The organism is Nocardiopsis moroccensis (assembly GCF_055763695.1).
The window spans coordinates 3,879,354-3,937,024 of record NZ_CP199747.1 but is presented as its reverse complement, the minus strand read 5'-3'; the positions used below and the strand labels follow the sequence as shown (position 1 = coordinate 3,937,024).

At 71.2% G+C, this 57,671-nt stretch carries 49 protein-coding genes and 1 pseudogene (1 of these 50 only partly in view); 32 read left to right on the top strand and 18 right to left on the bottom strand.

All coding sequences use genetic code 11. The annotated features are described in order from the left end of the window. Position 1 precedes the first annotated feature (1 nt). Both ACUKCB_RS17465 and ACUKCB_RS17460 read left to right on the top strand, forming a co-directional pair. Positions 2 to 697 (top strand): response regulator transcription factor, encoded by a 696-nt coding sequence (locus ACUKCB_RS17465; RefSeq protein ID WP_473036669.1) that lies wholly within the window; start codon positions 2 to 4, stop codon positions 695 to 697. A gap of 21 nt (positions 698 to 718) precedes the next feature. Continuing rightward, positions 719 to 2,197: a sensor histidine kinase gene (locus ACUKCB_RS17460; protein WP_473036668.1), complete on the top strand. Its 1,479-nt coding sequence runs from the start codon at positions 719 to 721 to the stop codon at positions 2,195 to 2,197. 58 nt (positions 2,198 to 2,255) lie between these two features. On the opposite strand, the pseudogene ACUKCB_RS17455 reads toward ACUKCB_RS17460, so the two are convergent. Next, positions 2,256 to 3,224: pseudogene (locus ACUKCB_RS17455) on the bottom strand (TAXI family TRAP transporter solute-binding subunit); the annotation flags it as partial. Between the two features lie 196 nt (positions 3,225 to 3,420). Here ACUKCB_RS17455 and ACUKCB_RS17450 point away from each other — a divergent pair. From ACUKCB_RS17450 to guaA, 10 genes are all read left to right on the top strand, one after another. Continuing rightward, positions 3,421 to 4,470, top strand: coding sequence for a TAXI family TRAP transporter solute-binding subunit (locus ACUKCB_RS17450; RefSeq protein ID WP_473036667.1), 1,050 nt, complete (start codon positions 3,421 to 3,423; stop codon positions 4,468 to 4,470). Between the two features lie 5 nt (positions 4,471 to 4,475). Continuing rightward, positions 4,476 to 5,006, top strand: a complete 531-nt coding sequence (locus tag ACUKCB_RS17445; RefSeq protein WP_473036665.1) for a DUF1850 domain-containing protein — start codon at positions 4,476 to 4,478, stop codon at positions 5,004 to 5,006. A 72-nt stretch (positions 5,007 to 5,078) separates the two neighbouring features. Next, positions 5,079 to 7,241: a TRAP transporter permease gene (locus ACUKCB_RS17440; RefSeq protein ID WP_473036664.1), complete on the top strand. Its 2,163-nt coding sequence runs from the start codon at positions 5,079 to 5,081 to the stop codon at positions 7,239 to 7,241. 34 nt (positions 7,242 to 7,275) lie between these two features. Next, complete coding sequence (locus tag ACUKCB_RS17435) at positions 7,276 to 8,319, top strand: hypothetical protein (RefSeq protein ID WP_473041052.1); 1,044 nt, start codon at positions 7,276 to 7,278, stop codon at positions 8,317 to 8,319. 33 nt (positions 8,320 to 8,352) lie between these two features. Continuing rightward, positions 8,353 to 8,817, top strand: a complete 465-nt coding sequence (locus ACUKCB_RS17430) for a hypothetical protein (protein ID WP_473036663.1) — start codon at positions 8,353 to 8,355, stop codon at positions 8,815 to 8,817. Positions 8,818 to 8,881: 64 nt separating this feature from the next. After that, entirely contained in the window at positions 8,882 to 10,411 is a 1,530-nt protein-coding gene (locus ACUKCB_RS17425) for a 3' terminal RNA ribose 2'-O-methyltransferase Hen1 (protein ID WP_473036662.1), read from the top strand. A 53-nt stretch (positions 10,412 to 10,464) separates the two neighbouring features. Then, positions 10,465 to 13,002: a polynucleotide kinase-phosphatase gene (locus ACUKCB_RS17420; protein WP_473041051.1), complete on the top strand. Its 2,538-nt coding sequence runs from the start codon at positions 10,465 to 10,467 to the stop codon at positions 13,000 to 13,002. Between the two features lie 277 nt (positions 13,003 to 13,279). Beyond that, entirely contained in the window at positions 13,280 to 15,718 is a 2,439-nt protein-coding gene (locus ACUKCB_RS17415) for an endonuclease/exonuclease/phosphatase family protein (RefSeq protein ID WP_473036661.1), read from the top strand. 163 nt (positions 15,719 to 15,881) lie between these two features. Continuing rightward, positions 15,882 to 16,895, top strand: coding sequence for a UDP-glucose 4-epimerase GalE (galE, locus tag ACUKCB_RS17410; protein ID WP_473036660.1), 1,014 nt, complete (start codon positions 15,882 to 15,884; stop codon positions 16,893 to 16,895). 120 nt (positions 16,896 to 17,015) lie between these two features. After that, on the top strand, positions 17,016 to 18,596 hold the full coding sequence (gene guaA / locus ACUKCB_RS17405; RefSeq protein WP_473036659.1) for a glutamine-hydrolyzing GMP synthase: 1,581 nt from the start codon (positions 17,016 to 17,018) through the stop codon (positions 18,594 to 18,596). Between the two features lie 81 nt (positions 18,597 to 18,677). On the opposite strand, the gene ACUKCB_RS17400 is transcribed toward guaA, so the two are convergent. Continuing rightward, positions 18,678 to 20,534 carry a serine/threonine-protein kinase gene (locus ACUKCB_RS17400; protein ID WP_473036658.1) on the bottom strand — a complete coding sequence of 619 codons (1,857 nt, stop codon included), beginning with the start codon at positions 20,532 to 20,534 and terminating at the stop codon, positions 18,678 to 18,680. Positions 20,535 to 20,793: 259 nt separating this feature from the next. On the opposite strand from ACUKCB_RS17400, the gene ACUKCB_RS17395 reads away from it, so the two are divergent. The 5 genes from ACUKCB_RS17395 (at position 20,794) to ACUKCB_RS17375 (ending at position 26,009) form a co-directional block, all read left to right on the top strand. Beyond that, positions 20,794 to 21,744 carry a 4-(cytidine 5'-diphospho)-2-C-methyl-D-erythritol kinase gene (locus ACUKCB_RS17395; RefSeq protein ID WP_473036657.1) on the top strand — a complete coding sequence of 317 codons (951 nt, stop codon included), beginning with the start codon at positions 20,794 to 20,796 and terminating at the stop codon, positions 21,742 to 21,744. Positions 21,745 to 21,840: 96 nt separating this feature from the next. Beyond that, positions 21,841 to 22,551, top strand: coding sequence for a thiamine pyrophosphate-dependent enzyme (locus ACUKCB_RS17390; protein ID WP_473036656.1), 711 nt, complete (start codon positions 21,841 to 21,843; stop codon positions 22,549 to 22,551). 12 nt (positions 22,552 to 22,563) lie between these two features. Next, entirely contained in the window at positions 22,564 to 23,463 is a 900-nt protein-coding gene (locus ACUKCB_RS17385; protein WP_473036655.1) for a transketolase family protein, read from the top strand. Positions 23,464 to 23,599: 136 nt separating this feature from the next. Beyond that, a complete protein-coding gene (locus ACUKCB_RS17380; RefSeq protein WP_473036654.1) occupies positions 23,600 to 25,381 on the top strand; it encodes an ABC-F family ATP-binding cassette domain-containing protein in 1,782 nt (593 codons plus the stop codon). A 133-nt stretch (positions 25,382 to 25,514) separates the two neighbouring features. Next, positions 25,515 to 26,009, top strand: a complete 495-nt coding sequence (locus ACUKCB_RS17375; RefSeq protein ID WP_473036652.1) for a glutathione peroxidase — start codon at positions 25,515 to 25,517, stop codon at positions 26,007 to 26,009. Between the two features lie 97 nt (positions 26,010 to 26,106). On the opposite strand, the gene ACUKCB_RS17370 is transcribed toward ACUKCB_RS17375, so the two are convergent. After that, positions 26,107 to 26,361 carry a DUF397 domain-containing protein gene (locus tag ACUKCB_RS17370; RefSeq protein ID WP_473036651.1) on the bottom strand — a complete coding sequence of 85 codons (255 nt, stop codon included), beginning with the start codon at positions 26,359 to 26,361 and terminating at the stop codon, positions 26,107 to 26,109. Beyond that, positions 26,358 to 27,131, bottom strand: coding sequence for a helix-turn-helix domain-containing protein (locus ACUKCB_RS17365; protein ID WP_473036650.1), 774 nt, complete (start codon positions 27,129 to 27,131; stop codon positions 26,358 to 26,360). The genes ACUKCB_RS17370 and ACUKCB_RS17365 overlap by 4 nt, the downstream gene beginning before the upstream one ends. A gap of 97 nt (positions 27,132 to 27,228) precedes the next feature. On the opposite strand from ACUKCB_RS17365, the gene ACUKCB_RS17360 reads away from it, so the two are divergent. Both ACUKCB_RS17360 and ACUKCB_RS17355 read left to right on the top strand, forming a co-directional pair. After that, positions 27,229 to 27,579, top strand: a complete 351-nt coding sequence (locus tag ACUKCB_RS17360; protein WP_473036649.1) for a hypothetical protein — start codon at positions 27,229 to 27,231, stop codon at positions 27,577 to 27,579. A 64-nt stretch (positions 27,580 to 27,643) separates the two neighbouring features. Further along, a complete protein-coding gene (locus tag ACUKCB_RS17355) occupies positions 27,644 to 28,129 on the top strand; it encodes a hypothetical protein (RefSeq protein WP_473036648.1) in 486 nt (161 codons plus the stop codon). Positions 28,130 to 28,311: 182 nt separating this feature from the next. On the opposite strand, the gene ACUKCB_RS17350 is transcribed toward ACUKCB_RS17355, so the two are convergent. After that, on the bottom strand, positions 28,312 to 29,625 hold the full coding sequence (locus ACUKCB_RS17350) for an HNH endonuclease signature motif containing protein (RefSeq protein ID WP_473036647.1): 1,314 nt from the start codon (positions 29,623 to 29,625) through the stop codon (positions 28,312 to 28,314). A gap of 423 nt (positions 29,626 to 30,048) precedes the next feature. Between ACUKCB_RS17350 and ACUKCB_RS17345 the strand changes: the two genes are divergently transcribed. Beyond that, positions 30,049 to 30,594 (top strand): lysostaphin resistance A-like protein, encoded by a 546-nt coding sequence (locus ACUKCB_RS17345; protein WP_473036646.1) that lies wholly within the window; start codon positions 30,049 to 30,051, stop codon positions 30,592 to 30,594. Positions 30,595 to 30,684: 90 nt separating this feature from the next. On the opposite strand, the gene ACUKCB_RS17340 is transcribed toward ACUKCB_RS17345, so the two are convergent. From ACUKCB_RS17340 to ACUKCB_RS17325, 4 genes are all read right to left on the bottom strand, one after another. After that, on the bottom strand, positions 30,685 to 31,677 hold the full coding sequence (locus ACUKCB_RS17340; protein WP_473036645.1) for a GDSL-type esterase/lipase family protein: 993 nt from the start codon (positions 31,675 to 31,677) through the stop codon (positions 30,685 to 30,687). 99 nt (positions 31,678 to 31,776) lie between these two features. Next, positions 31,777 to 32,286, bottom strand: coding sequence for a MarR family winged helix-turn-helix transcriptional regulator (locus ACUKCB_RS17335; RefSeq protein ID WP_473036643.1), 510 nt, complete (start codon positions 32,284 to 32,286; stop codon positions 31,777 to 31,779). A 111-nt stretch (positions 32,287 to 32,397) separates the two neighbouring features. Then, positions 32,398 to 33,054, bottom strand: a complete 657-nt coding sequence (locus tag ACUKCB_RS17330; RefSeq protein WP_473036642.1) for a TetR family transcriptional regulator — start codon at positions 33,052 to 33,054, stop codon at positions 32,398 to 32,400. A 13-nt stretch (positions 33,055 to 33,067) separates the two neighbouring features. Further along, positions 33,068 to 34,045: an acyl-CoA desaturase gene (locus tag ACUKCB_RS17325; protein ID WP_473036641.1), complete on the bottom strand. Its 978-nt coding sequence runs from the start codon at positions 34,043 to 34,045 to the stop codon at positions 33,068 to 33,070. A 467-nt stretch (positions 34,046 to 34,512) separates the two neighbouring features. Here ACUKCB_RS17325 and glmU point away from each other — a divergent pair, with 467 nt between their 5' ends. From glmU to ACUKCB_RS17275, 10 genes are all read left to right on the top strand, one after another. Then, entirely contained in the window at positions 34,513 to 35,979 is a 1,467-nt protein-coding gene (glmU, locus tag ACUKCB_RS17320; protein ID WP_473036640.1) for a bifunctional UDP-N-acetylglucosamine diphosphorylase/glucosamine-1-phosphate N-acetyltransferase GlmU, read from the top strand. Between the two features lie 17 nt (positions 35,980 to 35,996). Then, positions 35,997 to 36,965 carry a ribose-phosphate diphosphokinase gene (locus ACUKCB_RS17315; protein ID WP_473036639.1) on the top strand — a complete coding sequence of 323 codons (969 nt, stop codon included), beginning with the start codon at positions 35,997 to 35,999 and terminating at the stop codon, positions 36,963 to 36,965. A 389-nt stretch (positions 36,966 to 37,354) separates the two neighbouring features. Beyond that, complete coding sequence (locus ACUKCB_RS17310) at positions 37,355 to 37,951, top strand: 50S ribosomal protein L25/general stress protein Ctc (RefSeq protein WP_473036638.1); 597 nt, start codon at positions 37,355 to 37,357, stop codon at positions 37,949 to 37,951. Between the two features lie 135 nt (positions 37,952 to 38,086). Then, a complete protein-coding gene (pth, locus tag ACUKCB_RS17305; protein WP_191268606.1) occupies positions 38,087 to 38,722 on the top strand; it encodes an aminoacyl-tRNA hydrolase in 636 nt (211 codons plus the stop codon). 504 nt (positions 38,723 to 39,226) lie between these two features. Further along, the gene (locus tag ACUKCB_RS17300) at positions 39,227 to 40,600 is read left to right on the top strand and encodes a sugar transferase (RefSeq protein ID WP_473041050.1); all 1,374 of its coding nucleotides are present in this window, start codon (positions 39,227 to 39,229) and stop codon (positions 40,598 to 40,600) included. A 3-nt stretch (positions 40,601 to 40,603) separates the two neighbouring features. Next, on the top strand, positions 40,604 to 41,395 hold the full coding sequence (locus tag ACUKCB_RS17295) for a 3'(2'),5'-bisphosphate nucleotidase CysQ (RefSeq protein WP_473036637.1): 792 nt from the start codon (positions 40,604 to 40,606) through the stop codon (positions 41,393 to 41,395). Between the two features lie 59 nt (positions 41,396 to 41,454). Then, the gene (gene cysD / locus ACUKCB_RS17290; RefSeq protein WP_473036636.1) at positions 41,455 to 42,387 is read left to right on the top strand and encodes a sulfate adenylyltransferase subunit CysD; all 933 of its coding nucleotides are present in this window, start codon (positions 41,455 to 41,457) and stop codon (positions 42,385 to 42,387) included. Between the two features lie 175 nt (positions 42,388 to 42,562). Next, complete coding sequence (gene cysN, locus ACUKCB_RS17285; protein WP_473036635.1) at positions 42,563 to 43,831, top strand: sulfate adenylyltransferase subunit CysN; 1,269 nt, start codon at positions 42,563 to 42,565, stop codon at positions 43,829 to 43,831. Positions 43,832 to 43,978: 147 nt separating this feature from the next. Then, positions 43,979 to 44,887 carry a sulfotransferase gene (locus ACUKCB_RS17280; protein ID WP_473041049.1) on the top strand — a complete coding sequence of 303 codons (909 nt, stop codon included), beginning with the start codon at positions 43,979 to 43,981 and terminating at the stop codon, positions 44,885 to 44,887. Between the two features lie 134 nt (positions 44,888 to 45,021). Next, the gene (locus tag ACUKCB_RS17275; protein ID WP_473036634.1) at positions 45,022 to 46,131 is read left to right on the top strand and encodes a glycoside hydrolase family 26 protein; all 1,110 of its coding nucleotides are present in this window, start codon (positions 45,022 to 45,024) and stop codon (positions 46,129 to 46,131) included. A 24-nt stretch (positions 46,132 to 46,155) separates the two neighbouring features. On the opposite strand, the gene ACUKCB_RS17270 is transcribed toward ACUKCB_RS17275, so the two are convergent. The 9 genes from ACUKCB_RS17270 to ACUKCB_RS17230 all read right to left on the bottom strand — a co-directional run bounded on the left by ACUKCB_RS17270 (position 46,156) and on the right by ACUKCB_RS17230 (position 56,373). After that, positions 46,156 to 46,740, bottom strand: coding sequence for a GNAT family N-acetyltransferase (locus tag ACUKCB_RS17270; RefSeq protein ID WP_473036633.1), 585 nt, complete (start codon positions 46,738 to 46,740; stop codon positions 46,156 to 46,158). Between the two features lie 142 nt (positions 46,741 to 46,882). Next, positions 46,883 to 48,388 carry a glycosyltransferase gene (locus tag ACUKCB_RS17265; RefSeq protein WP_473036632.1) on the bottom strand — a complete coding sequence of 502 codons (1,506 nt, stop codon included), beginning with the start codon at positions 48,386 to 48,388 and terminating at the stop codon, positions 46,883 to 46,885. After that, positions 48,385 to 48,843, bottom strand: a complete 459-nt coding sequence (locus ACUKCB_RS17260; RefSeq protein WP_473036631.1) for a UDP-N-acetylglucosamine--LPS N-acetylglucosamine transferase — start codon at positions 48,841 to 48,843, stop codon at positions 48,385 to 48,387. Before ACUKCB_RS17260 ends, ACUKCB_RS17265 begins: the two co-directional genes overlap by 4 nt. A gap of 70 nt (positions 48,844 to 48,913) precedes the next feature. Continuing rightward, positions 48,914 to 50,506: a lipopolysaccharide biosynthesis protein gene (locus ACUKCB_RS17255; protein ID WP_473036630.1), complete on the bottom strand. Its 1,593-nt coding sequence runs from the start codon at positions 50,504 to 50,506 to the stop codon at positions 48,914 to 48,916. Then, the gene (locus ACUKCB_RS17250) at positions 50,476 to 51,351 is read right to left on the bottom strand and encodes a sulfotransferase family protein (RefSeq protein ID WP_473036629.1); all 876 of its coding nucleotides are present in this window, start codon (positions 51,349 to 51,351) and stop codon (positions 50,476 to 50,478) included. The genes ACUKCB_RS17255 and ACUKCB_RS17250 overlap by 31 nt, the downstream gene beginning before the upstream one ends. 147 nt (positions 51,352 to 51,498) lie before the next feature. Then, positions 51,499 to 52,722, bottom strand: coding sequence for a phosphotransferase (locus tag ACUKCB_RS17245; protein ID WP_473036628.1), 1,224 nt, complete (start codon positions 52,720 to 52,722; stop codon positions 51,499 to 51,501). Next, positions 52,719 to 54,131 (bottom strand): ligase, encoded by a 1,413-nt coding sequence (locus ACUKCB_RS17240; RefSeq protein ID WP_473036627.1) that lies wholly within the window; start codon positions 54,129 to 54,131, stop codon positions 52,719 to 52,721. Before ACUKCB_RS17240 ends, ACUKCB_RS17245 begins: the two co-directional genes overlap by 4 nt. Continuing rightward, positions 54,128 to 55,750, bottom strand: a complete 1,623-nt coding sequence (locus ACUKCB_RS17235; RefSeq protein ID WP_473036626.1) for a chain length determinant family protein — start codon at positions 55,748 to 55,750, stop codon at positions 54,128 to 54,130. The genes ACUKCB_RS17240 and ACUKCB_RS17235 overlap by 4 nt, the downstream gene beginning before the upstream one ends. Before the next feature lie 230 nt (positions 55,751 to 55,980). Continuing rightward, positions 55,981 to 56,373: a DUF4190 domain-containing protein gene (locus ACUKCB_RS17230; RefSeq protein ID WP_473036625.1), complete on the bottom strand. Its 393-nt coding sequence runs from the start codon at positions 56,371 to 56,373 to the stop codon at positions 55,981 to 55,983. Positions 56,374 to 56,695: 322 nt separating this feature from the next. Between ACUKCB_RS17230 and purN the strand changes: the two genes are divergently transcribed. Both purN and purH read left to right on the top strand, forming a co-directional pair. Continuing rightward, positions 56,696 to 57,307: a phosphoribosylglycinamide formyltransferase gene (purN, locus tag ACUKCB_RS17225; RefSeq protein ID WP_473041048.1), complete on the top strand. Its 612-nt coding sequence runs from the start codon at positions 56,696 to 56,698 to the stop codon at positions 57,305 to 57,307. Beyond that, positions 57,304 to 57,671, top strand: the beginning of a protein-coding gene (gene purH / locus ACUKCB_RS17220; RefSeq protein ID WP_473036624.1) for a bifunctional phosphoribosylaminoimidazolecarboxamide formyltransferase/IMP cyclohydrolase. 1,201 nt of this gene lie beyond the right edge of the window; the window shows 368 of its 1,569 coding nt (coding positions 1–368); the start codon lies at positions 57,304 to 57,306; the stop codon falls past the right edge of the window. Before purN ends, purH begins: the two co-directional genes overlap by 4 nt.

The following is a 57,671-nucleotide window of genomic DNA, read 5'->3' as shown; positions in this document are numbered from 1 at the left end:
CATGATCAAGGTGCTGCTCGTCGAGGACGATGTCCGGTTGGCCGACGCTCTCGCCGATGCGCTGGAGTCGCACGGCTACGAGGTCGACCAGGTGCGGACCGCGGAGGGCGCCCTGGCCGCGCCCCCCGCGGACGTCGTCCTGCTCGACCTCGGGCTGCCGGACATGGACGGCATCGAACTGTGTCGCCGGATCCGGGAGCGCCAGGACTTCGGGGGCACCGCGATCATCATGGTCACCGCTCGGGGCCGACAGCGCGAGAGGGTCCTCGGGCTGCGCTCCGGCGCCGACGACTACGTGGTCAAACCCCTGGCCGTCGAGGAACTCTGCGCCCGCATGGAGGCGGTCCTGCGCCGCACCAGCAGACAGGACGCCCCCGTCCTGGCGGCCGGTCCGATCCGGGCGGACCTGACCGACCGCTCCGTGCTGTGCTCGGGCAGACCCGTCGAACTGACCCGCAAGGAGTTCGACCTGCTCGTCGTCCTGCTCAGGCAGGCGGGGACGGTGGTCTCCCGAGAACACCTCCTGCTGTGTGTCTGGCAGACCGTGTGGCCCGGAACCCTGCGAACGCTCGAAGTGCACATCGGCACCCTGCGCTCCAAGCTGGACGCGCCCCGGGCCATCGAGACCGTGCGCGGTGTCGGCTACCGGCTGGTGGCGGCCGATCGCGCGGCCGGCGCGCCCGCCGCCCGGGGCTGAGCGGCCGACCGGGGACCGCACATGCGCAGACGTCTGGTGACCGTGTACGTCACGCTGCTGGTGGCGGCCTGCCTCGCCCTGGCGGTGCCGCTGTGCGGCAGCATCGCCGCACGCGGCACCTCGGACATGACGCTCGACCGGATCAACGACACCGCCCGCTTCGCCGGGCTGGCCGAGCCCGCTGTTCTCACCCGCAGCGAGGGCACGCTCTCCGGTGAACTGGCCGCCTACGACGAGGTGTACGGGATCGCCGCCGTGGTGGTGGACCGCGACGGGGAGGTCGTGGCCTCCTCCCGGCCCGGCCTGACCCTCGCCGATCTGGTCCCGGCCGGGCCCGCGGAGAGCACCGGCCAGATGCCCGGCCCGGTCCGCACCGCCCTGGCCGGGAACCGGACGGGTGCCGACAGCGTGGTCTGGCCCTGGCAGGAGGAACCGCTCGTCGTCGCCGAACCCATCGGGCGCTCCGGGGAGGTGGTCGGCGCGGCCGTCACCGTCTCACCCACCGAGTCCCTGCGTCGCGCCACCCTCGTCCAGTGGGGTGTGGCGTGGCTGGTGGTCACGGCTCTGATGGTGGCCGGCATCGCCGCGGCCGGCCCGCTCACCCGCTGGATCCTGGGGCCCATCGACGACCTCGACGAGGCCACCCGGGCGGTGAGCGGCGGCAGCCTGGACACCCGGGTGCGCACCGCCGCCGGCCCGGAGGAACTGCGGCGGCTGGGGGAGTCCTTCAACCGGATGGCCGACACCATCACCGACATGATGGAGAGCCAGCGCACCTTCGTCGCCTACGCGGGGCACCAGGTGCGCAACCCCCTGGCCGCGCTGCGCCTGCGGGTGGACGGCCTCGCACGGCACCTGGGGCCCGAGGCGCGGGGGGCGCACCGCCTCGCCCTGGACGAGGTGGACCGGCTCACCCGCATCTGCGACAGCCTGCTCACCCTGGCCCGAACCGAGGACGCAGAGCACTCGACGGTGTGGGAGGACGTCCGGGAGGTCGCCGAGGAGCGGGTGGCGGCGTGGAGCCCCATCGCCGAACGGGCCCGCGCGGAACTGGTCTGTGAGGGCGCCTCGCAGGTGATGGTGCGCTGCGTGGAGGGCACTCTCGACCAGGCCCTGGACGCGCTCATCGACAACGCGCTGAAGTTCGGCGGACCCGGGGTGAGGATCCGCGTCCGGGTGTGTGAACCGGTAGGGGACAGCGACGGGGACGGCTGTCCTCACCTGGACGTGCACGTTCTGGACGACGGTCCCGGGCTCCCCGACGGGCGGCTCGGCCGGGCCACCGAACCCTTCTGGCGCGACGGCGGGGACGGCGGCTCCGGGCTGGGGCTGTCCATCGTGGTCACCCTGCTGGAACTTCAGGGGGCGCGCCTGTCCCTGCGGCCCGCCGACCCGCACGGCATCGACGCGAGGATCCGCCTGCGGATGCCCGCCCTCGCGGATACGGAACGGGACGCACCGGTCCCGGGCCGACCGCCGACTCGTCGTGGGCGTACTTGACCGAGCGGTAGTACACGCCGGCGCCCGGGTGCAGCGGCACCGGCAGGGTGGAGATCGCCGACCTCGGGTGCAGGTGCAGTGCCACGGGGTGGATCTCCACCATGGCGCCCTGGGAGTCGAACAGCAGCCGGGTGAGCCTCGTCGCGGTCCGGTCCGGCATCCGTTCGTCGGCCACCAGCAGGCTCGGCACCCCGATGGTGCGGACCGCGGGCACGCCCGGGTACGTCCCGGCCGGTACCGGGAGCTCGGAGAAGAACTGTCCGTGCTCCTCCACCAGCTGCGGGACGTGTTCGGACAGGTCGAGCAGCCGGACCGGGACCTGTTCGGCCAGGTCGGAGACGGCTTCGGTGGGCAGGCCGCCGGACCAGAAGAAGGCGTCGATCCGGCCCTCCGCCAGGGCTGCCGTCGAGTTGCCGATGGACAGCCGCAGCCGCTCCACCCCCGGCGAGAAGGGATCGTCGGCGCCAGGGGTCCCCCCGGCCGGTGCCGGGCCCGGGGCCGAGCGCTCGGGGTCCTCCGCCAGACCGGCGGCGGCCAGCAGCCGTTCGGCCATCATCTCGGTACCGGAGCCCCGTTCCCCCACGGAGATGGTGCCTCCGGCCAGGTCGGCGACCCGTTCGTAGGGGGAGTCCGCCCGTACCACCAGGTGGGTGTGGTTGTCGTACAGCCGGGCGATCGCGGTGATCGGCAGCGGCTCGTCGAAGGGCTCCTCGCCCGCGACGGCCAGCGCGGCGACGTCGGCGAGCGTGAAGGCCGCGTCCAGGGAGCCGGAGGCGATCAGGCGGTTGTTCTGCACACTCGCGGCGGTGGTCAGGGCGGTGATCTCGATGTCCGGGCTGTGCTCGGTGATCTGGGCCAGGCCCGTTCCGTACACGTGGTAGACACCGCCGGCGCCGCCCGTCCCGACGGACAGGCGGAGGGGGGCCGTGCCGGGGGGATGCGACCAGGACAGCAGGGAGGCGACCACCAGGCCGACGGAGAGGGCCCGGGTGGTCGGCCACAGCCTGGGGGAGGTGAGCCGCGCCATGAGCGAACACTAGCAACCCGTCCCGAACCTCAGGAGAGGCTCAAATCCACCCCCTGGCGCTATCCGTTTCCCGGCGGTGAAGGCTACGTTTCCCACGACGGAAAGTGGCGCGGGCCACACCCGCCCCCCCCGGGAGCGCGCCCCGGGCCGTCCCCGACATCCCCTGATCCGATCACCCGAGAGGACCCGATCGACCATGCGACGCACACTGCTGTACTTGGCCGCAGCCCCCGCCGGCGTCATCATGTTCGCGGCCTGCGGCGCGCAACCCGCCGAACAGGCGGCGCAGGACGCCGGACTCGGCGGCGGCCCCGTCCAGCCCGACCTCAGCATCGTCACCGGCGGCACCAGCGGCGTCTACTACCCGATCGGCGGTGCCCTGCGTACGATCATCGGTGACAACCTCGAGGGCCAGAGCGCCTCGGTCGAGTCCACCGGCGCCTCCGTGGAGAACATCCGACTGCTCGGCGGCGGCGCAGCCCACCTCGGCCTCGTCCAGGGCGACGCCGCCGACCAGGCCTTCACCGGCACCGCCGACTTCGAGGGCGACCCGGTCCGGACCTACGCGCTCGCTGTCATGTACCCGAACGTCTTCCACGCCGTGACCCTGGCCGACACCGCCGCATCCGAGGGCTTCGAATGCTTCTCCGACGTCCGGGGCAGCCGTTACTCCGTCGGTGACATCGGCAGCGGTAACGAGGCCACCACCAACCAGGTGTTCCAGTCCCTGGAGATCGCCTCCAGCGAGGTCGGCCTCCAGCAGCTGGGCTACGCGGAGACCGCCAACGCCCTGATCAACAACCAGCTCGACGCCGGCTCCTGGGTCGTGGGCGAGGGCCACTCGGGCATCACAGAGCTCGGCACCACGGAGGACATCCACATCATCGAGATGTGCGACGAGGAACGCGACGCGGTCGTCAGCGGCTACGGCGGCTACACCGAGCACGTCATCCCGGGCGGCACCTACCCGGGCGTGGAGGAGGACGTCAACACCATCGCGGTGTGGAACGCCCTGGTCGTGCCGGGCGGGTTCAACGAGGACCAGGCCTACGACGTCACCAAGGCCATGTTCGACAACATCGACGAGGTCGTCGGCGTCTACGCCCCCGGCGAGGAGTACCTGGTCCCGGAGACCATCGGGAACAGCCCGGTCCCCGTGCACCCGGGCGCCGTGCGCTTCTACGAGGAGCAGGGCGTGGAGATCCCCGCGGACCTGCTGCCCGACGCCGCTTCCGACGAGGGGTAGGGCGCGTGGCCTCCGGTGGCCTCCGGCGGCCACGGACCGCCGTGTTCGTGGCCGCCGCCCTCCTGCTCGCCGTCGCGGCCCTCACCCTGCTACCACTGTGGCCCGCGCTGCGGCTGAGCGCGGACGGCGAACGGCTCGGGCATCTGCCCCTGGCGCCGGACGAGCTCTTCACCCTCTCCTACGTGCACTCGATCGACCACCTGCCGATCGAGGAGAACATCGGTGTCCGGGACGGTGGTTTCGTCGTCGAATCCACCCGCCTGCGCCAGTTCGGCGCGGGCATGGGCCACATCCCGGGTGAGGGGACCGGACGGGCCGACGGCCAGTGGTGGGTCATCGAGGACATGGACCGTGAGATCGGCCCCCGGGTCGCGATCCGCGTGGGCGCCCCTGACGTCGACCACCGGGTGCGCACCTCCGACGCCGAGGTACGGCTCTCCCCGTGCCTGGCGACCCACCGGGTGGTCCTCGAACCCGCCCGCGTCACCACCCTCCAGTTGTTGTTCGGCCGTGACCCGCAGCCGGACTGCGGCTGACCCGGCCCGAGACACTTCGCCGCACGGACCCCCTGACACGCTCCGCGCGGCCCGGCGAATCCGAGGAAGAAGATGGCTGAGACACCACCCCGGGCGCGGGGCGACCGACCTCCGGCAGCGGAGGAACCAGCGGCGAGCACCCAAGGCGAGGTGGTCACCGCACCTGCCCGTACCGGGGCCGCAGACCCCGGAACGACCGACCCCGGGACGACCGAGGACCCACCGCTCTGGCGCCGGATCGCTGCCGAACGCTGGGGCGAGGGGCGGGCCGGCCTGGTCATGGGCGGGATCATCCTCGCCCTGGGCGTCGCCCTGACCCTCTTCCAGCTCTACGTCGCCCTGCGCTCCGGACTGGACGCCCGAGAACAGCGCCTCATCCACCTCATGCTGGTGATGACGGCGGTGTTCGTCATCATGCCGCCGTTCCGGAAGGCCAGGGTCGGGAGCGGCCCGGCGGGTGTCGCGGTGGGAGCGGTGCTCGACCTGGTCATGGTGGTCGGCACCGTGGTGGTCAGCCTCTATCCGATCGTCCTCCAGACCGAGTTGTCCCGGCGGGCGGGCGCCTACACCGAGACCGACTGGATCATGGGCGCGATCGCCGTCGTGATCCTGCTGGAGGCCACCCGGCGCGCGGTCGGCCCGGTCATGGTCGTCCTGGTGGCCGGATTCCTGCTGTACGCCTACTACGGCCCCTACATCCCCGGCCAGTTCGGCCACGCGGGAGCCACCCGCGAGCGCATCGCCACCCACACCTTCCTCGGCACCGACGGCATCTACGGTCTCACGCTCGGTGTCGTGGTCACCTTCGTGTTCGTGTTCATCCTGTTCGGGGCACTGCTGTCCAAGACCGGTGGCGGCAACTTCTTCATCGGCCTGGCCTACGTCCTGACCGGGCGCATGGTCGGCGGCCCGGCGAAGGGCGCCGTGCTGGGCAGCGCCCTGATGGGATCAGTCTCCGGCAGCGCCATCGCGAACGTGGTCACCAGCGGCCCGTTCACCATCCCGCTGATGAAGAGGGTCGGGTACAGGAAGCACGACGCCGCGGGCGTGGAGGCGGCCGCCTCCACCGGCGGCCAGATCCTGCCGCCCATCATGGGCGCGGGCGCCTTCCTCATGGCCGAGCGGCTGGGCATCCCCTACGCCGACATCGTCAAGGTCGCGATCATCCCCGCGCTCATGTACTTCGCGCTCATGTTCCTGTTCGTGGACATCCTCGCCCGCAAGCACGGCGTCGGCAGGATGCGGGAGGAGGACATCCCCACCCTGTCCGCCGTGATGCGTTCCGGCTGGCACTTCCTCGCCCCGCTGGTCCTGCTCGTCACCCTGTTGCTCAACTACGTGTCGCCGACACGGGCCGGGCTGGCCGCCTGCGGGGCCCTGCTGCTCGTCGCCATGCTGCGGGCCGGTAGCCGACTGAGCCTCCGGGACTTCCTGGAGGTGTTCGTCACCGCCGCCCGCAGCACCCTGCCGGTCTCCGTGGCCTGCGCCGTCGCGGGTGTCATCGTCGGAGTGGTCGGCCTGACCGGGCTCGGGCTGGTCTTCTCCGACGTGCTGGTGAACGTCTTCGCCGGCAACCTCCTCATGACCCTGGTGATGGTCGCCCTGGCCTCCCTGATCATGGGGATCGGCCTACCGGTGACCGCCTCCTACGTGGTGCTGGTCATCCTGGCCGGCCCGGCCCTGGAGGAGCTGGGGCTCGCCCTGGTCGTCGCGCACATGATCGTGTACTGGCTCAGCCAGGACTCGAACGTCACGCCCCCGGTGGCCTTCGCCGCCTTCGCGGCGGCCGGGATCGCCGACTCCAAACCGATGCGCTCGGGCGTGTCCGCGTGGAAGTTCGCCAAGGGCCTCTACCTGATTCCGCTCATGATGGCCTACTCGGCGCTGATGGAGGTGGACGGGCCGGTCCTGGACCTGGTCCTCGCGGTCGCCACCGGATCGGTGGCGCTCGCCGCCGGGGCCATGGCCATCGAGGGCCACTTCCTGCGCCGCACCCTGCTGGGTGAACGTATCGCCCTGGCCGTGTCCGCCGCGCTGGTCCTCGTGGCCCCCGAGTGGACGGGCTGGACACAGGCGCTGTTCTCCCTCCACGTGGCCCCGCACTGGTTCGTCCTCACCGGAACGGTGACCGGCCTCGTGCTGATCGTCCTCCAGGTGGTCAACCACCGCAGGGACGCGGCCCGGCAGACGGCCGCGCTGGCCGGCGGGGGACGACCGGCCCCCGCCGGCAGGTGACGCGGGATGCCATAACCTCACTGGCATGGCTGGCATGTGGCGATTCGGACGGAACCCGGCGAGGGTGCTGCGCGGCACCGACCTGGAGACGGCGCTGGTGTCCGCCTCCTACGGGACGGACCCACTGCTGCGCGCCGGTTGCGAGGCGGTGCGCGGGGGCGACGCGGAGGCGGGCGCTGCCCTGCTGGTGGAGACCCGGGAGGACCCCGAGGTCCGTGCCTACCAGGCCGAGGCGCTGGGGCGGGCCGCCGCCGACCGCCCCGACGAGGTCGCCGCGCTGGTGGAGGGGGGCGCCGACCCCGCCGACACGATGCTGTGGCTCGGCCACGCCCTGCTCGCCCGGGCCGTGGCCTCGCCCGCCGGAGGAGCCGACACCACCCGGGCCGACCGGAAGGCCTTCGAGGCCGCCCTGCACGAGGCACGGGTCCCGCTGGAGGAGGCCGCCCGGAGCCGCCCCGACGACGCCGCCCCCTGGGCCGCGCTCCAGACGGTGGCGATGGGGCTCGGTGACCGGGAGGAGCGGGAACGGGCCTGGACCGAGGCGATCGCGCGGGCGCCCCACCACTTCCCCGCGCACCTGACCCGGGTGCGCTCCCTGGCCCCCAGCCGAGGGGGCTCGGCCGAGGAGATGTTCGCCGCGGCCGGGGCGGCGGCCGACACCGCACCCGAGGGCAGCCCGCTGCCGGCCGTCCTCGCCCTGGCCCACGCCGAGTACCTGCGCGGCGAACAGCGCAGGCTCCTGCGGGAGGGCAACAGCGCCTACATCGCCGCCATGAGCCTGGGTCGCCTGCACGGGGAGGCGGTTCGGGAGCTGTTCGCGCTCGCGCGGGGGTGGGCGTCCGCGGCCGTGCCGCACGTGCGCGGCGTCCAGGCCCACCACCTGTTCGGCTGGGCCTTCCACCGGGCGGGGGAGAAGGACCTGGCCCGGTGGCACCTGGGGGCGGTCGGCCGGTACGTCTGCGACATCCCGTGGGCCTTCTTCGGGTCCGCGCGCGCCGAGGCCGCCCTGGCCATGGCCGAACTGGGGGTGGACCCGCGGGCGGACCGGGGGACCGGGACCGGCTCCGGGATCGGCTAGGCGCGCCGCGGCCGATGCGGCAAGAATGGGCCCATGAGCCGCACACCCCCCGTGAGTCCCCGCCAAGCCCTCCTCCTCGGCATCGTGGCCGGGGCCGGGGCGACCCTGCTGTCCCTGCTGATCGCCTGGTTCTACCTCGTACTCGTGGTCGAGGTCTCCGACACCGGGGTGCTCGGGGTCGACGCCGACAAGCTGCGCGTCACCGTGTTCGTGACACTGGCCGCCGCACCTCTCCTGGCGTGGCTCCTACTGAGGCTGCTCGGCCTGCCCCACCCCCTGCCGACCGCGCTGCTCTCGGTCCCCCTGTACCTGGTCTACGCCGCCCTGCCCCTCACCGAGTACCCGGTCATGCAGCACCCGCTCTGGGGCAGGGCCCTGGGCCTGGTCGCCATGACCCTCGCGGTCACCCTTCCGGTCCTGGTGACCAGCAGCCTCCACCGGCGCCGCGCCGCACCCCCGGTCTCCCCCGAGGACGACAGCAGCGATCCCCGGACCTGACACGTCCGTGCCGTGGGCCGAAAAACACTGGTCGGCCGCGGGCGGGGTCGGACACAATGCACGGGTGCTACTGACGATCACCACCACAGCCCGGCCGGCGACGGACCTCGGACACCTGCTGCACAAGCACCCCGACAAGGCGCAGAGCTTCGAGCAGTCCTTCGGGACGGCGCACGTCTTCTACCCCGAGGCCACCGAGGAGCGCTGCACCGCGGCCCTCCTCCTCGAGACGGACCCGCAGGCGCTGTTGCGTACGCGCACGTCGGTGAGCACACCCGACTTCGCCCTGGCACAGTACGTGAACGACCGGCCCTACGCCTCCTCCTCCCTGTTCACGGTGGCCCTGGGCAAGGTCCTGCGGACCGCGATCCGGGGCGTGAGCCGGAGCCGTCCCGAGCTGGCCGGCACACCCATCCCGCTGGTCCTGCACCTGCCCGCGGTCCCCTGCCGCCCCGGTCCGGAGAAGGCCAGGGCGCTCTTCGAACCATTGGGCTGGACGGTCCGGGCCGAACCGGTCCCGCTCGACCCGGGGCTGCCCGGCTGGGGCGACTCGCACCACCTGTCGCTCACCCTGACCGGAACCCTGCGGCTGTCCGAGGCGCTCAGCCACCTGTACGTGCTGCTGCCCGCGATGGAGGGCGGCAACAAGCACTACTGGGTGGACTCCACCGAGATCGACAAGCTCCTGCGCGCGGGCGGCGCCCCGGTCGACGGGGTCGAGGACGGGACCGGTGCGGGTGCGGGCTGGTTGGCCGGGCACCCCGAACGGGGGTGGATCGCCCGGCGCTACCTCGCCCGCCGGGACCGCTACGTGCGCACCGCCATGACCCGGCTGGCCGAGGCCGACGACCGGAGCGCCGAGCCCGAAACCGAGACCGAGGAGGGGGAGGCGACCGGGGCGGTCCCGCGCGATCCGGCGGTCGAGGAGCGCGAGCCCTCGCTGGCCGAGCAGCGTGCGGGCGCGGTCCTGGCAGTGCTGGAGGCCGAGCGGGCCACCAGCGTCATCGACCTGGGCTGCGGCGGCGGCAGACTGCTGGAGCGGCTGGCCGGAGTCCGCGCCCTGGACCGGATCACCGGGGTGGACGTCCACGCGGGCAGCCTGGAGGCCGCCCACCGCAGGCTCTGCAAGGGCTGCCACCCGGACGGGGGTGGGCGGCACCGAAGCTTGTTCACCGACCACGACGCCCGCCCCGGCGACCGGTCGGCCCGTCGGCCCCGCCCCGAACTGCTGCTGGGCTCCGTGGTCTACCGGGACCGGCGCTTCCACGGCCACGACGCGGCGGTGCTCATGGAGGTCGTCGAACACCTCGACCCCTCCCGGCTGCCCGCCATGGAGAACGTGGTCTTCGGCGACGCCGCCCCCCGCGTCGTCGTGGTCACCACACCCAACGTCGAGTACAACCGCCACTACGAGGGCCTGGCCGAGGGCGCGTTCCGGCACGCAGACCACCGCTTCGAGTGGACCCGCGCCGAGTTCGCCGCCTGGGCCGACCGCGTCGCCGCCGAACACGGTTACACCGTCCGCCGCCTGCCGGTCGGCCCCGAACACCCCGAGACCGGGGCCCCGACCCAGATGGGAGTCTTCACCAATTGAACGAGTCGAACGACGAGGCCGCCCGCGAGCCCCGAGTGCTCCGCGTGCCCCGGATGGGGCTCGTCCTGCTGGTCGGGGTCTCCGGGTCGGGCAAGTCCACCTTCGCCGCCAGGCACTTCAAGCCCACCCAGGTGATCGGCTCCGACTTCTGCCGGGGCATGGTCAGCGACGACGAGAACGACCAGACCGCGACCTCCGACGCCTTCGCACTGCTCGGCACCATCGTGGACATCCGGCTGCGGCGCGGGCTGCTCACCGTCGTGGACGCCACCAACGTCCAGCGCGGGGCGCGTGAGCACCTGATCCGTATCGCCAAGGACAACAACGTCCTCACCACCGCGATCGTGCTCGACGTGCCCGAGGCACTGGCCCGCGAACGCAACCGCGTCCGCCCCGACCGCGACTTCGGCGACCACGTCATCCGCCGTCAGCGGCGCGACCTCACCGGCGGGATCAAGCGGATGGCCCGCGAGGGCGTGCGCAAGGTGTACGTCCTCAGGGGGCAGGAGGAGATCGACGCCGTCCGCATCGAGCTGGAACGCCCCTGGCCGGACCGCACCGAGCTCACCGGGCCCTTCGACATCGTCGGTGACGTCCACGGCTGCCGATCCGAACTGGAGTCCCTGCTGGCGGAGCTCGGCTACGAACTGCGCCGCGACGGCGAGGGCCGCCCGGTCGGGGCCCGGCACCCGCAGGGCCGCACGGCCGTGTTCGTCGGCGACCTCGTGGACCGCGGGCCGGACAGCCCCGGGGTGCTGCGCCTGGTCATGGGCATGGTCGCCGAGGGCGACGCCCTCTGCGTGCCCGGAAACCACGAGAACAAGCTGGTCCGGTACCTCAGGAGCGGCAAGGGCCGGCTGACCCACGGTCTTGCCGAGACGGTCGAACAGCTGGGCCGGGAGAGCGAGGAGTTCCGCGCACGGGTGCTGGACTTCTGCGACGGCCTCGTCAGCCACCTGCTGCTGGACGGCGGCAGGCTGGTGGTGGCGCACGCCGGGCTGAAGGAGGAGTACCACGGCCGTGCCTCGGGCCGGGTGCGCTCCTTCGCCCTGTACGGCGAGACCACCGGCGAGACCGACGAATTCGGCCTCCCCGTCCGGCTGCCCTGGGCCCGCGACTACCGAGGCAGGGCGATGGTGGTCTACGGGCACGTGCCCACGAACAAGGCCGAGTGGCTCAACCGGACCATCTGCCTGGACACCGGCTGCGTGTTCGGCGGAAAGCTCACCGCGCTGCGCTACCCCGAACGGGAGATCGTGGACGTGGACGCCGAGCGCACCTGGTACGAGCCGGTCCGGCCGCTGGTGCAGAGCCCGCCGGAGCGGGACGACGGGGGCGCCGGCCAGGTCATCGACATCAACGACGTCGGGTTGGGCGAGCAGGGGTCCGGGCTGTTCGTCGAAACCGCCCACGGCACCGTGCGCGCCGACGCCGAGAGCACCATGGCCGCGCTGGAGGTGATGAGCCGCTTCTCGGTGGACCCCCGATGGCTGGTCTACCTGCCGCCGACCATGGCCCCCGCACCGACCGCCGCCGACCCCGGGCTGCTGGAGCACCCCGACGAGGCCTTCGCCTCCTACCGGGGCTCCGGCGTCGGGCAGGTGATCTGCGAGGAGAAGCACATGGGCTCGCGCGCGGTCGCCGTGCTGTGCCGTGACGAGGCCGCCGCCGAACGGCGCTTCGTCCCGGGTGAGCTCGGCACCGTCCACACCCGCACCGGACGCCCCTTCTTCAGGGACCCCGCGGTCCAGGCCGAGGTGGTCCGCAGGCTGCGGCAGGCGGTCACCGACGCGGACCTGTGGGACAGGCTCGGCACGGACTGGGTGGCCCTGGACGGCGAGATGCTGCCCTGGTCGGCCAAGGCGCGTTCGCTCATCCGAGAGCAGTACGCGTCCGTGGGCGCCGCCGCCCGGGCCTCGCTGCCCGCCGCCGCGGCCGCCCTGGCCGCGGCGGCCGAGCGGGGCGTGGACGTCGGGGGACTGGCGGAGACCATCGCGCGCCGCACCGAGCAGACGGAGGCGTTCAGCGCGGTCTACCGCCGTTACTCCTGGGAGACCGAGGGCGCGGACGGGCTGCGCTACGCCCCGTTCATGCTGTTGGCCTCCGAGGGCCGGGAGTACGGCGATGCCGACCACCTCTGGCACATGGGGGTGGCCGAACAGCTGGCCGGGACCGGCGGGATGGTGTCCACCACCCGCTACCGGGTGGTGGACACCACGGACCCGGACGCCTGCGCGGCCGCGGCCGCCTGGTGGCGGGAGATGGTCGACCGCGGCGGCGAGGGCATGGTGGTCAAGCCGCTGCTCGGTGCCCGGGCCAAGGGCCGCAAGGGCCTGGCCCAGCCGGGGCTGAAGGTCCGCGGACCGGAGTACCTGCGGCTCGTCTACGGGCCGGACTACACCGACCCGGAGCGGATCGCGGTGCTCAAGGACCGCAAGCTCGGCCGAAAGAGCGGGCTGGCCATGCGCGAGCACAAGCTCGGGCTGGAGGCCCTGACCCGCCGGGCCGCGGGTGAGCCCCTGTGGCGGGTGCACGAGCCGGTCTTCGCGATCCTGGCCCTGGAGACCGAGCCGGTGGACCCGAGGCTGTGACCGTGCGGGACCGACGGGCGGGGCGCCTTCGTACGCCCTGCCCCGTCCGGGGCGGGCAGCGGGCCCGGCGGTTGGACCGGTCCGGACCAATGACTCGGTCGCCCGACTCCGGGAGTCCGGAGTTTGGAGGATCACACCGAAGCCCGAGCTCTCGGTTGTCGTGTGATCACAACAATCGGGCACCGAGTCGCCTTCTTTTCACGTCGTCTCTTTCGAGCGGACATCCGCGAGCGCCATGATGTGGCCGCACCAGACCCCCGGAGAAATCGGAGCAGGCGTGTCCCCAACCCCCTCCAGACCCACAACCCGTGCCTCGGCGGCGGTCGCGGCGGCAGCCCTGGCCGCGGGCCTGCTCGCCCCGGTGCCCGCCCTGGCCGCGGCCGACGGTCCGGTCATCAGCGAGGTGTACGGCGGCGGTGGCAACAGCGGAGCCGAACTGCGGCACGACTTCGTCGAGCTGGGCAACCCCACCGACATGGCCGTCGACCTGGCCGGGTGGAGCGTGCAGTACCTCCCGGCACGGCCCAGCGACGCCACCCGGGTCCAGGTCACCCCGCTCGACGGCAGCATCCCCGCGGACGGGCACCACCTGATCCGGCAGTCGGCGGGCAGGGGCGGCACCATCGAACTGCCCGAACCCGACGACACCGGGAACACCAACATGTCGGCCACCGCCGGGGCCGTTCTCCTGGTGGAGGGCACCGACCCCGTCGAGTGCCGCACCGCTGCGACCTGCGCCGAGGACGGAAGCATCATCGACGTGGTGGGCTACGGCGGCGCCGTGGTGCACGCCACCTCGCCCGCTGCGGGAACCAGCAACACCACCTCGGCCTCCCGTGACTCTGCCTTCACCGACACCGGGAACAACTCCGCCGACTTCACCGTGGCGGAACCGAACCCCGTCAACAGCGCGGGCGAGACGGTCGGGGACCCCGGCGGCGGTGACCCCGGGGACCCGGTCGAACCCGGTGACCTGGCCGTCCACGACATCCAGGGGACCGGCCGGACCTCGCCCCACGTGGGTGAGGAGGTCTCCGGCCTGCCCGGCGTGGTCACCGCGGTCAACGCCTTCGGCAGCGCCCAGGGCTTCTGGTTCCAGGACCCCGAGGGCGACGACGACCCCCGCACCAGCGAGGCGCTGTTCGTCTTCACCGGCTCCACCACCCCCGACGTCGCGGTCGGCGACGAGGTCCTGGTCGCCGGACGGGTCAGCGAGTACCGTCCCCAGGGCGGAGCCCAGAGCATCACCCAGCTCGACCGGGCCCGGTGGACCACCGTCTCCCGGGGCAACGACCTGCCCGAGTCGGTCCTGCTCGACGCCGACGCCATCCCCGAGACCTACGCCCCGGACCACGGCGGCGACATCACGGATCTGGAGCTGCGACCCGACAAGTACGCACTGGACTTCTGGGAGGCCCACGAACACATGCGCGTCCGGGTGGAGGACGCCCCGATCATCGGCGCCACCGACGGCTACGACGCCCTGTGGGTGACCACCCGGCCCGACGAGAACCCCACGGCCAACGGGGGCGCCCGCTACGGCTCCTACGAGGAGCCCAACAGCGGCCGGGTGAAGATCGAGTCCCTCCTGGACCGGGACGTGCGCCCGTTCCCGAACGCGAACGTCGGCGACACCCTCGCCGGGATCACCGAGGGCCCGGTCTACTACAGCCGGTTCGGCGGCTACCTGGTCCGCGCCACCACCCTGGGCGAGCACGTGCCCGGCGACCTGGAGCGCACCCCGGTCCGGGAGACCGAGCGGCACGAGATCAGCGTCGCCACGTACAACGTCGAGAACCTCGGCGGCGCGGACGACCAGGCCGACTTCGACGCCCTGGCCGAGGGCTTCGTGGACTACCTGGGCTCACCCGACATCGTCGGGCTGGAGGAGATCCAGGACAACAGCAGCGCGAGTGACGACGGCACCGTGGACGCCGACGTGACCCTGGACCGCCTCACCGGAGCCATCGCGGCCGCGGGCGGGCCCGCCTACGAGTGGCGCCAGATCAGCCCCGAGGACAAGCAGGACGGCGGCCAGCCGGGCGGCAACATCCGCAACGCCTTCCTCTTCGACCCGGACCGGGTCCGCTACGTCGACGCGGCGGGCGGCGACGCCACCACCCCCGTCGAAGTCCTGGAAGGCGAGCGCGGCGCCGAGCTGTCCGTCTCACCGGGGCGGATCGCCCCGCAGGACGAGGCCTGGGAGTCCAGCCGCAAGCCGCTGGTCGGCCACTTCCGCGCGCTCAACCGCGACGTGTACGTGGTCACCAACCACTTCAACTCCAAGGGCGGCGACCAGGCCCTGCACGGGGTCAACCAGCCGCCGGAGCGGGTCAGCGAGACCCAGCGCCACGCGCAGGCAGCCCTGGTCCGCGAGTTCGCCGACGAGCTCCTCGCGGTGGACCCCGAGGCCAACCTGGTGGTGATGGGGGACCTGAACGACTTCCAGTTCTCCACCACCCTGGACATCCTCACCGGGGACGGCGCGCTCACCAACCCGATGGTGGACCTGTTGGAGCCGCAGGAGCGGTACAACTACGTCTACGACGGCAACTCCCAGGCGCTCGACCACATCCTGGTCAACGGGGCCCTGGCCGGGCGGGTCGACTACGAGGTCGCCCGGATCAACTCCGAGTTCCACGACCAGGTCAGCGACCATGACCCGCAGGTGCTGCGGATCGACACCCGGCGCAGCACTTCGCCCGGGCGGGGCTGAGCCGCAGGGCCGGGAGCCGAATCCCGACCAACCGTGACGGGGCGGGCACCGCGACGGTGTCCGCCCCCTCACACGTCCGGGACACCCTCCCGGAGTCTCCGGACGGCTCGGCGGCTGCCCCTATCCTGGAGGGGTCCGCACAGCCCTCTTCCAGGGAAAATCGATGAACGTACTGCTCACCGGCGGCGCCGGGTACATCGGCACCCACACCGCCGTCGAACTGCTCCAGGCCGGGCACGAGGTCGTGGTGGTCGACTCCCTGGTCAACAGCCACGAGGAGGCCCTGCGCCGGGTGGAGCGGATCACCGGTCGTACGCTCACCTTCCACCGGGCGGACTGCACCGACCCCGAGGTGATGCGCGCGGTGTTCGACCGGCACGACATCGACGCGGTCATCCATCTGGCCGGGCTCAAGGCGGTGGGCGAGTCCGTCCAGCAGCCACTGCGCTACTACCGCAACAACCTCAACGCGCTCCTGACCCTGTGCGAGACCATGGACGCCGCCGGGGTGCGCGACCTCGTCCTCAGCTCCTCGGCCACCGTCTACGGCGACCCCGACCGCGTGCCCATCACCGAGGACACCCGGCTGTCGGCCACCAACCCCTACGGCAGCAGCAAGCTGTTCGCCGAGCAGATCCTGGACGACCTGGCCACCTCCGACCCGCGGTGGAACATCATCTCGCTGCGCTACTTCAACCCGATCGGCGCCCACGCCAGTGGTCTGATCGGGGAGGACCCCCAGGGTGTCCCGAACAACCTCTTCCCCTACATCGCGCAGGTGGCCTCCGGGCGCCGCGAGCGGCTGAGCGTGTTCGGCGACGACTACGACACCCCCGACGGCACCGGCGTGCGCGACTACCTGCACGTCGTGGACCTCGCCAACGGCCACCTGGCCGCCGTGGACCACCTGGCCGACGCCCCCGGACACCGGGTGTACAACCTCGGCACCGGACAGGGCACCTCGGTCATGGAGGGCCTGCGCTCCTTCGAGCGCGCCACCGGGTCGCCCATCCCGTACGAGGTGGTCGGCCGCCGCCCCGGCGACATCGCCGTCTGCTACGCCGACCCCTCCGCCGCCGCCCGCGACCTGGGCTGGAAGGCCGTACTCACCATCGACGACGCCTGCCGGGACAGCTGGCGCTGGCAGTCCGCCAACCCCGGCGGATTCGCGGGCTGATCCGGCCCCGCTGCCCGGCCGGATCCGCGTGCCGGGCGGCACATCCGCCGGTGCGCCCCGGCCTCGGACAACGCCCTAGACTGGACGGACATCCCATTTTTCTGCGGAAGGTCCTCCGTCGTGTCCGTTGGTGCTGACAGCACGTTCGACACCGTCCTCGTCGTCGACTTCGGTGCGCAGTACGCGCAGCTGATCGCACGGCGGGTCCGGGAATGCCACGTGCACAGCGAGATCGTGCCCTCGACCATGCCCGTCGAGGAGATGCTCGCCAAGAAACCCAAGGCCATCATCCTCTCCGGCGGCCCCTCCTCGGTGTACGCCGAGGGCGCCCCGAGCGTGGGGCCCGAGCTCTTCGAGACCGGGGTTCCGACCTTCGGTATCTGCTACGGCTTCCAGGCCATGACGCGCGCCCTGGGCGGGGTCGTGGACAGGACCGACCTGAGCGAGTTCGGCCGCACCGAACTGTCCGCCGAGGTCGACTCCGTGCTGTTCGAGGGCCTGCCCGAGGGCCTGAGCGTGTGGATGTCGCACGGGGACTCCGTGGTGCAGGCCCCGGCGGGCTTCAAGAGCACCGCCAGCACCGAGGGTGCCCCGGTCGCCGCCTTCGAGGACACCGACCGCCGCCTGTTCGGCGTGCAGTTCCACCCCGAGGTGATGCACACCGAGCACGGCCAGGACCTGATGCGCCGCTTCCTCTACGAGGGCGCCGGGTGCCGCCCCACCTGGACGATGGTGAACATCGTCGAGGAGCAGCTGGAGCGCATCCGCGGGCAGATCGGCGACAAGCGGGTCATCTGCGGTCTCAGCGGTGGCGTGGACTCCGCCGTGGCCGGGGCCCTGGTTCAGCGCGCCGTGGGCGACCAACTCACGTGTGTGTTCGTCGACCACGGTCTGCTCCGCAAGGGCGAGGCCGAGCAGGTCGAGAAGGACTTCGTCGCGATCACCGGCGCCAAGCTGAAGGTGGTCGACGCCGAGGAGCGCTTCCTGTCCGCGCTGGCCGGGGTGAGCGACCCCGAGGAGAAGCGCAAGATCATCGGCCGTGAGTTCATCCGGGTCTTCGAGCAGGCGGCCCGCGAGGTCGTCTCCGAGGGTGGCGAGGGCGGCGCCGAGGTCGAGTTCCTGGTCCAGGGCACCCTGTACCCGGACGTCGTCGAGTCCGGCGGGGGCACCGGCACCGCGAACATCAAGTCGCACCACAACGTGGGCGGGCTGCCCGACGACCTCCAGTTCACCCTGGTGGAGCCGTTGCGTGAGCTGTTCAAGGACGAGGTGCGCAAGGTCGGCGAGGAGCTGGGTCTGCCGCCCGAGATGGTGTGGCGCCAGCCCTTCCCCGGCCCCGGCCTGGGCATCCGGATCATCGGGGAGGTGAACCGGGAGCGCCTGGAGATCCTGCGCGAGGCCGACGCGATCGCCCGGGAGGAGCTCACCCGTGCCGGGCTGGACCGCGACATCTGGCAGTGCCCGGTCGTGCTGCTCGCCGACGTGCGTTCGGTGGGTGTGCAGGGCGACGGCCGCACCTACGGCCACCCCGTGGTGCTGCGTCCGGTCAGCAGCGAGGACGCGATGACCGCCGACTGGTCGCGGGTGCCCTACGACGTGCTCGCCCGTATCTCCAACCGGATCACCAACGAGGTGCGCGAGATCAACCGGGTGACGCTGGACGTGACCAGCAAGCCCCCGGGCACCATCGAGTGGGAGTAACCCTCCCCAGGACGTAGCGGGGCCCGGCACACCGTGTGTGCCGGGCCCCGCCGCCGTTTCGGGAGCCATTGTCCCTTGGGGTCAGTCCCTGGTCGGGAAGACGTCGATCCGGGTCGGCTCGGTGTCGGGGGCGTGGGTGAGGGCCAGCATCTCGGGCTCCTCGTCGATCCGGACGCTGAACACCAGCTCGCCCTGGGCCTCCTCGCCGGAGGGGACGGCCGACCACAGTTCGGCCTTCTCCTCGGTCGCGGTCGGGGTGTCCGCGGTGACCCACCGGTTGTTGTCGGTCACCAGCTTCTGCTCCCGCGAGCTGAACACGACCGCGGTGTCGCCGAGGTTCTCCAGGACCAGGTCGGCCATGCAGTACAGGCCGTTGTCGATGTTCGAGCGCCCCGGCAGGTTGTCGACGCAGCGGAAGTCGTTGACGCGGTACCGGACCGCGCCGTCCTCGGAGAGCCCGGTGCCGTCGGTGGACTCCGGGACCGTGGGCTCCGCGTCACCGAGGTCGTCGTCGGGCAGGGTCGGCCCGGGGGCGGAGTCGCCGGTCTCCTCCTGCTGGGTGCCACCGCTGTCGAAGTCCATGCCCCTGACGACGAAGGTGATCAGCAGGGCGAGGGCCAGGACGAGGCCGACGGCGCCCAGGAACAGGCCCCAGTAGAGCCCGTTCCGCCTGCCGGGGGCGGCGGGCCGGTGCGGTGGCGGCGGGACCGGCGGCACGTACGGCTGGGGTCCCCGCTGCTGCTCGGCGGGGGGCGGCACCATCGGGATGGGGCCGGTGGCCGCGGGGTGCTGTGCGGGTGGCGGGCCGGGTGGCGGACGGCGCTGCTGGCCGTGGCTGCCCGGCGGCGGACCGGGCGGGTGCCCCGCCGCGGGGTGGCCCGGGGGCGGCCCCTGCTGGGAACGGGCGAAGTTGCCGGTCTGGTGGGCGGGGGGCGGCATCTGCGGCGGGGCCTGGTACGGGCCGGGGACCGGATGGCGCATCCCGGTCATGGTCTGGTGCGCCGGGTGCGCCGGGTGGGGCATGCCGGGCGGCATCGGGGGCAGGTTGGGCCGCCACGACTGGTGCAGGGCGTGGGAGACCATGTCGTTGGGGTTGGTGGTGTCCTCGCCGCCGGCGAGTTCCAGGAGCAGGTCCTGGGCGGTGGGTCGACGGCCCGGTTCCTTGGCCAGGGCCCGGGTCACCAGGCGGTCCAGCGGGCTGTCGAGATTGCCGATCTGTGGTTCGGCGAACAGGACCCGTTTGCCGAGCGTCATCGCGTCGCCGTTGCCGAAGGGGTGCGTGCCGTTGCCGGCGAAGGCCACCAGACAGCCCCAGGCGAAGATGTCCGCCGAGGTGGTGACCTGCTCCTCCAGCAGCTGTTCGGGTGCCATCCAGCCGGGGCTGCCCATGACGATGCCGGTCTGGGTGTGGTTGGTCGCGGTGTTCATCGCACGCGCGATACCGAAGTCGATCACCCGGGGGCCGGACAGCGACAGCAGGACGTTGGCGGGCTTGAGGTCGCGGTGGACCAGCCCGGTGCGGTGGATGGCCGCGAGCGCGGCGGCCACGCCCAGGGCGAACCCGTGCAGCGTGGAGGAGTCCAGGGGACCGTTCTCCGCTATGTGCTCGGCCAGGGCGGTGCCCGCGATGTACTCGGTGACCATGTAGGGACGGTTCTCGAACGTCCCGTGGTCGAGCACCTTGGCGGTGCAGAAGGAGGCGACCTTGCGGGCGTTCTCCATCTCGTCACGAAAGCGCGCCCTGGTCTGCTCGTCGAAGGCGAGCTCAGGGCGGATGACCTTGATGGCTACCTGGTTGTTCTTCTCCGGCGTGCTGCCCAGGTAGACGGTTCCCATGCCGCCACTACCCAGCTTCCCGGACAGCACGTAGGGACCGATGGTGGCCGGATCTCCGGCGGCCAGCGGTTCCAGGTTCTTCGGGAGCCCATCCGACGGCAAGCGACCCTCCCCGACGGTGTCCAAACTCCGCCTTGCCCCAAGGTAGCGGTGTTTGTGCCCTGATTCCCACTCACGGGCCGGATCGGGCCGTTCGCGGGTCGGGCGGTAACTGACATGACAGTGGTGACGAATCCCGGACCGCCGGGTCCCGCCCTCCTCGGCGCCGGTGTCCGCGCCGGTGGGATGCGGTGAACACGGCGGACCCCGTGCGGGGGTGTGTGTTCACGCAAGGTGGGGGTTCCTTTACGATTGGGGACTCGTGACCGTTAATACCACCGTAACCGTGCGGGTACCCGCGAAGGTGAACCTCCAGTTGGCGGTGGGGCCCAGACGCGAGGACGGATTCCACGCCCTCGTCAACGTGTTCCACGCCGTCTCGCTGTTCGACGAGGTTACCGTCAAGGCGGCGCCGCCGCGTCAGTCGCGTGCCCTCACCGAGTTGACCGCCACCGGCCAGTCGGAGTCGCACCTGGCCAGAGTGCCGCTGGACGGGAGCAACCTCGCTGCCCGTGCCGCGACGCTGCTGGCCGAGGAGACGGGGGCCGGTTCTCCCGTCGACATCCACATCGACAAGCGCATCCCGGTGGCCGGGGGCATGGCCGGCGGCAGCGCGGACGCCGCGGCCGCCCTGGTGGCCTGTGACCGTCTGTGGGGCTGTGGCCTGCCTCGGGAACGCCTCCTCGAACTCGCCGCCCGGCTGGGTAGTGACGTGGCCTTCGGGCTGGTCGGGGACACGGCGGTGGGTACCGGGCGCGGTGAGCTCCTGGAGCCCCTGGCGAGTCCGGGACGGTTCCGCTGGGTCTTCGCGCTCTCCACCCGCGGCCTGTCCACAGCCGACGTCTTCGGCGAGTACGACCGCCTGCGTCCGGACGCCCCCGAGCCGCGGCTGGACGCCGCCCTGGCCAAGGCCCTGGCCGACGGCGGGGCCCGGGCCCTGGGCCGCGCCCTGAGCAACGACCTCCAGCCCGCCGCGCTGTCCCTGCTGCCCGAGCTCGAGCGGACCCTGGAGGCGGGGCGCTCGGCCGGGGCTCTCGGGGCCCTGGTGTCCGGTTCCGGTCCCACCTGCGCGTTCCTGGTCGGCGGCGGGGACGAGGACCCGTCCGAGGTCGCCGAGCGCGAGGCCGGGGTGGTGGCCGCCCTGTGGTCGACGGGGCTGTGCGAGCAGGTGGTCTCGGCGGACGGGGACGTCCCCGGCAGCACCGTCCTGTGAGTGTTGTGTTGTGAGTTAAATCACCCACGATTTCTCCGCCATGGAAGGGCCTCCGCCAATTGACCTCAACCTTGGTTGAGGAAGAACACTGACGGTATGACGACCGCAGCCACCTTCTCCAGGTACGCCGACCTTCCGGCACTCATCGGGCTCATGGAGGGCGACGAGAAGCACCACGGGGCTTCCGCGTCCACCCTCGACGTGCTCTGGGTGCTCTACGACCGTGTCCTCGAGGTCACCCCCGACACCGCCGAGGACCCGGCCCGGGACCGCTTCCTGCTCTCCAAGGGGCACGGCCCGGCTGCCTTCTACGCCGTACTCGCCGCCAAGGGCTTCCTCGACGTGCCCACCCTGCGCGGCTGGACCGCCTTCGACTCCCCGCTCGGCCACCACCCCGACCGCGTCCTGGTCCCCGGAGCGGAGATCGGCAGCGGCTCCCTGGGCCACGGGCTGCCCCTGGGCCTGGGCACCGCCCTGGGACTGCGCGCCCGGGGCGTGCGCAGGGCGGACCGCACCGAACCCCGCGTGGTGGTCCTCGTCGGCGACGGCGAACTCGACGAGGGCAGCAACCACGAGGCCATCGCCGCCGCGGGCCGCCTGGGCGCGGACAACCTGACCGTCGTGGTCGTCGACAACGCCTCCGCGGAGCACGGTTGGCCCGGAGGGGTCGGGCGCCGCTTCGAGGTCGAGGGGTGGGCGGTCCGTGAGGTGAACGGGCGCGACCACGACGCACTCGACGAGGCCTTCACCCGTACCCGCGACGGACGGCCGCTGGCCGTCGTCGCCCGCGTCCGCAACGGAAGCTGAGGAGCACCGGCCATGCGTGAGACCTTCGCCGCCACCGTCAACCGGGCCCTGGAACAGGACCCCCGCACCGCACTTGTCCTCGCCGTCATCTCCTCCGGTATGTTCCGGCGCTCGGCCACGAGGTACCCGGACCGCGTCATCGACCTGGGTATCCGGGAACAGGCCATGATCGGCGTCGCCGGAGGGCTGGCGCTCACCGGGATGCGGCCCGTCGTGCACAGCTACGCGCCCTTCCTCGTCGAGCGCCCCTTCGAACAGATCAAGATCGACCTCGGCCACCAGGACGCGGGGGCGGTGCTGGTGAGTATCGGGGGCTCCTACGACGCCGCCGCGGCGGGGCGCACGCACCAGTCGCCCGGCGACATCGCCCTGCTGGACACCCTGCCCGGATGGACGGTCCGCGTCCCCGGCCACCCCGACGAGGTCTCCGAAGCCCTGGAACTGGACATCCCGGGGGACCACCGCGCCTACCTGCGGCTGTCCGGCACCTCGAACCGGGCGGCCCTGCCGGTCGGCCCCCGCCTGCACGTCCTGCGCACGGGCTCGCCCCGCTCCGCCGGGGTGGTGGTCGCGGTCGGCCCGATGCTGGACCGGGTGCTGGAGGCCACCGCCGGCCTCGACGTCACCGTCGCCTACACCTCCACGGTGCGCCCCTTCGACCGGGAGGGGCTCAGCACCCTGGCCGCCGCCGCGGGCAACGCCGACGTGCTCCTGGTCGAGCCCTACCTGCGGGGGACCTCCGCCCACGAGGTCTCCGAGGCCCTGGCCGACCGGCGCCACCGCCAGCTGAGCCTGGGCGTGCCCAGGGACACCGAACTGCGCGCCTACGGCACCCCGGCCGAGCACGCCAGGGCGCACGGTCTGGACGCTGAGGGAATCGCCAAGGCCGCCAGGGACTTCTTCCTGGTGTAGGCCTTTTCCGAAGGTCTGACGCCCAGAACCCGCCCGGGGCCGTGCGTGGTGCGGACCCGGGCGTTCCCCTGCGTCCGTCCTGTGCGCGCGGTCGTGTGTTCCGCGCACTGGGGCGCTGACGCCACAATGGAGAGCGATGACAAATCTGGTCAACCTTCAGGACGTGTCCCTGGCCTACGGGCCGCTCGTACTCCTCGACAAGGTGTCCCTTGGCGTGGACGAGGGCGAACGCATCGGTGTCGTGGGCCGCAACGGTGGTGGTAAGTCCACGATGATCTCCGTGCTGTCCGGATTCACCAAGCCCGACTCCGGCCGCGTCGTGCACAACCGCGGGCTGCGGGTCGGTTTCCTGCACCAGCGCGACGACTTCCCGGACAGCACCGTCGGCGAGTTCGTGCTGGGCGACCGGGCCGAACACGAGTGGGCCGGCGACCCGCGCATCCGCGACATCCTGAAGGGCCTCCTCGGGGGCTGGGACCTGGACCTGCCCATGTCCGGCCTGTCCGGTGGCGAGCGCCGCCGTTCGGGGCTGGCGCGCCTGCTGGTCGGCGACCACGACCTCATCGTCCTGGACGAGCCCACCAACCACCTCGACATCGAGGGCATCGCCTGGCTCGCCCAGCACCTGCGCGGCCGTCCCGAGGCACTTGTGGTCGTCACACACGACCGCTGGTTCCTGGACGCGGTGACCAACCGGACCTGGGAGGTCGGGCGCGGCGCTGTCGAACGCTACGAGGGCGGGTACGCCGCCTACGTGCTGGCCAAGGCCGAACGCGACCGTCAGGCCGCGGCCGAGGAGGACCGCCGCCAGAACCTGATGCGCAAGGAGCTGGCCTGGCTGCGCCGTGGGGCGCCCGCGCGTACCTCCAAGCCCAAGTTCCGGATCGAGGCGGCCAACCAGCTCATCGCGAACGAGCCGCCGCCCCGTGACTCCGTGGAGCTCGTCCGCTTCGCCAGCTCGCGGCTGGGCAAGACCGTCATCGACCTGAAGAAGGTCTCGGTCGCCATCCCCGAGCGCACCCTGCTGGACGAGCTCACCTGGCAGCTGGGCCCGGGCGACCGGGTCGGGCTGGTCGGGGTGAACGGCGCGGGCAAGTCCACCCTGCTGAAGATCCTCGCCGAGGAGCGCGAGCCCGACTCGGGCACCGTGCGCACCGGCCGGACCGTCAAGCTGGCGCACCTGTCGCAGAACATCGCCGAGCTGGACCCCGCCATGCGCCCGCTCCAGGCCGTGATGGACGTGCGGGAGCACATCACCATCGGCAAGCGGGACTACACCGCCAGCCAGATGCTGGAGAAGTTCGGTTTCCGGGGCGACCGGCAGTGGACGCCGATCGGCGACCTGTCCGGCGGTGAGCGGCGCCGTCTGCAGCTGCTGCGCCTGCTCATGGACGAGCCGAACGTGCTGCTGCTGGACGAGCCCACCAACGACCTCGACATCGAGACCCTCACCGAGCTGGAGGACCTGCTCGACGGCTGGCCCGGTTCCCTGGTGCTGGTCAGCCACGACCGGTACTTCCTGGAGCGGATCACCGACCGGGTGCTCGCGCTCATGGGCGACGGTTCGCTGGCGTTCCTGCCCGGCGGGGTCGAGGAGTACCTGGACCGTCGCGCGGCCACCGCCGACGAGGTCACCGTGCCGCTGGGGGCCTCGGAGACGGCCGCCGCCCAGGCCCCGGCCGAGCGGCCCGCGGTCTCCCAGGCGGAGCGCCGCGCCGCGCAGAAGGAGATGCAGCGCGTCGAGCGCCGGATGGACAAGATCGCCAAGCGCGAGGCCCAGTTGCACGAGCAGATGGCCGCCGCGGCCGAGGACTACACCAAGCTCGCCGAGCTCGACGCCGAGGCCAAGACCCTCACCGCCGAGAAGGACGAGCTGGAGATGGTCTGGCTGGAGCAGGCCGAGCTGATCGGCGACTGAACGGGGTTTCCTTCGGGGAGTGCCAGCCATGGGCGGTCGCCCGGGCCCCTGTGCCCGGACGGCCGCCCGTAGTCTGCTCACAGGGCGCGTAGCACTGTTTCCGTAGCACTGTTCCGAACGTAGAGGAGACCCCATGGCCGACCTGGACCAGATCCCGGTGACCCTGATCGACGGCCGCGAGACCACCTTCGGTGAGTGGTCCGGGAAGGTGCGGCTGGTGGTGAACGTCGCCTCCCGTTGCGGCCTCACCCCGCAGTACGGCGCGCTGGAGGACCTCCAGAAGCGCTACGCCGACCGCGGGTTCACCGTGCTGGGTTTCCCCAGCAACCAGTTCCTCCAGGAGTTCGGCGGTGAGGACAAGATCGCCGAATACTGCTCGATGACCTGGGGGGTCACTTTCCCGATGATGAGCAAGGCGAAGCTCAACGGGAAGGGCCGGCACCCGCTCTACGCCGAGCTCACCGAGGTTCCGGACGCGGAGGGCAAGGCGGGGAAGGTGAAGTGGAACTTCGAGAAGTTCCTGGTGCTGCCGGACAACACCGTCCACCGTTTCCGTCCGGCCACGGTTCCCGACGCTCCCGAGATCGTCGAGCTCATCGAGAAGCACCTCCCCGAGTCCGCTGCCTGAGCCCGCAGAGCCGGAGCGTTCGGGTGAAGTGCAGGCCCCGGGGCAGGATCCCGGGGCCTTGCTGTGAGGGGCGGAAGGGTCGGGGGAGGGGCAGGGGTCAGCGGGCCAGGAGGGAGAGCAGGCGTTCGGCGTCGAACTCGCCGTCCTTGGCTCCGGCGACGAAGGCGTCCCACTCGGCACGGGTGAAGACCAGCGGGGCGGCGTCGGGGTTCTTGGAGTCGCGAAGGACGAAGGCCGCGTCTCCGGTGTCCTTGTTCTCTGCCGCGACCTGGCTCCCCGGAACGGCCGCCACCTCGACACAGTTGCCACCTGAGGACGAGTAGGACGACTTGTGGAACTCTCGATTGCTCACAGTAGCTTTTCCAATGCTTTTCGCGACTGACCAACGGGGAGTGCAGCGCCCAGCGCTTGCTTCACCAGACCTTGCAACCGCATGTATCCGGAGGGGTCTTCGTAGATGACGTTACCGTCTACGTGGTCGCTGGAGACCGCGATTCCTCCGTCATACATGTGGAAGACCAGCAGCATGGAGGTCACCCCCAGTAGCAGGGACCCGGTCGGGACCAGGTGCACTCGTACCCGCCCTGTGTCGATCAACCCCAGCAGATGGTGTGCCTGCTCGACCCGAACCTCCGCGGGAACCAGCGTCAGAGCCGTTTCCGGAAACACCGCGACGACCTTCGGATCATTCGCCTTGCGCAACTTCTCGTAGCGTCCACAGCGTAGGGAAACCAGCTTTTCCAGGTTCGCCCCGGCCTCGCCCATCAAGGATTCCTCGAAGATCAATCGTGCGTACGAGGGGGATTGCAGAAGGCCGGGGATCAGCAGCGGGCTGATCAGTTCGATGACTTGTGTGAGCTCCTCCAGTTTCCCCGGGTCTCTCATGTAGGCGGGAATCTCCCGGCCCTCGCGGTCATCCGCCCATGCTTTGAGCAATGAACCGTGTGCGCCCGCCGCGTCATCCAGCAGACGGACGTTGTCACGCTTCGGAGTTGATACGCCTGCTTCCCATCTGGATACGGAAGCTGAGGACGTTCCCGCACGTGCTGCGAGCTGCCGCTGTGTCAGTCCTGCCAGTTCGCGTACTTTCGCCAGATTTGCCGGAAAGCGTGCTCCATCCATGTTGCAAGAATACTCAGAGTGCTTCTGTCATTACCCTGTCCTTGCGGGAAGAGTTATCTCTCTGGCGTATCAGGGCAGTGGCGTCGAGCCTGGGTGCATGGACGTTTTTGGACAGCGGCAGACGCAGACCACCCGGACCACTCGGAGCCAGAACACCGACCCTCGGGCGGAGGTCCTGCAGGCCTTCCGTGAGATGCGGGGGCTGACCTTCACCGTGGAATGGCGGCGCTTCCCCTGGACCCGGGGCGCTGACCTCGAACGCGCGCTGGTCGGCCCCGCCTACCTGGGCAATGTCGCCCTGGGGCTGAAGGACCGCAGCCACTGGGTCTACCAGTCCCGGGACGGCCGTACCTGGCGCTACGTCCCCCGGTCCCAGGTCCGCCGCCTGGTACACGAAGTGGTCGAGGAATTCGCCGGGTTCGTCCCGCCCCTGCCCCGCAGGCCCTGACAACAGAAGCGGCCCGGCGGTGCTGTAACACCCCGGGCCCGGACAAGTGAAGGAAGCACTTGCCATGACGTACGTTACCGCCGCTTTGTGCACCCTGGTGCGCCTGCTCCGCCCCTGTGGCGGGCTGCACGCCGACCCCTCCGGCTACCTGCGTACCTTGGCCGCCGAGTACCGGCGCCGCTCCCGCCGGGTCCGCCGCTACACCCTGCCCGAGTACGACAAAGTCCCGTCCAGCAGCACCGACACCCGTGCTTCGGACCCGGCTCCGAACCAGGTCGGCCCGTTCATCCCCCAGCCCCGACGTCCGGTCGACAGCCACACCCCGGTCCCGGGCACGAACACCCCCGCGCTCCCGGACACGCCTCGGGCACTGCTGCCGACCTTCCGTGCCTGCCCCGGTCATCCCTCGGCTGTGGGTGCCGATGCTGTGTCCGTCGCCGTACGGACCGACCTGGTGCGCACCTATTACCGGGAGCACGAACAGCGGGCCCGCGTCGCCCGGGTCCGGACCGGTCAGGGTTTGGGGGTGACCCCGTTCCCTGCCGCGTGATGGTGGCCGTCTTTCGCTTCGCTGCGGGCGCTCCACCTTGACCCGCTTCGCTACGACGGCGGATCGGCGGCTGTCAGGAAACGGGGGGCGTGTGGTCGGGGCGGGAGCGACGGCCCCCGAAAGGGGCCCAACCACACGGCCTACGCCCCAGCACGACAGTGGTGGGCATGCGGGGTTCGGGGTCATTCACGCAGGGGCGATACCTGGGCCGGTGGTCCTGGTGGGTGTCCCGGCCGTCCCCGGGTCCGCCCGGCCCACCTCTTCTTGTCCCGGCGCAGTCCCCACCGGTGTTTGAGCCGGTTGTGGGTCGAGCACAGGGGCTGGATGTTGTCGGCGCTGGTCGTCCCGCCCTGCCACCACTCCACGATGTGGTCGGCCTGCGTCCACTTCAGAGGCACGTCGCACCCGTGCTGCCAAGCGCAGGTGGTGTGACCCAGGAAGGCGGCCGCCCGAATCCGGGGGGTGGCGACCCGGTACTCATGGCCCACGTCCAGCACAGCGCCGCTGTTCTGTTCCACCATCAGGTGGCGGATCAGGGAGTCGGTGAGGAGTTCGCGCACGGCACTGGTCGGCACCACCTGCCCGTCCTGGGTGGTGGCCGGGTCGTCCCCGTCCAGACCGGCCAGGGTGGTGGCGGGGACGAGGATGTTGATGACCGCCGCAGCCGTGGTGGGCTTCTCGCACTTCTGGTGGGACTGGGCGAACCCCACCGCGTTGCAGAACGCGTCATAGGTGCGCTGGGACCGAGAAAGACCGTCCTCGGCGTTGTAGGGGTTGGCGTAGCCCTCCAGAGCCGCCTCCAACCGCAGTGCGTCGGCGGCCGACCCCCAGGCCTGGAACAGGAAGCTCCCGCCGAAGGTCCTGGTCAGCTTCGCGCCCCGTTCGGCGTGGGCGGCCTCGTGGTCGTGTTCGGCCCGGTTCGGGTTCAACCGGGCACTGAGCTGGTGGGCGGCCTGGCCGATCCCGGAGACCGAGGTGTTCGGACGTATTTCCTTGAAGGACAGCAGTCCGGATTCCATCTTCGCCCGAAACAGCTCCGGGTCTTCGTTGTCCCGGGTATCCCTTTTCTCCGCCGCTCGTTCCACGCTCTTGACGATGGCGGCGGACTCTCCGAAGGAAAGTGTTCCGGATTCCAGTGCCTTGATGGTGTCCGGCATCGAATCGCGGGCATCCGCACGCCCCACGGAGGCCAGTTCGCCGGCCTGGGCGGCGGAGATCGCGAAGGAGTGGCGCAACCACTTGGCCAAGTCCCGGTGGCCGCCCTGGTCCAGGAGCTGTCCGCTGGCCTCGATACGGGCCAGGGCCGCGACCATCTGGTGTTTGAGCCGGTCCAGCTCCTCCCAGACCCGGGTCGCCTGGTCCAGGACCTCACCCGCGCACCCGGGTGCGAGCTCCTTGGCGAAGAAGGCGGTGACCTGTTCCCGGGCAGCGCGCACCGCCGCGTCCACCGGGGTGGACCCGGTGGTCGACGTGGGCGCTGCGAAAGAAAAGGTCATAATTAAATAGTAGGCAACTCTCCGCTGAGTGCCTATATCCCGGAAGTCTTATTATTGTCACCGCCCGTCCTTGAAATGGTCCATAATGACCCTGTGGATAACCCATGGAACGTCGCAAGGGCATGCTAGGAAAACCAGGCACCTGCCGCCATTCCTATCGCTGTCGTGCTGGGGCGTAGGCCGTGTGGTTGGGCCCCTTTGCGGGGGCCGTCGCTCCCGCCCCGACCACACGCCCCCCGTTTCCTGACAGCCGCCGATCCGCCGTCGTAGCGAAGCGGGTCAAGGTGGAGCGCCCGCAGCGAAGCGAAAGACGGCCACCATCACGCGGCAGGGAACGGGGTCGCCCCCAAACCCTGACCGACCCAGAACCAGTTCCCTGGCCTTGCCGGGCTACGGCCGCGGCGCTCTCGATAGCCTGCGGGCATGGTGGAGTTCGTCCTGTTCTGCGCGCCCGTGCTTCTGTACGTCCTCGTGTGGTCGCGCCGGAAGGAGCGAACGTTCGGGGAGGCACTGACACGCGTGGGCGCGTCCCGGGGTTCGGCGTCCGCGTACGGGTGGGCGCTGCTGCTGCTCCCGCCGCTGCTGCTGACGAGTTGGCTCTCGATCGTGCTCGTTCCCGCCGAGGTGCTCACAGCCCCCGGAGTCTCGATCGCCCTGATCACCTCGGTCGGTGCCGTGGTCGCGGTGGTGCTGCGCGCCTTCGGTGAGGAGGCCCTCTTCCGGGGCCTGCTGGCCGGTGCGCTGATCAGGCGGCTCGGTTTCCTCTGGGGCAACCTTGCGCAGTCGGCGCTGTTCCTCATCCCGCACACGGCCCTGCTCCTGGTGGACACCCGGCTGTGGCCGGTCCTGCCGGTGCAGTTCGCCGCGGGGTGGCTGCTCGGGTGGCTGCGGCACCGGACCGGGACGTTCGTCCCCGGCGCCGCGGTGCACGCCCTGGTGAACGTCGGGGCCGGGCTGATCGCGCTCTGAGGGATCCCACCCCGGCGCCGTTCCGAGGGCCCGGGCCCCGGCCGGACGCCGGCCGGCGTCCAACCGGGACCTAACGGGTCCCGAGCAGGGCTAGCGGACCTGTTCCTCGAAGACCCCGGCGATCGCCTGGGCTCCGGCCAGGTTGGTGTGGATGTCCGGGCCCCGGGTGAGGTCGCACATCCACGTCAGGTCGCAGATCCGCTGGAGGTTGACGGGCATGCCCGTCTCACTGTCCGCGGGGACCTCGGTGTCGGTGCCGTCGAAGACGGTGTCCACGTCGGCCACGTCGATCCCGGCCGCCTGGTAGGAGTTGGTCAGCGACTCGTTCACCTCGCCCAGGATCTCGACGGTCCGTGCGGCCAGGTCCTCGTCCGCATCCTCGGCGGGCTCCGGCTCCTCCTCGGATTCCCCGCTCGCCTCCGCGTCCCCGCTCGCCTCGGCGTCCTCGGAACCCCCGGCGTCCTCCTCGGACTCCGGCTCCTCCAGCAGCGCCAGCGCCAGGAACGGGTTGTAGTAGGTCATACCGATGATCTGGGTCTTTGGGCCCGCGGCCTCGGTCAGCCGTTCGGCGATCACCGGGACCTCGGTCTCCAACCGCTCCAGGCCGTTCGCGACGCACTCCTCGTCCACACCGACGTCGTCGATGTCGAGTTCGGCCTCGGGGTCGCGGTCCGCGTCCACACCCTCCACGCAGTTGGTGAAGTTGTTGCCGCCGATGGTGAGGGTGACCAGTCCGACCTGGTCGCCGTGCTCCTTCAGGAACGCCTCGGCCTCGTCGAGCTGGGACCCCGCCTCGTAGCGGCTGTCACAGTCGGCGATGCCGCCCCCGACGAAGGTCGTGGTGTCCTCACCGCCGCAGCCCATGCGCTCGTGCTGGAGCGTGGAGTCGGCGTCCTTCAGCGAGCGGTACAGGACGTCCGTGTACCCCTCGGAGGTCTCCTCGGGCTGTCCCTCGGGGTCGGGCTGCACACCCACCGTCAGGGAGTCGCCCAGGGACAGGTAGAAGCTCTGCGCCGTGGCCGGTTCCTCCTCGCCCCCTGCGGAGCAGCCCGCCACCACAACGGCCGCGGCGACCGCGGCCATCCATCGGATTCTCAAAGTGCTCTCCAACCAAGGCCCATACTGGAAATGTCGCGCGCCCAGAGGCGGGTTCCCGGTGAGCAGACGGATACCGCCGAGTAACTACCCTTGCTGACCCGAGGGTGCCCTGTCGAGGGGGGCCAGGAGGCGTCTCAGTAACGATGCCAGCTGTTCGCGCTCGGCGGCGGGCATGGGCGCCAGGAGGGTCTCCTCGTAGCTGAGGAGCGAGGCCAGCGCGGCGTCGATCCGCTCGGCCCCCCTGCTGGTGAGCCGGACCAGGACCCCGCGCTTGTCGGCCGGGTCGGGGCGACGGCGGACGAGCTCGGCGGCGGCCAGCCGGTCCACCCGGTTGGTCATGGTCCCCGAGGTCACCAGGGTGGCCCGCAGCAGGCGTCCGGGGCTCAGCTCGTAGGGCGGACCGGACCGCCGCAGCTCGGCGAGCACGTCGAACTCCCAGGGCTCCAGTTCGTGCTCGGTGAAGACGGTGCGCCGGGCACGGTCCAGGTGGCGGGCGAGCCGGGACACCCGGCTGAACACCTCAAGGGGTGTCACGTCCACGTCCGGCCGCTCGGAGCGCCACGCCTCGATCAGCCCATCCACCTCATCGCGCATGGCACCAGCATATCTCTTGACATCAAGATAGTGGGGCGGGTATGCGTCGCACACCCGCCCCACCGGTGCCGGGGGTGGCGCCCCCGCGGCGGTTTCGCACCAAAGATCCGGTCAGCCGGAGCGCCTCCGGCGCGTCTGCAGCTTCGGCTTGGCCTCCAGCGAGGAGAGCCCGTTCCACGCCAGGTTGACCAGGTGGGCCGCGACCACCTCGCGCTTGGGCTTGCGCACCTCCAGCCACCACTGGCCGGTCAGTGCCCACATACCCACCAGGGCCTGCGCGTACATGGGGGCGAGCGCCGGGTCGTAACCCCGTTCGGCGAACTCGTCGGCCATGATGTGCTCGACCTGGCTGGCGATGTCGTTGATCAGGCTGGCGAAACTCCCGGTGCCGGAGGCGACGTGCGAGTCACGGGTGAGCACCCGGAAGCCGACACTGTCCTCCTCCACGTAACGCAGCAGGCCCAGGGCTGCCTTCTCGATCCTGTTCCGTGCGTGGTCGGAGGTGAGGGCCTCGCCCATCATGTCCAGGAGTGTGCGCATCTCCCGGTCCACGACGACGGCGTAGATGCCCTCCTTGCCACCGAAGTGCTCGTACACCACGGGCTTGGACACGCCGGCCCGCGCGGCGATCTCCTCGACGGAGGTCGCGTCGAAGCCTCGTTCGGCGAACAGCTCTCGGCCGATCTCCAACAGCTGCTGTCGTCGCTCTCTGCCCGTCATGCGCTTGCGGCGCACACGGGTCCTCTGCTCGCTGTCGGCTACTCCCATATGGATTCTGATCCTAGACCTTGACCCGCTTGGCGGCGAGTCGTTTGTTGTTGGGCCAACGGACCTTGGTGGCCCAGCCGAACTTCTCGAACGCCCAGATGACCCGGGCGGAGATGTCGATCTGGCCCTTGAACACACCGTGGCGGGCACAGGTCGGGTCGGCGTGGTGCAGGTTGTGCCAGGACTCCCCGAAGGAGGGGATGGCCAGCCACCACACGTTGCGGGAGCGGTCGCGCACCTCGAAGTTCTCCTCGCCGATGGTGTGGCAGATGGAGTTGATCGACCAGGTCACGTGGTGCAGCAGTGCGACGCGCACCAGGCTCGCCCAGAAGAACGCGGTGACCGCGCCCCACCAGGACATGGTGACCAGGCCGCCGATGGCGGCGGGGGCGAACAGGGAGAAGAGCACGATCGGCAGGAAGAGCTTGTCGACGAGGACGACGTCCTTGTCCTTGAGCAGGTCGGGGGTGAAGCGGCGCGGCGAGGTCTTCTTGTCGTCCAGGTACATCCAGGCCATGTGCGCGTAGTACAGGCCCTTGGCCACGGACTTCCAGTCGTCGCCGAAGCGCCACGGCGAGTGCGGGTCGCCCTCGGCGTCGGCGTACTTGTGGTGGCGGCGGTGGTCGGCCACCCACTTGATGACACTGCCCTCGATGGCCATGCTGCCCGCGACGGCCAGCGCGATCCGCAGCGGCCGGTTGGCCCTGAAGGAGCCGTGGGTGAAGTGGCGGTGGAAACCGACCGTGATGCCCAGGCCGCTGATCAGGTAGAAGACCGTCGCGATGGCGATGTCGGTCAGTGACAGTCCCCAGCCCCAGAAGAACGGCACCGAAGCGACCAGCGCGATCAGCGGGACGAACACGAAGGCGAAGACGGTGTAGCGCTCGGCCTTGCCCCGCAGTTCGGGTTCGTACTCGGGGTTGGCCTCGCGCTTCGGCGCGCCGGGGTCGGTCAGGGCGCTTTCGGTCGGCACCTCAGGGGCTGCTGTCATGGTCTTGCACACCTCGTTATGGAGAACGTCGTCACAGGTCAGGACGGCGTCAAAAGCGCGCAGAGCACCCGCTGGGACGGCCCAACCTATTCCTACGTAACCGTAACCTACGACCCCGTAGGTTTGGCAAGCCCCCGGGGGGAGGCGCTATGTTGGTGGCGAGCGTTCGGACGACACGTCCGCAGCGTTCCCGGATGATGTAATGGCAGCATCTGGGGTTTTGGTCCCCATCGTCCAGGTTCGAGTCCTGGTCCGGGAGCAACTCCACCGCCGGCGCGCCCCGCGCCCGGGCGCGCCGCGCGATCCCCTCGCCGCGCTCTCACACGGCTGATGGACGCCCGTGACGCGCATGTATCCTTCCCATGTCGGCCGCTGGTCATCCGACGGCCGCCCGCGCGGCATGCGGGTCGCGCCGCCGCAGGGTGAGCCGACGTTCATATGCCAGCTATCACGAGGGGTCTCCTCCAGTGAGCGTGAACCGTCCGGCTGCCGTGATCATCCTCGCGGCGGGTGAGGGCACCCGAATGAAGTCGAAACTTCCGAAGGTCCTTCACGAACTCAACGGCCGCAGCATGCTCGGCCACGTGCTCTACGCATCCCGAGAACTCGATCCCCGAAGCACGGTCGTGGTCGTCGGCCACGCCCGTGACCAGGTGCGATCCCATCTGGAAGAGGTCGCCCCGGAGGCGACCACCGCGATCCAGGAAGAGCAGAACGGCACCGGTCACGCCGTACGCATGGCGGTCGAGGACCTCGCCGCCAGGGGCACCGAACTCTCCGGAACCGTCGTCCTCACCTGCGGCGACACGCCCCTGCTGCGCGGTGCGACGCTCGCCTCGCTCGTCGCGGAGCACGAGAAGGAGGGCAACGCGGTCACCGTGCTGTCCGCCCGTGTCCCCGATCCCCACGGCTACGGGCGCATCGTCCGCGACGCCGACGGGAGCTTCACCGAGATCGTCGAACACGCCGACGCCACGCCCGAGCAGCACGGCGTCGACGAGATCAACTCCGGGATGTATGCCTTCGACGGCGCACTCCTGAGCCAGGTCGTCCAGCGTCTGTCCACCGACAACGCCAAGGGTGAGGAGTACATCACCGACGCCGTCGCCCTGCTCCGCGGCGACGGGCACCGGGTCGACGCCTGGAGCGCCCAGGACTGGAACGAGGTCCAGGGCGTCAACAACCGGGTCCAGCTCGCCGAGGCCCGGCGCGTCCTCAACGACAGGCTCCTCACCGAACACATGCTCTCCGGTGTCACGATCGTCGACCCCGCCACGACCTGGGTGGACGCCCAGGTGCACATCGGCGCGGACACCGTGCTCCACCCGAACTGCCGCCTCCACGGCACCACCAGGATCGGCGAGGACGCCGAGGTCGGCCCCGGCGCCGACCTGCGCGACACCCTCGTCGGTGACGGCGCGAAGGTCCGCGAGACCACCGCGGACCGGGCCGAGATCGGCCCCGGGGCGACCGTCGGCCCCTACACCTACCTCCGGCCGGGCACCCGCCTGGCCGAACGGACCAAGGCCGGCGCCTTCGTCGAGGTCAAGAACTCGAACGTCGGCACCGCGTCCAAGATCCCGCACCTGACCTACGTCGGGGACGCGGACATCGGCGTGGGCAGCAACATCGGCTGCTCCTCGGTGTTCGTCAACTACGACGGGGTCACCAAGTCCCGGAGCACGATCGGCGACCACGTCCGCATCGGCAGCGACAACACGATCGTCGCTCCCGTGCACGTCGGCGACGGTTCCTACTCCGGGGCCGGGACCGTGGTCCGTGACGACGTCCCTCCGGGCGCCCTGGCGATCTCCGAGGGGCACCGGCAGCGTAACGTCGAGGGCTGGACGCAGCGCAAGCGTCCGGGAACTCCGTCCGCCGAGGCGGCGGAGCAGGCGGAGCGGCACAGAGCCGACGACGCGAACAAGCAGTGACTGTGGGGGAGAAACACGTGACCGGCATGAAGGCCACCGGCCAGAAACAACTGATGCTTTTCTCGGGGCGCACGCACCCCGCACTGGCCGAGGAGGTCGCGAAGGAGCTGGGGATCGAGGTGGTCCCCACCCGGTTCGACACCTTCGCCAACGGCGAGATCTTCATGCGGTACCTGGAGTCCGTGCGCGGCAGTGACGCGTTCGTCATCCAGAGCCACGCCGACCCGGTCAACGAGTCGATCATGGAGCAGCTCATCATGGTGGACGCGCTCAAGCGCGCCTCCGCCAAGAGGATCACCGTGGTCACGCCGATCCTGGGCTACGCCCGCCAGGACAAGAAGCACCGGGGCCGCGAGCCCATCTCCTCCCGTTTGGTGACCGACCTGTTCCGGACCGCGGGCGCGGACCGGATGATGGCGGTCGACCTGCACACCGACCAGATCCAGGGCTTCTTCGACGGCCCGGTGGACCACCTGTTCGCGCTGCCGATCCTGGCCGACCACGTCGCCCACCAGGTCGAGCACTCCGAGATCACCGTGGTCTCCCCGGACGCCGGCCGGGTGCGCACCGCGGACCGCTGGGCGGACCGCCTGGGCGCGCCCCTGGCGATCATCCACAAGCGCCGCGACCCGGACGTCGCCAACCAGGTGAAGGTCCACGAGGTCGTCGGTGAGGTCAAGGGCCGGGTCTGTGTCCTGGTCGATGACATGATCGACACCGGCGGCACCATCGTGAAGGCCTCCGAGGCCCTCTTCGAGCAGGGCGCGAAGAAGGTCATCGTCGCCGCCACGCACGGTGTGCTGTCGGGTCCCGCGGCCAAGCGCCTGCAGAACTCGCGCATCTCCGAGGTGGTCATCACCAACACGCTGCCCGTCCCCCAGGAGCGCTCCTTCGACAAGCTCACGCAGCTTTCGATCGCGCCGCTGGTCGCTCGTGCGATCAGTGAGGTCTTCACCGACGGCTCCGTCACCAGCCTGTTCGAGTAGGACCCGCCGCCTACGGGATCCGGCCGCGCCGGATCCCGGCCGGGCTGCCCCGGCACCGGACTTCGTGCCCGCCGGCGGGACCCGCCCCGGCCCCGCCGGCAGGGCATGTACGGAGTCGTCATCAGAGCCAGTAGACTTGGCCGAGTGTCCCCGTGCCCGGGTGGATTCCTGCGTGTCTCCGCCTGGAAACAACGCGGGCAGGGGTGCGCGACGAGCGTTCCCGGGCCGGACGGGTCCGGTGGCGGCTCGCCGGGCACGCCTGGAACCAGGGCGGTTGCGTCCCCTGCAAGCTGGGTGACCCCGCCGCTTTCCCCGCCCAGGGCGGGAATCGTTCGTACTACTGGAGTCGTGTTCCCCGTACTGCGGGGTTGAACCCGAGGAGTTTTGTCGTGTCCGAGGTACGTATCGCTGCCGAGCCCCGCACGGAATTCGGCAAGGGCGCCTCCCGTCGCGCCCGCCGCGCGGGTAAGGTGCCGGCCGTCCTCTACGGCCACGGCACCGAGCCCCGCCACCTGAACCTGCCGGGCCACGATCTCATGCTCGCCCTGAAGACCCCGAACGTCCTGATTCGTCTCGACGGCCTGGACAAGGACAACCTTGCCCTGCCCAAGAGCGTGCAGCGCGACGCCATCAAGGGCTTCCTGGAGCACGTCGACCTGCTCGTCGTCTCCAAGGGTGAGAAGGTCGAGGTCGAGATCAACGTCTCCCTCACCGGTGAGGTCAAGGCTCCCGGCGTGCTCAACCAGGAGCTCGTCACCGTGACCGTCGAGGCTGAGGCCACCCACATCCCCGAGCGTGTCGAGTTCGACATCGAGGGCCTGGAGGTCGGCGCCAACCCGACCGCCGCCGACCTGAAGCTGCCCGCGGGCGTTTCCCTGGTCACCGACCCCGAGTCGACCCTGCTCACCGTCTCCGCGCCGCGCGTGGAGGAGGAGCCGGAGACCAGTGGCGAGGCCACCGAGGCCGCCGAGGCCGCCGCCGAGTAGGTCCTGTTCGGCCGAACACGACCTGGCGGTGCGCACAGCACGTGCCTGACGACCGAACGCGCGGTCCCCGGAAGACGGGGACCGCGCGTTCGGCGTTTTCGGGGGTGCCCCCGCGGGTCGGTAGTGTCGGTCGGCATGTGGAACTTGTTGGGCAGGTTGGGAATCCGGAAGAGCAGGGACGGCGAGGACATGGCTGAGGCTGAGCGCTGGCTGGTCGTGGGGTTGGGCAACCCGGGCCCCAAGTACGCGGGCAACCGGCACAACGCCGGGTTCATGGTGGTGGACGCCATGGCCGCGGACAAGGGTGAGCGGTGGAAGGCCCACAAGGCGCACGCCGAGGTCGTCCAGACCCGGATCGACGGTGTTTCGGTGGTGCTGGCCAAGCCGCGCACCTTCATGAACCTGTCCGGGGGGCCGATCGCCGGACTGGCGAAGTTCTACCGGGTCCCGGTGGAGCGGGTCGTCGTCGTGCACGACGAGTTGGACATCGACTTCGGGGCCCTGCGGCTCAAGAAGGGCGGCGGCTCCGGCGGCCACAACGGGCTGAAGTCGACCACCGCCTCCCTGGGAGGCCCCGACTACCTGCGGGTCCGCTTCGGCGTCGGCCGTCCCCCCGGCCGGATGGACGCGGCCGCCTACGTGCTGCGCGACTTCTCCTCGGTCGAGCGCTCCGAGCTGGACCTGAACGTCGAGCGGGCCGCCGACGCGGTCCGCACGATCCTGACCGAGGGCCTGGACCGGGCCCAGAACATCTTCCACACCGCCGCCTGACCCGGTTCGGACCCGGCCCGCCCGGAGGGCGCTCCCGGCGGGTCACGTTCCGCACAGGGTTTCGGTCCTGGAAGTTCTCGGCGGGCGCCTGTCCCTTGAGGGAGGGCCCCGCCGGTCTCAGAACAGACACATTCTCGGTGGGACCGGGACTTCTTCCCCAACAGGCCGCAACTCCGAGCGACTTTTCCACTACTTTTGGTTACTGTTCGGGGTGGCAGTACGCGTTCTGCGCCCGACGACACGCCCCGCTCACATCCTCCGCGTGAGTCCCGTGGCGCCAGGGGCGGTTACTCCTAGTGAGTACTTGAATCCGTACGCGGTCTTGGGGGACACGTGGTCACAACCAGCGGGGTGGACACCATCCAGGGGAAGCCCTCCGCACAGCAGAAGAAGCGGCCAGAGCCGCAGCGCCCGCGCCGGGAGGCGAGGCCGTTCGCGCCCGCCCCGCGGCGGGGCGAACCGAACACCGGGCCGAGGTCCGAAACCTGGCTCCGCCCCTACGTCATCGGGCTGGTCGTCCTCGACCTGGCAGCCGCGTTCGCCGCGGCCCTCGCCGGCACCGGGGCCCGCTTCCACGGCTCCCTGCTGGCGGACACCACCGTCCCCTACCTCCTCCTCTCCCTGATCCTGCCCCCGGTCTGGGTCGCCTTCGTCCGGCTGGGCGGCGGCTACGAGCGGCGTTTCCTCGGGATCGGCACCGAGGAGTACCGCAGGGTCGCGGTCTCCGGGGCGGTTCTGGCCGCGACCGTCGCGATCGGCGCCTACGCCGTCAAGTTCGACCTCGCCCGCGGGTACGTGCTGGTCGCGCTGCCCCTGATCGTCCTGCTCAGCCTCGGCCTGCGCTACGCGCGCCGCAAGGCGCTGCACCGGCGCCGCCGGTTGGGGGCGTGCATGAGCGGGGTCGTGGTCGTCGGCCACGGGGTGGCCGCCGGCGAACTCATCCGTCGGTTCCGCGACGAGAGCCACCACGGCATGCGGGTGGTGGGCGTGTGCCTGCCCGACCACGAGGCCCCGACGACCGAGGTGGAGGGCTGCCCGGTGCTGGGCACCTTCGCCGACGCCGCCGACGTCGCCGCCCTGACCGGCGCGGACACCGTCGCGGTTCTGGCCTGCCCGGAGATGGACGGCGTGGAGCTGCGCCGTCTGGCCTGGCGGCTGGAGAAGACCGGCACCGACCTGACCGTCGCCTCCGCCCTCATGGAGGTGGCCGGTCCGCGCACCACGATCCGCCCGGTGGCGGGCCTGCCCCTCCTGCACGTGGAACACCCCGAACTCGTGGGTGCGCGCCGCCTGGTCAAGGGGGCCTTCGACCGCTGCGCCGCGGCGCTCGCCCTCATCCTGCTCTCGCCCCTCTTCCTCGTGCTGTGCGCGCTCATCCGCGCCGAGGGCGGGCCCGCCCTTTTCCGGCAGACACGCGTAGGGCGGGGTGGGGTCGAGTTCACCGTGTACAAGTTCCGTACGATGGTGGTCGGGGCTGAGACCCTGAAAACGGTTCTCCAGTCCCACAACGAGCACGACGGTGTGCTGTTCAAGATGCGTCGGGACCCCAGGGTCACGCCCATCGGGGCGTGGCTGCGCCGTTACTCGCTCGACGAGCTTCCCCAGCTCGTCAACGTGGTACGCGGGGAGATGTCGCTCGTCGGACCCAGGCCCCCACTGCCGGAGGAGGTCGCCCAGTACGGGCACGACGTCCGACGACGGCTGGTGGTCCAACCGGGAATGACGGGCCTTTGGCAGGTCAGCGGCCGATCCGACCTTTCCTGGGAGGAATCGGTCCGCCTGGATCTGCGGTACGTGGAAAACTGGTCGCTGACGTTGGACATCCAGATCCTGTGGAAGACGTGGTCAGCGGTGATCCGTGGGGCGGGAGCATACTAGCCGGTGAAGAGCATCCGAAACGATCATGAGGTGGCCCGAGACCTGGCGAGCGAGGCCGGACAGCTGCTGCTGCGCCTGCGCGCCCGCCACGGCTTCGACGAGCCCGAGGTTCTGCGCACCCTGGGGGACCGCACCTCGCACGAGTTCCTCTTCTCCGCGCTCGGGCGGCTGCGGCCCAGCGACGCGGTGCTCTCCGAGGAGGGCGCCGACGACCTGGCCCGGTTGAAGGCGAGGCGGGTGTGGATCATCGACCCGCTCGACGGGACCCGCGAGTTCTCCGAGCCCGGCCGCACCGACTGGGCGGTGCACGTGGCGCTCTGGGAGAACGGCGCACTGGTCGCCGGTGCGGTGGCCCTGCCCGCCCAGGGCAGCTGCCTGTCCACGGTCGACCCGCCGTGGCTGCCGGAGGAGCGCCCGGAGGGCCAGCGGCTGCGCATCACCGCCAGTCGGACCCGGCCGCCCGCGTTCGTGCAGCGGATGGCCACCCAGCTCGGCGCCGAGGTGGTTCCGATGGGCTCGGCCGGCGCGAAGATCTGCGCCGTACTGCTCGGGATCGCCGACATCTACGTGCACGCGGGCGGCCAGTACGAGTGGGACAGCGCCGCCCCGGTGGCGGTCGCGCGTGCCTCGGGCCTGCATACCTCCCGGATCGACGGCTCGGAGCTGCGCTACAACGTAGCCGATCCGCTACTCCCAGATATCCTTGTATGTCGATCGGAATTGTCGGGTATGTTGTTGGCAAGCATCCGCGACGGCGCGGACCTTGACAGCGCCGGTCCGCACGCGGGGGGCTGAACCGAAGACCCTCCGCGGTGGAACCGGCCGTGTGTGTCGGTATTTCTAAGGCGGATTCCATGGGTCAGGCGAGTCAGCAGGCGCTCGGGCGTTACCAGCTCTCCCAGCTGGACGTTCTTGAGGCCGAGGCGATCTTCATCATGCGTGAGGTGGCGGCGGAGTTCGAGCGCCCCGTGCTGCTCTTCTCCGGCGGCAAGGACTCCATCGTCATGCTGCGGCTGGCGGAGAAGGCCTTCTGGCCCGGCCCGATCCCGTTCCCCGTCATGCACGTCGACACCGGCCACAACTTCGAAGAGGTCATCGAGTTCCGGGACCGCCGGGTGGCCGAGGCCGGGGTGCGCCTGGTCGTCGCCTCGGTCCAGGAGCAGATCGACGCGGGCAAGGTCACCGAGCTCACCGGCCGCTGGGCCAGCCGCAACCGCCTCCAGACCTCGGCTCTGCTGGAGGCCATCGAGGAGAACGGCTTCGACGCCGCCTTCGGGGGCGCCCGCCGGGACGAGGAGAAGGCCCGGGCCAAGGAACGGGTCTTCTCCTTCCGTGACGAGTTCGGCCAGTGGGACCCCAAGAACCAGCGCCCCGAACTGTGGAGCGTGTTCAACACCCGGATCAACCGGGGCGAGCACATCCGTGTCTTCCCCATCTCCAACTGGACCGAGCTCGACGTGTGGGGCTACATCCAGCGCGAGCGCCTGGAGCTGCCCTCGATCTACTTCGCCCACGAGCGGAGCGTGTTCGAGCGCGACGGCATCCTGCTCGCGGACTCCCCGCTCATCCAGCGCGACGCCACCGAGGTGCCCTTCACCGAGACCGTTCGCTACCGCACCGTCGGCGACCTGACCTGCACCGGTGCGGTCAAGTCCACGGCCGTGGAGCTGGACGACATCATCACGGAGATCGCCGCGACCAGGGTCACCGAGCGCGGCCAGACCCGCGCCGACGACCGGGCCAGTGAGGCCGCGATGGAGGACCGCAAGCGCGAGGGCTACTTCTAGTCGTGTCTTCTTGGGCCTCCGCCGACGCTTCGGCCCGTGTCCGGGCGCCTCATGGGAGGAACCCAAAGAACACCCTCTGGGGTTCCTGTCCCGCTTCGGCCCCGCGCCCTGACCGGCGCACCTCGCACTCCCGGTTGTTGAACCGCCCCACCCTTCGCACATTGGACCAGGCAACATGAGCAACGACATCCTGCGGTTCGCCACGGCGGGTTCCGTGGACGACGGTAAGAGCACCCTGATCGGCCGCCTGCTGTACGACTCCAAGTCCATCTTCGAGGACCAGCTCGACGCCGTGGAGCGCACCAGCGTCGCGCGCGGCGAGGAGCAGACCAACCTGGCGCTGCTCACCGACGGGCTCCGAGCCGAGCGCGAGCAGGGCATCACCATCGACGTGGCGTACCGCTACTTCGCCACGCCCAAGCGCACTTTCATCATCGCCGACACCCCCGGGCACATCCAGTACACCCGGAACATGGTCACCGGCGCCTCCACCTCGGACCTGGCGATCATCCTGGTGGACGCCCGCAAGGGCCTCCAGGAGCAGAGCCGCCGCCACGCCTTCCTCGCGACCCTGCTCCAGGTGCCGCACCTGGTGCTCGCGGTGAACAAGATGGACCTGGTCGACTACTCCCAGGACCGCTTCGAGGAGATCAAGGCCGAGTTCAGCGAATTCGCCGCCAAGCTGGACGCGCGCGACCTCACCTTCGTGCCGATCTCCGCCCTGCACGGCGACAACGTGGTGAGCCGGTCCGAGAACATGCCCTGGTACACGGGCAGCTCGCTGCTGCACCACCTGGAGAACGTGCACATCGCCTCGGACCGCAACCTGATCGACGCGCGCTTCCCGGTGCAGTACGTGGTCCGTCCGCACAAGTCGGACGACCCCGAGCTGCACGACTACCGGGGCTACGCGGGCCAGCTCGCGGGCGGCGTCCTCAAGCCGGGGGACGAGGTCACCCACCTGCCCTCGGGGCTGTCCACGCGGATCACGAAGATCCTCACCGCGGACGGGGAGGTCGCGGAGGCGTTCTCGCCGATGTCGGTCAGCCTGCTGTTGGAGGACGAGATCGACATCTCCCGGGGCGACATGATCTGCCGCCCCAACAACACCCCGGTGGTCTCCCAGGACATCGAGGCGATGGTCTGCTGGATGACGGACTCCCGCAAGCTCACGCCGCGCTCCAAGCTCCTCGTCAAGCACACGACCCGTACCGCGAAGGTCATGGTCAAGGACCTGCGCTACCGGCTGGACGTCAACTCGCTGCACCGTGACGAGGCCGCCGACCACCTCGCCCTGAACGAGATCGGCCGGGTGCGGCTGCGCTCCGCCCAGCCCCTGTTCGTCGACGAGTACGCGAAGAACCGGCAGACCGGCGGGTTCATCCTCATCGACGAGGCCACCAACACCACGGTGGGCGCGGGAATGGTCGTCAGGGCCGAATAGCGCGTGCTGGGAGAACAGACCGATCTGAGCGGGGCCGCTTCCGGCGGCCCCGCTTCGTGTCACCGGAAAGGGCCGAACCATCGTCACGTTCCGGCAAAATCATCTGACCCAAAGTAATAACCTGGGGAAGTGGATGGATATCGTCTGGTGTTCGTCGGTGGGATGGGCCGCTCCGGCTCCACTCTGATCGAACGCCTCCTCGGTGAGCTGCCCGGATTCTGCTCCGTCGGTGAGATCGTGCACCTGTGGCGCAGGGGACTGGTGGAGAACGAGCGCTGCGGTTGCGGCCTGGCCTTCGCGGACTGCGGCTTCTGGAGCGACGTGGGCAGGAGGGCGTTCGGCGGCTGGGATCGCCTGGACGTCCAGCGGGTGCTGCGCCTCAAGGACAGCGTCGACCGCACCCGTTTCCTGCCGGGCCTGCTCAACGGGCCGACGGGGGAGGGGCCCCTCGCGCTGCGCAGTGAGCGTTACACCGAGTTCTACCACCGCCTCTACTCGGCGGTCGCGCAGGTCAGCGGTGCTCGGGTGATCGTGGACGCGAGCAAGCACGCCTCGCTGGCGGCCTGTCTGCGCCAGCGGTACGGCGCCCGGATGCGCCTCCTGCACGTGGTGCGCGACCCCCGGGCGGTGGCGCACTCCTGGGGCAAGCGGGTGGTGCGCCCGGACGCCGCCCCGGGCAGTAGCGAGCCGGAGATGGCGCGGTACTCGGCCGGTCGTTCGGCTGTGCAGTGGATGACCCAGAACTCCTCGCTGGACGCGTTGGCCAGGCGGGGGACCCCGACCCTGCGGGTGCGTTACGAGGACTTCGTGGCCGCGCCGGAGGCCGAGTTCGGCCGTATCGCCGACTTCGCGGGACACATGGGGGATCCGCTCGTCCTGGGGGAGGGCGGTGTGGAGCTGTCCGGGGGGCACGCGGTCTCCGGCAATCCGATGCGCTTCCGGTCCGGTCCGGTCGGCGTCCGCGCGGACCACGGCTGGCAGGAGGGGCTCGCTCCGTGGCGGCGGTGCCTGGTCACGGCGGTGACCACCCCGACACGCGGGCGCTATGGGTACTGATGTCCGCTAGGCGAACCAGGGGGTGTTGCGCGTGCGAAACATGACGTATGGTCATCATGTGAACACTCTGTGTCGTATTTTGGTGGCCTAGGGGGCGATTGGCCGTGGGTAGCGGACCGGTACGAGGGACGGCGATGGCGGTGTCGGTGCTACTCGCACTGGGATTGGTCGGGGCGGGAGACAGCCCCGGCGGTGCTTCGGTACCGGCGGAGAACCAGCCCCCCGAGAGTCGTCCGGGTCCGAACACGGCTCCGTTCCTCGGCCTGCCCCCGCCGCGTGAGACCCGCTGCACCGTCTCGGACATCCTCGAACCCTCGTGCGGGGTCTGGTGGGGCGCCAGCCCCTACGACGGCGACGTGGAGTCGCTGGAGTCCGCGGCCGACCGGAACATGGACATCGTCTACACCTGGCGCGGCATCGACCAGGCCGACGTTCCGGGGGAGCGGGAGCGGCGGCTGGTCGCCCAGGGCCGCTTCGTGCACACCAACATCGAGGCCCGCCGGTTCACCCGGTCGGGGCATCCGGACATCGCCTACCGCGACATCCTCGCGGGCCGGTTCGACTCCTCGCTGCGTTCCCAGGCCCGGGGCGTCGCCGAGCTGGAGGTGCCCTACTTCATCACCTTCGACCACGAGGCCGACGGCAAGAACCGCTACAACAACCGGGGCACCCCGGAGGAGTTCGTGCGCTCCTGGCGGCACATCGTCGACCTGTACCGGGCCGAGGGCGCGGACAACGCCATCTGGGTGTGGAACGTGACCGGCTGGCCCGGCAACGTGGACCGCCTCCCCGGCCTCTGGCCCGGCAACGACTACGTCGACTGGATCAGCTGGGAGGCCTACAACATGACCGGCTGCGACAAGATGTCGAACTGGGACCACGTCGACTCCTTCGAGGACGCCCTGTCCCCGACCTACGACTGGATCCAGGAGGAGGGGCCCGAACACGGCATCGACCCCGACAAGCCGGTCATGATCGGGGAGATGGGCACCACCGACATCGGCCCCAGCGAAACCCTGAAGTGGTACGCGGACATCCCGGACGTCCTCCGGCGCTACGAGCGGGTGCGCGCCGTCAAGCTCTGGGACAGCAAGGTCTCCGACGGCTGCGACTTCCGCGTCCAGGCCAACGAGTACGCCCGGCGCGGCTTCGAGCTGGCCGGCCAGGACCCCTACGTGCACCTGCCGGACCGGGTCCGGCGCCTGGCGGAGTACGCCGCGACCCGGGACCGGTCCCGGGACTGACCCCGGCTTCGACCGCCGGTCCGGTCAGCCGCCCGCCGGCCGGAGCATGGACCAGGTGCGCGGGCCGCCGTCGGGCAGGTCGTACTCCGCGGTGGCCCGGAAACCCAACGACTCGTACAGTCCGACGTTCTCCGGCGCCGAGGTCTCCAGAAACGAGGGCACACCCGCCGCGTCCGCCTCGCGCAGCCCGGCACTGACGACCCCGCGCCCCAGCCCGCGGCCCCGCGACCCGGGGCGGACCCCCACGGTTCCCAGGAACCAGACGGGTCCGGTCGGGCGGTGCCGCTCCATGGCCTCCTCTGCCGAGGCGTAGGCGTCCGCGCGGTCGCCCGCCAGCTGCACCAGGGTGGGCAGCAGGTCCGTCATGACGGACTCGGCCCCGCCGGAGTCGGGGGTGGACCATACGGCGACGGCGTCCAGCCCGTCACTCACCCACACCCGGCCGTGCGGCAGCCCGATCTCGGCCAGGAAGAGCCGTTGGAACTCGCGCAGCCTGACGAAGTGGTCGTCGGCAGAGATGGTGTGCCGGGTGAAGGGGTAGTCACGAAAGGCCGCGGCCAGTGTGTCCGCGGCCCTGTCCACGTCCTCGACGGCGGCTTCCCTGATCACGTGCTTGCTGATGGCGCTGTCCCCTGGTCCGCTCCGGTGCTCCGCCCCGTGCGGGGCCGCCCGCGAGGTTATCGAACGGGCCCTGGCCGCAGCCACCGGATTTCCGGCCTGCGGCCCCCGGGCCGACCCGCGGACGCCGCCGCTACAGACCCCTGCCGCGCAGGTGCAGCAGACGCAGGACCCAGCCCGCCGGAAAACCGCAGACCACCAGGAGGGCCAGGTAGGCCCGCCCCTCCAACGGCCGCCTGCGCAGGGTCCGCCCGATCCACCCCAGCGCCCGGCCGCGCCGACCGGCGGCCGCCTCGGCGAACGCGATCTGCCCCGCGATCCGGGCGTAGCCGCGCGGCACCAGGGCGAACTCCGGGTAGCGCTCCAGCAGCCAGCGCAACGCGGTGGAGATGGTCTGCCACCGCTCGGAGAAGAAGGACTTGCGGTGCCACAGCACCCGCACACCGGGCTCGGGGATGTTGCGGATCGGCCCCCGCCGCGCCAATCGCAGGAGCAGCTCGTAGTCCTCCGCGTAACTGCCGGGGATCTCCTCGCTCACCGTCCCGCAACCGCCGATCATCGCCCCGCGGCGGATCAGGAAGGTCGACGGGTGCAGCTCGGTCAGGCGGGACTTCAGCAGGTCGCCGAAGGTGACGCTGGTCCGGTCCAGGACCCGCTCCGACTCCACCTTGTCGTAGACCACCTGGATGCCGCAGCACACCATGTCGGTCCCCGGCTCCGCGCGCATCACCTCCACCTGCGCCCGGAGCTTCTCGGGCATCCAGGTGTCGTCGTCGTCGCAGAAGGCCACGAGGTCGGTGTCGGCGCCCAGCACACCGGTGTTGCGGGCCCCGGCCAGCCCCGGGGTGAGCGTGTTGGTCACCACCCGGACGGGGCGGTCGCCCTCGGAGTGGGCGAGTGAGGTGTCGGGCTGGTCGTTGTCGAACACCACGATGGTGGCGATCCGCCCCGGGTAGTCCTGCTCGACGATCGCCCGCAGGGTGCGGCGCAGCAGCTCGGGACGGTCCCGGGTGGGCACGACCACCGTCACCGCGGGCCAGGTGTCGGCCGGGTCGGGGGCCACGGCCGCCGGGGCCGCGCCGTCCTGCCCCCCGTCGGTGAGCAGGTCGATCAGTTCGCCCGCGCGCAGCGCGGCGCGCTCGGGTCCGTCGTCGGATCCGGGGTCCACCCGGAAGTCCTCGGGGGAGGCCAGCGCCCTGTCGAGGAACGCGTGCAGCTGTTGGGCGGTCGAGCAGGCGTGTACCCGGCCCGCCTCCTCCACCCGCCGGACGAACAGCAACTGGTGGTCGTCCACGTGCTCCTCCAGTTCGGGATCCCGGGCGACCACGACGGGCAGGTGTCCGGCGGCCCGGGCCTGGGTGATGGTTCCGGGGCCGCCGTGCGTGACGACCACGCTTGCCCCGCGCATCGCCCCGGACAGCTCCTCTCCGGGCAGGAACGGTGTCCCCGAGGCCCTCTCCGGGGCCGAACTGTGGCCGTGCTGGACGAGGACGCGCAGGTCCGGGCGGCGGCGCGCGTAGTCGTCGGCCCAGCGCACCAGCCGGTCGAACGCGTGGTGGTCGGTGCCCAGGCTGACGACCACGTCGGGGTGGTCGCTGCCGTCGGGGCGGTGTGCGGAGCGTGCGGTCTGTTCGGTCACAGGAGCGGTCCTACGGTGATGGCGGTCGGCATGAACGAACGCTGTTCCTCCCACTGGGCGAGGAACAGGCGGGTGAAGGGCCTGCAGAGCCTGGCGGTGAGGGTGGGGGTGTCGATGCGGTCGTAGACCTCGATGTAGACGGTCGGGACACGCGTCAGCCAGGCCAGGACGAAGAACGGCAGGGCGACCCCGGCCCCGGTGCTGACCACGACCGCGGGGCGCTGCGCGCGCATCACCCGCAGGGCCAGAACGGTGTTGCGCAGCAGGTTGCCGACGTTGCGGGTGGTGGGGTGGTGGGCCCAGTGCACCGACTCCCCGGCCAGCGCTGATTCGGCGTCCGTCGTGCGGAAGGTGACCCACACGCGTTCCCGCTCCCGCCACCAGGGGCGCAACGAGCGCAGTTGGGTGAGGTGGCCTCCGCTGGAGGCCACCAGGAGAACCGGTCGTGCAGACATCTCGTGATCAGTCCATCGCTGTGAGTGTTCGATTGTGGGCGCGGGGTGCACAGGAGAGCGAAGACCCGGGTCACCTCCGTGGTTCCAGGTGCCCGCGCGCGAGCCAGACCGTGCACAGGTGGCCGGCCGCCCCCGCGAGTACCCCCGCGGCCGGCGTCGGCGCACCCGGGCCGACCACCGCCTCCAGCAGTGCCGGCAGGGCTCCGAACCACAGCAGGGCGCTACCGGTCGCCACCAGCACCGGTCGGCTGAACGGGTGCAGCACCACGAGGGACCTCAGCTGCCACAACGGCAGGAGTTTGCGGACCAGCACGGCGGCCACCAGAGCCGCCGCCGCGCCCACGGCCCCGTACGAGGGCACCAGCAGGACACCGGCCACGATGCTGGCCAGGAGCGACATCACGTTGTTGAGCAGGTTCAACCCGGTCCGCCCGGTCATCGTCAGGACGAGGTCGCCCATCCCCAGCACCGAGGCGACCAGCTGGCCCGTGCACACCACGACCAGCGCCGTCGCCCCCGCGGAGTACCCGGTGCCGAACAGCCGCATCACCTCGGGCGCGAACATCAGCGCCGACAGGTACAGCGGCCAGTTGAGGCAGACCAGCCAGGAGGTCCCCGCCTGGTACAGCGCGCGTACCGACCCGTGCTCCCCGGCTGCCAGCAGTTCCGCGAACCGGGGCTGGGCCGCGTACAGCACCGCCTGGGTGCAGAACTGACCGACGACCATGATCCGGGTGGCCGCGGTGAACACCGCCGCGCCGGTCAGTCCGTGCAGCAGCGCCACCATGACCACACCACCCCGTTGGACCCCGGCCTGGGCGATCCCACCCAGGGCCCGGGGCAGCGCGAAGGACCAGAACTCCGCCGGGGTGACCCGGTCCTGACGGTCCTTCGGCCCGCTCCGCTCCTCCACCGCCGGGGAGGCGTCACCGGCGGTGGAGGTCTCCCCGGGCGGGGGCGCGGCCTCGGCCCCGCGTACGATCCGGCCGAGCCAGAACCAGGCCAGCACCGCCGCGGGCAGGTACGGTCCGGCCCAGGCCAGGGCGAGGAGCCCGGCGGAACCGGAGAGAGCGATCATCCCGACCAGGCCCAGCTGCGCCAGCGGGCGGCCCACCTTGTCCACCAGGACCGTGACCGACATGTCGTGGTGGGCACGGGTCGCCGCCAGCACGGAGTCGGTGAGCACCGCGAACGGCAGGAAGAGCGCGAGCAGCCGCAGGTAGACGGCGGCCTCATCCGGCCCCAGGGCGTCCGCCAGCGGCCGGGCGAGGACCACCAGCAGCACGGAGACCAGGCAGGCCGCCAGGACCGCGGGGCCCAGCGCCAGCCGCAGCAGCGCCGGGACGCCGCCGGGACGGCCGAACACCCGCAGCCGGGCGATGAAGTACACCAGCCCGTCCGGGGCGCCCGCGTTGGCCACCGCGGCCATGATGAGGAACACCGACGTGGCCGAGAACAGCAGCCCCGCCGTCTCCTGAGAGAACGCCCGGGTGATCGCCACGATCAGCGCGAGGTTGAGGGCGGCGCCCACCACGGCACCCGCCATGTTGACGGCCCCGCCGCGCAGGACGCGTCCGAGGCCGCGGTCGCGGAGGCCGCCGGGGCCCGCCGGGGAGGGGGCTCGCGTCGAGGTCACGCGCGCCACGAGGGGGTGCGCCCCCACCAGTCGGCGAGACGGGCGTCGCTGTCGGCGAACCGCTCGGTGAGCTCGGCGCGCAGGGAGTCGGGCATGACCGCGCGTTTACGTGCGTTGTGGCGGCCCGGAGCGGTCTCCGGCCCCGGCGGTAGGCCGAGGAACCGGACGATCCCGCCCAGGGCCCGGGGGGTGCCGTCGAACAGGTCGGCGTAGTCCACCACGTGCATGCGCTCGCGGCCCAGGTGCCGTTCCATCCTGACCAGCTGGTCGACGTAGCGACCCCGGGCCACGTATCCGTGGTGCTGGTGGGAGTGCGAGTGGTGGCCGGGGTCCGCCACCAGCCGTTCCTCGGCTCCAGCCAGCCGCTTGTCCTCCAGTTCGACCGCCCGGGCGAACGGCTCCGTCTCGAACCCGCGCGCGCTCTCGTGGGCGTGCGCGGAGTAGGCGCGCTCGACCGGGTCGCGCAGGATCACCACGACCCGCACCTCGGGCAGTTCACGGGCGATCCGTTCGGCGGCCAGGGGGTGGAAGAGGTAGTACGGGCTGGACTCGAACGCCCTGACACGGGGCCGTCCCCGGCGGGCCCGCAGGGTGGCGCGCAGGGGGAAGTGCGAGCGGTACCAGGCCGGCCCGTTGTGGTGGCCGGTGTCGAAGTAGTGGACCCCCTTGCGCAGGACGGGGCCGGTGGCCGCCGGGTGCTGGGACAGGGCCTTGAACAGCGAGGTGGTGCCCGAACGCTGGGCCCCGCAGATGAGGAAGTCGGGCAGGGCCCGGGCGGTGCTGGTCACACCGCCCAGGCCGTCGGCGATCGGCAGCAGGGCGCGCCTGGCCGGGGCGGCGAGGCGGTTCAGAGCAGAGGTGGCCCGGGGCATCGCGAGCTCCTTCGGTGTGGGCGCCGGCGTTCCCCGGGGCGGGGTCGGCGCTGTGGGTGTCGGTGCTTGGGACGCGCCGCTCGGATCGTCGGCGCTGTGCGTACGGTTGTGCCGGCCGCTGCGGCGCTCCCGCCTGCGGGCGGGAGCTCACACGGCGTGGGCCGCCTCGTGCGCGGCTCTGTCCTGGAGACCCTCCAGCGCGGGCAGCAGCCAGTCGTCAACGGCGGCGAGGTCGTTTCCGCTCTCCGACTGGCGGTCGTGGAGGTAACGGGTGGCGAGGTCGATCAGGTACAGCGCCATCACGGTGGAGACGGCGTGCTGGCGCAGCCCGCTCTCCGCCAGCAGCGGATCGCGCAGCAGCCGGGAACCGGTGTCCAACCAGCGGTGGACGCCCGGGTGCACCCCGGCCTGGACGGACTCGTTGAGGTCGTAGTGCAGGGCGTCGAACCCGGCGGGCGCGTCCATGGCGAGCCGCTCCCAGTCCCACACGAACGCCCTCCGCGCCGTACTGGCGATGTTCCACCTGGTCAGATCGCCGTGCCAGGCCCCGAAGGGCAGCGACACGTCCGGTAGGCGGTGGAGCGCGGCACGCAGGGGAGCGGCTTCGGGACGGGCACCGAGTTTGGCGATGCGCTCGTCCAGCGACCGCCGGTAGGGGCTCGCCGAGAGTCTGCGCTCCCGCACCCGTGCCAGCCCCACGATCTGGGTGACGCAGCGCAGCAGTTGGTGCCGGGTGGGCCGGTCGGTCTGGTCGCCGACCGGCAGCGCCTCCTGGACCAGCAGGGGGTGGCCGTTCCACTCGCCGTCGTAGAGCAGGCGCGGCACGGTCACGTCCCGGAGCCTGGACTCCGCGAGGTGTCGCAGGGCCCGGGTCTCCGCCCGCACCAGGCGGGAGGTGAGGTCGTTGATGGCGACCTTGGCGTAACCGATGGTTCGTCCGCCCGGTGTGAGCAGCAGCAGGACCGGTTTGCGGTTGGCGCGCGGCGGTCCCACGTGGATCGCGATGGCGAGATCGCGGTCCAGGGCGGCGGTGAGCGCGTGCTCGATCCCCGGGCCCGCACCCACGTACAGCCGGTCGCGCAGCAGCAGTGGAGCGATCCCGGTTGCGAACGCGCTGGTCAGGAGCAGTGTCCGCAACCGTTCCCGCAGGGAGTGCCCCTGGGAGAAGGAGGTGATGCCACGGGCGGCCGCCGAGCGGTTGTGGGCCGGCAGGATCACCCGCGGGTTGTGCGCGTTGGGTACAGGAAGGTACTGGTTGCCCCGGTTCCGGTGGGCCATCCGCCGCACCGTGCCGTCGTCCGGGCCGAGCAGGCCCCCGCAGGGCCACAGCACCGCCGCGAGGTCGGTCAGATAGGTGGTCTCGCTGTTCACCAGGCACCTCCGCCGGTGCGCGCGGTCCCGCGACTTCGGAGCGCCGGTTCCTCGCACCGCCAGAGCAGGGCGACGGCGATCATGGTGACGGCGAGCGGGGACATGAGCGCGACGTAGAAGAACATGTACCAGAACAGAAGCAGGACGGTGAGCAGGGCGCCCTGCCCGACCGTCGTCGAGGCGGACCGGTAGCGCCAGGCCACCCGCGCGAAGAACGCGAAGAGCAGGAAGGCGCCCACCCAGCCGCTGGCGATGAGGGTCATCCACAGCTGCCCGGCGTTGCCGATGACGTGTTGACCGCAGCCCGGACAGCCGGGAGTGGGGCCCACGGCGATCGATTCCGAGCTGCCCAGACTCTCGCGGGTGGTGCCCCAGCCGACCACCGGGGACAGGTTCGCCGCCTCAACGGACGCGATGTTGGTCGCCGCCCGGCCGTCGTCGCTGTGCGGGTTCTCCGCACGGGCCCGTACGACCTCGGCCAGCGGCGACAGGGCCAGGGCGAGCAGAACCGCGACCACGGCGACCGCCCCGGCCCCGACCAGGACGACCCGCCCCCGGCGCAGCGCCTGTGCGGCGCCGAACGCCAGCGACAGCGCCAACCCGGCCCAGAGCGCACGGTTCAGGGAGTACACGACCGGGACCACTGCCAGCGCGATCGCGGCCAGGGCGCCCAGACGGGACCACCCCGAGTCCCCGGCGACCCAACCCACCACGACCCAGACCAACAGCAGGGACAGCATGTAGCCCCAGACGTTGGTGTACTCCCAGGGCGCCTTCGGCCGAGGTGTCTCGACCCCGCCGAAGACGTCCATGATCTGCGCCGAGGCCGGGTGGATCAGTGTCTGGACGTAGGGGTCGGCGGCCAGCGAGCCCGGGACCAGGTACTCCAGCGGGGCCGTGAACTCGAACCGGGGCGCGAGCATCCCGAGGTAGCCCCCGGCGATCGTGGTCAGGCACAGCACTGCCAGGGACCACACGACCAGCCGCACCGGCAGTTCGCGCTCGGTCAGGTTGCCCGCGTAGAGCAGCAGTACGGTCAGGACGAGGTAGTTGACCACCCGCAGCAGGGCCCCGGGGTAGCCGCCGCTGTCCGGGACCGTCCCGGGCATCTCCAGCGGGATCAGCGCCAGACCGAGGACCGTCCACACCAGGAAGAGCCCCCACAGCCAGAACCCCGGCGGGACCCGCAGCCCCACCGTCCGGTGGCGGCGCACCAGTTCGGCCAGCATCGGCACGGCGAACAGCCAGTACGCGAACTGGCCCATGCCCAGCGCCCACCACAGCGGGTAGCCGGCCAGCAGCCACACCAGCGGCCACCCGGTGACCGGGGCGGCTTCGCGCCCCGGTAGGGGGTCCCGGACCGCACCGGGCGCGGACGGGCCCGGTACGGCGGTGCCACGGCCGGTCAACGCCGGGACCCGGCGGGTGCGGCCCCGTGGTCGGCGGGGACCGGAGCGTCCGCGGCGGTACCGGTACCGCTGGGTTTGCGCGGGGCCGGGGGAACGGGGCACGGAGTGGCGGGCGCGGCCGGGACGGGGCCCGGGCCCGGCTGGCGCGGGACGGTGATCGCGCCCGGGACGGTGACGCCGAACCGGTCTCCGGCGGTTACCGTGCCGACCAGGTCCGTGCGGCGGCTCCGTCCCAGCTCGACCACGGGCAGGAGCAGGTCGGCGGAGGCGGCCAGAGCCTGGGCGTCCGCGCTCTCACCGAACGCGGCGGTGACGACCACCACGAACTCGGCGTGTTCCCGCAGCAGCTCCACCAGTTCCGCGGCGCTGCTCTGGACCGGCGCCGCCGTCCCGGCGCGCCCGTTGCGCAGCACCCGTAGGCGCGGAACGGCGGCGGGGCGGACCTCCAGCTCGGCAGGGTCCTCACCGTCGACCAGGATCTCGGCGAGGCCGGGGCCCTCGGCCGGCCCGAGCAGCTCGCCGACGGTGCCGGTGCGCGGGTCGGCGCAGACCAACAGGGTCTCGGAGCCGGTCCGGGCGAGGGCCGCCGCCAGGTTCACCGCGGCGGTGGAGCCCGAGCGCCCCGGGGCGGTCCCGGTGACCAGGACGACGCGGCCGGTCGCGTGGTCGGCGAGGCGGGCACGGACCAGGTGCGCGAACCCGTTGGCGCGCTGGCCGTCCGGGTCCGCCTCGGTGGACAGGCCGGAGCCGGACAGCTCCAGCAGGACGGGGACGGATCCGATCCGGGCGGTGTCCTCGGTGTCGTGCACGCGCGGGTCCAGGCGGTCGCGGACCAGGGCGGCGAGGAGCCCGGCGACCAGCCCGAGGGCGGCGCCCGCGACCAGCCACAGCAGGGCCACGGGGGAGGTGGGGGCCTCGGGGAGGCCGGCCGGGGTGATGACCTGGCCGGGGGAGACCGTCTCGTGGAGGGCGCTCAGCGGGCTGATGCCGTTGCCGATGTCGCTGATCTCCTGGCGTACCGCCTCGGCCTGGGCATCGGCGCTGACCCGGTCCGCGCCGACCGCCCCGGCGTTCTCCGCGGTCAGCTCGGACAGTCTCTCGTAGAGCCCTTCCTGTTCGCCGCGCAGCGCGTCCAGCCGGCTGCTGATGAGGGACCGGGCCTGTTCGCCCCGGTGCTCGAGGTAGGCGGCGGCGAGGGCGTCGGCCCCTTCCCGCGCGGCATCGGGTGAGGGGGCGGAGTAGTGGAGTTCGAGGATGTTGCTGTTGGAGGGGACGGTCACGTCGATCCGCTCGCGCAGGTCCGCGGGGGCGGTGTCCCCGGGCAGGGCGTCGACCATGACGGTGGTGACCTGGTCGGAGAGTACGACCTGGGCCTCGCTGTCCAGGTTGACGTCGCCGGTCAGGCGGCCGGACCGCTCCCCGGTGAACTCGGCCATTCCGGTCGGGCGGACCTGCACGGCGGCGGTCGAGGTGTAGGTCGACGGAACAGCGACCACCCCGGCGGTGGCGAGGACCAGCCCGCCGAGCACCCCAGCGCCCACCAGACGCCAGCGGCGCCTCAACAGAGCGGTGTACTCCTTCAGTTCCGGTCCGGATGAGCCGGGGACGTCGGTGTCCATCGGGTCCTCTCCACGCAGACATGGCAGCACTTTTAGTAAACGATTGCATACTAAGTGTAATACCTTTGGTTGCGCCTGCTGCTTTGGGAAACAGCCCTTTCCCCAGAGGAAGCTGTCCGGAAACCGGTCGTGACGTGCGGCGACCGGGGTCGGACCCCGGGACGCGCGCGAGGGGGCGGCGGACTTTTGCCCACCGCCCCCTCACCGGGAGGTCCGCCCTCCCACCTCTTCTAGCCGCCCACGACCACCGGCGGCAGGCCGGTGTCGGACTCCCAGGTGCTCTCGCACTCCTTCTGGGTCGACACCGTGTGGGCCCTGGCGGAGCAGTCACGGAATTCGGTGACCTCCTCCTGGTAGACGAAGAGGACCGCCAGCATGCTCGTGGACATCACGATCCCGACCACGCCCAGGGCCACGCTCATCAGGGCGCCCGGCGCCTGGGAGCTGTGCGCGCGTGCGGCGCGGCGGGCCCGGAACCCCTGGACGACACCGAACACGGACAGCACCACACCGTAGGGCGGGAGCAGCAGGCCCGCCAGGCCGAGGAACAGTCCCCACAGGCCTCCTCGCTCGACCTTGGGCGGCTGGCCTTCGGCACGGGGCTCCGGGCTGTTGTCGGTCACAGGTTCACTCCTTCGGGGACGCCCCGTACCGCGGGGCGCCGTGGTCCGCGCGCGCCTGCGCGGAGCGGGTGGCGATGGTGGCGCGGAGCCCCGGCCCCCGGCGCCTCCGGGGAGGCGGGGAAGGGCCGGTCCGCGTGAGGTAGACGCTACCCGGCCCGATAGGGTGTGAACGCGGACGGGCCGGATAGGCCCAGGCCTGGCGTCTGTACCAGGCGTACGCGAATCCCGGATGCTGCGCCGTCCCCCGGCGCCCCCGGGGTGGGGACCGGGTCCCCACACCGTTCTTCTACACATGAGGGAGAAGCACGCTTTGTCCGCGCGAGTGGTGGTTCTCATATCGGGGACGGGCAGCAACATGGCCGCCCTGATGGAAGCCGCGAAGGACCCCGAATACGGGGCCGAGATCGTCGCCGTGGGATCGGACCGCGAGGGAACACGCGGTGTCGAGGTGGCCCGGGAGGCCGGTGTACCCACGTTCGTCGTACCGTTCCGTTCCTACGCCGACCGGACGGCCTGGGACACGGCCATGTCCGACCGGATCGCGGAACACACGCCCGACCTGGTGGTCTCCGCCGGTTTCATGCGCATCCTCGGGCCCGCCGTGGTCGGCCGCCACCAGGCGGTCAACATCCACCCGGCGCTGCTGCCCTCCTTCCCCGGCGCGCACGCCGTACGCGACGCGCTCGCCCACGGCGTCCGTGTCACCGGCACCACCATCCACTTCCTCGACGAGGGCGTCGACTCCGGTCCGATCATCGACCAGGTCGCGGTACCCGTCGAGGACGGCGACGACGAGGCCGGCCTCCACGAGCGGATCAAGACCGTGGAGCGGCGGATGCTGGTCGACACGGTCGGCCGCCTCGCCCGCGAGGGCTGGACCATCGACGGCAGGCACGTGCGGTTCGGCCGCACCGACACAAGGAGTTCCAGGTGACCCAGCAGGCCATCAGGCGTGCGTTGATCAGCGTGTACGACAAGACCGGCCTGGAGGCGCTGGGCGTCGGCCTGGCCGAGGCCGGGGTGGAGATCGTCTCCACCGGCTCCACGGCCGCCCGCCTCACCGCGGCCGGCGTCCCCGTCACCCCCGTCGAGGACGTCACGGGTTTCCCGGAGATCATGGAGGGTCGGGTCAAGACCCTGCACCCGGCCGTGCACGCCGGGCTCCTCGCCGACCAGGGAAACCCCGACCACGTCGCCAAGATCGACGAACTGGGCATCGCCCCCTTCGACCTGGTCGTGGTCAACCTCTACCCCTTCTCCGACACCGTCGCCTCCGGCGCCTCCGAGGCCGACTGCAT

Coding starts and splice junctions, on each gene's coding strand:
- ACUKCB_RS17460 (WP_473036668.1), top strand. CDS start 719: ATGCGCAGACGTCTGGTGACCGTGTACGTCACGCTGCTGGTGGCGGCC.
- ACUKCB_RS17360 (WP_473036649.1), top strand. CDS start 27,229: ATGGACGTTTTTGGACAGCGGCAGACGCAGACCACCCGGACCACTCGG.
- ACUKCB_RS17465 (WP_473036669.1), top strand. CDS start 2: ATGATCAAGGTGCTGCTCGTCGAGGACGATGTCCGGTTGGCCGACGCT.
- ACUKCB_RS17330 (WP_473036642.1), bottom strand. CDS start 33,054: ATGGGAGTAGCCGACAGCGAGCAGAGGACCCGTGTGCGCCGCAAGCGC.
- ACUKCB_RS17450 (WP_473036667.1), top strand. CDS start 3,421: ATGCGACGCACACTGCTGTACTTGGCCGCAGCCCCCGCCGGCGTCATC.
- ACUKCB_RS17250 (WP_473036629.1), bottom strand. CDS start 51,351: ATGCCCCGGGCCACCTCTGCTCTGAACCGCCTCGCCGCCCCGGCCAGG.
- ACUKCB_RS17325 (WP_473036641.1), bottom strand. CDS start 34,045: ATGACAGCAGCCCCTGAGGTGCCGACCGAAAGCGCCCTGACCGACCCC.
- ACUKCB_RS17420 (WP_473041051.1), top strand. CDS start 10,465: ATGGGGCTCGTCCTGCTGGTCGGGGTCTCCGGGTCGGGCAAGTCCACC.
- pth (WP_191268606.1), top strand. CDS start 38,087: ATGTGGAACTTGTTGGGCAGGTTGGGAATCCGGAAGAGCAGGGACGGC.
- ACUKCB_RS17390 (WP_473036656.1), top strand. CDS start 21,841: ATGACGACCGCAGCCACCTTCTCCAGGTACGCCGACCTTCCGGCACTC.
- galE (WP_473036660.1), top strand. CDS start 15,882: ATGAACGTACTGCTCACCGGCGGCGCCGGGTACATCGGCACCCACACC.
- cysD (WP_473036636.1), top strand. CDS start 41,455: ATGGGTCAGGCGAGTCAGCAGGCGCTCGGGCGTTACCAGCTCTCCCAG.
- ACUKCB_RS17435 (WP_473041052.1), top strand. CDS start 7,276: ATGTGGCGATTCGGACGGAACCCGGCGAGGGTGCTGCGCGGCACCGAC.
- ACUKCB_RS17355 (WP_473036648.1), top strand. CDS start 27,644: ATGACGTACGTTACCGCCGCTTTGTGCACCCTGGTGCGCCTGCTCCGC.
- ACUKCB_RS17275 (WP_473036634.1), top strand. CDS start 45,022: ATGGCGGTGTCGGTGCTACTCGCACTGGGATTGGTCGGGGCGGGAGAC.
- ACUKCB_RS17260 (WP_473036631.1), bottom strand. CDS start 48,843: ATGTCTGCACGACCGGTTCTCCTGGTGGCCTCCAGCGGAGGCCACCTC.
- ACUKCB_RS17365 (WP_473036650.1), bottom strand. CDS start 27,131: ATGGATGGAGCACGCTTTCCGGCAAATCTGGCGAAAGTACGCGAACTG.
- ACUKCB_RS17380 (WP_473036654.1), top strand. CDS start 23,600: ATGACAAATCTGGTCAACCTTCAGGACGTGTCCCTGGCCTACGGGCCG.
- ACUKCB_RS17430 (WP_473036663.1), top strand. CDS start 8,353: ATGAGCCGCACACCCCCCGTGAGTCCCCGCCAAGCCCTCCTCCTCGGC.
- ACUKCB_RS17340 (WP_473036645.1), bottom strand. CDS start 31,677: ATGGCCGCGGTCGCCGCGGCCGTTGTGGTGGCGGGCTGCTCCGCAGGG.
- ACUKCB_RS17440 (WP_473036664.1), top strand. CDS start 5,079: ATGGCTGAGACACCACCCCGGGCGCGGGGCGACCGACCTCCGGCAGCG.
- ACUKCB_RS17375 (WP_473036652.1), top strand. CDS start 25,515: ATGGCCGACCTGGACCAGATCCCGGTGACCCTGATCGACGGCCGCGAG.
- ACUKCB_RS17350 (WP_473036647.1), bottom strand. CDS start 29,625: ATGACCTTTTCTTTCGCAGCGCCCACGTCGACCACCGGGTCCACCCCG.
- ACUKCB_RS17345 (WP_473036646.1), top strand. CDS start 30,049: ATGGTGGAGTTCGTCCTGTTCTGCGCGCCCGTGCTTCTGTACGTCCTC.
- ACUKCB_RS17385 (WP_473036655.1), top strand. CDS start 22,564: ATGCGTGAGACCTTCGCCGCCACCGTCAACCGGGCCCTGGAACAGGAC.
- ACUKCB_RS17235 (WP_473036626.1), bottom strand. CDS start 55,750: ATGGACACCGACGTCCCCGGCTCATCCGGACCGGAACTGAAGGAGTAC.
- cysN (WP_473036635.1), top strand. CDS start 42,563: ATGAGCAACGACATCCTGCGGTTCGCCACGGCGGGTTCCGTGGACGAC.
- ACUKCB_RS17335 (WP_473036643.1), bottom strand. CDS start 32,286: ATGCGCGATGAGGTGGATGGGCTGATCGAGGCGTGGCGCTCCGAGCGG.